We start from the raw sequence: 57671 nt of genomic DNA on the forward strand, positions 1-57671 counted from the left end.
GCGGCGTCCGCAACGCCGGCCTCGAGTGGTCCTCGGTGCGGGTGGGGGTCGTCACCGTCAACGAGCGGAGCGAAGGGTCTCGGATGGCTCGGTCCTTGCTCGACGTTCCGGTGAGCCGAAGGCCCGATGTCATCCTGGCGATGAGCGACGAACTGGCTCTGGGGGCTCTGGACGCGATCCGTGAACTCGGCCTCGCGCTGCCCGACGATGTCGCAGTCGTCGGATGGGACGACACAACAGCTGCATCGGACGCCGGCTTGACCACAGTTCGCCAGTCCCTCTTCGATCAGGGACGTAACGCAGCTCGCGTGGTTCTCGGGCTGGACGATGCGGTCGAGCCGGTCGAATGGTCGGTGCGTCGGCGAACTTCGACACGATGATCACGCCGGTAGTGGTCGACGCTCTGCGTCTTCGGTGGTTTGTTCCTCCCGAAGTGGGGGAGACCGTCCGGTGGGGACTCTTGTGGAATGTCGACAGCCCGCGCAGATGGGCGGTCGCCGAAGCCGCGGGCGCTTTGCAACTATGTGCCGGAACTCCTCGTGACGGCACAAACGCCCGTCAGGCGTGGACCGATTTCGACGAGAATGCCTCCACCACCGGAGTGGTTCGCCGTCTTCGGCTCATGTCGTTGGAGTCCGACATGCTGCCCGACCCGAAGTTTCCGCACGGCCCGAACTGGGGTTGGGCTACGAGGCAATTCGTGCCCGGGTCCGAGCGGTTCTACGAGTTGGCCCGTGCGCCTCGCGCGTTGCGCTCGTATCAGCTGACCGATCGTGAATGGGGGCCGCGGCGCGAGGACTTCTTGCTCGTCGACCTCGAGACGGCTTCTTGATCGCTGGACCTGGCACCGTTTTCATCCAGTGAGCACAGGCTCCAGCTGACCGGAAACAGTCTCTGCTCGATGAAACCGGTGCCAGCTGCTGTGGCTAGCCCGCTCTGCCGACCACGTTCCGTGCGTACCTGCCGGGCGGCGCCCCGACGTGTTTCACGAAGTGCCGCGACAAGTGGGATTGATCGTGGAACCCGACGTCGACGGCCACGTCCGCCAATTCGCGCCCCGCCAGTATTGCGCGTCGTGCCAGATCGATTCGGCGTCCCGTCACGTACTTGTGAGGCGGAAGCCCGAAATGCTTCGCGAAGTTCTTGATCAGATACGTGGAGTTCCGCTGCAGGATGTTCGACGCTTCGTGCATCGTGATTCCCGTTGTGAGTCGCGCATCGAGCAGGTCTCGCAGTTGATCGGCAACGCGTTCGTCAACGGTGGGCGTGTGACGGGCTCGGCCTGTGGCCGGTGTGAGGATCTCGTTCAATCTCTCAGCGAGGAACCCCAGGCGACTTTCGGCCTCGAGTGATTCGCCGTCTGGGCCGAGTGCAGAGTGCAGTTGATCGATGCGGTGGCGCAGCAGAGGGTCTCGAATCTCGGGACTGTCCACTGCCGGGCCTATGAGGGCCTCGCCGAGAACTGACGTGTCGAGGTAAAGGATTCGTTGACGAAATCCGGCCTCGGTGACCGGAACTCCGTCGTGTGCGATGCCTGGCGGCAACAGAGTCACGATCTCGGGTGCTGCGCCATGAGCGCGATGATCGAGGTCGTATGCAATCGTGCCGCGGTCGACGAGCATCAGAGACCACTGATCGTGCGTGTGTTTGGGATAGGCGTGTCCGACGAAATCGGCATGGAAGACCTCGGTGATTCCCGCGAGGCCCGGTGCCCACGCGGTGATCTGTGCGCCGTGGGGATCCATGTCAGAAACGTACAAGACGCAGCTGCCGCGGGTGACGAAGAGTGGCGGGGTCGTCATCGCGGTGGTGGCGCGCCCGAGGGAGGAACAACATGAACAGTTCGGCAACAGCGGTATCGCTTCGCGAGAAGTTCGGTCAGTTCACCGAGCACTGGTCGCCCAAGAAGATTGCGGCGCTCAATGACTACGAGATCAAGATCGTCAAGATCAAAGGTGAATTCGTCTGGCACTCCCACGCCGACACCGACGAGATGTTCCTGGTGACGAAGGGGCAGATTCGAATCCAACTGCGAAACGGAGATGTTGCACTGGGGCCCGGTGAACTGTTCGTGGTACCTCGCGGCGTCGAACATTGCCCGATCGCCGAGGAGGAAGCGGAGGTGATGTTGATCGAACCCGTCGGCGTGGTGAATACCGGGAACGTGGGAGGTCCGCGAACCGCAGTGCTCGAGGACTTTTCGTAGTTACCGGCTCTTCCAGTCCAGGGGATTGGTACGCAACGGCAGGGCCATTCCCAGATCTCCAGAGCGTCGCCGCGCGAGAGTGCGGACGGAGCTCGACCTCGCGCCGCATCGACTGCGCGAACTCGTCGGTAATTCCTGTTCGGGGGTACTCCGCGATTGCTGCATCAACAGTTGCTCGCGGAATTTCGGCCGCACGCCGACCGGCAACATCGAAATGCGCTGCGGCGTGCAGGAGATAGGCGTCAGCGCCCGCGCTGCGGTCGACGGTCAGATCCATGTGCAGACGGATCGCTGCGCCGATTCGCTCTACCGACTTCTCCGAAGTTCCCACTCGGGTCGCGAGTTCTTCCGCGTCTGCGGCACTGATGTAGGTGAAACACCCATGCTCGGCCGATCCTTCTGCGCCCAGTCCGACATCGTGAAGGGCGCACGCAGTGAAGAGATCTTCGGGGTTGTACTCGATCGCGTCGATCTGTGCGAAGGTGTCGGCCCAGATCCAGCAGCGGAGACTGTGGTTCAAGACCGCGGGGGAGAGGGTTCCTCTGGCGTGATCGAGCGCTTCCCTGCACAGTCTGGTGTCGGGGAGTGGGCATTTGCGCAGGTCGGGCGTGTGAGTGGGGTAGCGGCCGAGCCGCAGTCGAAGCATCGACGGGGTACTCATGGCCTGCGCAGCTGCCGCGCGGGCCATGAGTTGCATCTGCTCGAGGGTGGTCAGCTCACCAGGGCGCATCGAATTCCTGTCTGAGGTAGGGGACAGCTGAATACGAATCTAGTTGGCGAGGAAAATTCTTCACGCTTGCTCAATATCTGTCGACGACGGAAACACGGTATTATCCGAATATTGGTTGATAGCAAGTGGCATCCAACGGCAACACCAAATCAGCAACCTCACCTCTGCACTTCGCACTATCTCGACAAGCAACGACGGTGGGGTTCGGCTCAGATGACGCCGAACCCGACTATTCCCGGAACTTCCGAGGGCTTTATGCGATGAAGCATGACTTTGTTGTTCTCGTTGCCGCCGACGGTCGTCAGAGTGCCGGCGTCATTGACCAGAACGACGTTGACGTGTTGACCGAATGGGCTCGAGTCGCCGTACAGGATCGTGTCGCCGACCTTGGGTTGGTAGTCCTGACCGTAGGGGACAAACGCGTCGACCGACTCGTAATACTCCTGCAGCGTGTACACCCCGGGGATGCGCCACGAGCCTGAGTTGGGGTTCGAGAACGGCGTGCCGATCTGGTTCATCGACCAGCTCACGAAATCGGCACACCACGATTCCTCGACACCTTCGGCGTACTTGGTGCCGGGGCTCCCTGACTCCCATTCCTGTTCGAGGACGGTGAGCAGCGCACTCTGCTGAGCGGTCAGTGCGCTGTGGTCGACAGCCGGGAACGAATCCAGGTTCTCGCCGGCAAGGGCGTCGTCGCTGCGGGCGAACCACCAGAAAATGCCGGCGACTGCTACAACCACTACAACGCCGAATACGCCCAGAACGGTGAGAGTGCGTCTGGACGTATTCGGTGCGTGCGACATCACGCCACGATAGTCAAATTACTCGAGCGGGGGCGCTGAGCGGTCGATCGTCGTCGCGAGGGGCTTCTCCTTGACGAAGAGCAACAAGACGACCGCCGCGATGACCAGCGGTACGAGATAGAGGAAGATCGGCGCAAGCGCATCGTTGTATGCGCCGACGATGATCTCGCGAACCTGGCTCGGCAACTTCCAGAGAATTCCCGGCGTCAAAGAGTTCTCGTCCCCACCCGCTGCGCCTCCGTTTGCCGGTAGTCGTTCGGACAGCAAATTGGTCAGGCGCGAGGCGAACAGGCTGCCCACGATAGCGCTGCCCAGCGAAGCGCCGATCTGACGGAAGAAGTTGTTCGACGCGGTGGCCGTTCCCACTTCGGCCGCAGGGAAGGTGTTCTGCACGATCAGGATCAAGATCTGCATGACGAGGCCGAGGCCGATACCCATGAGGGCGATGTAACAACCGAAGACCAGCAGCGAGGTCGACGGCGTCAGACGTGAGAGCAGGACCAGAGCAACGGCGACGATGGATGTTCCGACGATGGGGAAGATCTTGTAGCGACCGGTTTTGCTGACCAGCTGACCGGATCCGATGGAGGCGACGAGTAGGCCCGCCATCATCGGAATCATCATCAGTCCTGCTTCGGTGGCGTTCTTTCCGGTCACCATCTGGATGTAGGTCGGCAGGTAGGCGAGCGCACCGAACATCGCGATTCCGATGATCAGACCCGCGACGGTGGTCAACACGAAGTTTCGCTGAGCGAACAGGTGCATCGGAATTACTGGTTCGTCGGCACGCTTCTCGACGAAGACGAACGCCACGGCGGTCACGATGCAGCCGACGATCAACCCGATGATGACTCCGGAACCCCAGGCGTAAGTGTTTCCGCCCCAGGTGGTGAACAGGATCAGGCACGTCGCTGCCGTCGCGACCAGGATCATTCCGAGGTAGTCGATGCGAGGCTTGCCGAGATTCGGTTTCCGCAAGTGAAGGAATGCCATCGCACTCGCGATGGCGAGAAGGCCGAGGGGGATGTTGATCCAGAAAGCCCAACGCCAACCGATGCCTTCGGTGAACCAGCCGCCGAGTAGGGGACCGGCAACCGAAGCCAGGGCGAACACACCGCCCATCGCGCCCATGTACCGGCCGCGTTGCCGGGCCGGAACGACGTCGGCGATGATCGCCTGGGACAGCAGGATCAACCCGCCGCCGCCGAGTCCTTGAACAGCGCGCCCCGCGATGAGTGTGGTCATGTCGTGGGACAGGCCGCCGATCACAGAACCGACGATGAAAATGCTGATGGCGCCGATGAATAGGCCCTTGCGGCCGATCAGATCACCGAGTTTCCCGTACACCGGCATCATGACGGTCGAGGCGAGGATGTACGCCGTCGTCACCCAGACCATGTGGTTGACGCCGTTCAATTCACCGACGATGGTGGGCAACGCGGTGCTGAAGATCATCTGATCGAGCGATGCCAGAAGCATGGTGATCATCAACCCGACAAAAACGAGGATGATCGACCGTTTGTCTGGCGTGGATTCGGTGTCGGTGCGCGTGTCGTCTGGGCCGACGGTCGCGGCTTCTCGAGTGGACATGGAATTCCTTAGTTGAGTGACAGCTGGTGAAATCAGTTCGCGGAGCGGAGAATTCGAGCCATCAGAAGTAGTGCAGGATCGAGCAGTTCGGTTCTGGGGCTTGCCCGTTCGCTGTTCTGCCACTTTCGGAAGACGTAACGCATCGCTGCGCCCGCTGTGATGACCGTCGCGGTGGCCTCGTCTTCCGCGGCGGTGTCTGCCGGAAGTTGTCGATACTCGGGGCGACCGCGCAACTCACGCGTCAAGAGCCTGGTGAGTGTGTCCTCCAGATCGTGAAACGTGGCCAGGTGCTGCTGCAAGAGTGTGGGATGCCGTTCGAACAATTCGCGGCGGTACGCCAGCAGGTCGGGCCGCTCGTCGACGATCTGCATCGCCTCTTCGAAGACCGCCAGAGCCCCTCGGAGAGGGTCATCGGGGTGCTCGTTGATCAGCGTGATCATGGTCGTCTCATTCGGTACGACGAGCATGAGTCCACCGATGGCTGCGTCCTTGGTGGGGAAGTAGTTGAAGAACGTGCGGGTCGACAGATTGCAGGCTTCGCAGATCTTCTCGACGGTCACTTCGTCGTATCCGAGGTCGAGGACGAGTTCGACCGCGGTGTGCTCGATCAGCTGCCTCGTAGCGATTCGCTTTCGTTCGCGCAATCCGAGTGTTTCGGTTCCCATTTCATCCATAATTGCACAGAGTGCAAAGTTTCATCGAATACAATATTTGTCCCAAGAATGTCCTATGAAGTGCAAAAATGGGGATCCGACACCCGCTGGATAGGATGATCCACGTGGAAGACACCTTGCCTCCTTGTCCTGAATGTGCCGGCGAATACACCTACGAAATGGGTGCCTTGATGGTGTGCCCGTCCTGTGCACACGAGTGGGCGCCGGCCGAGGGCGCAGGGGATGCTCTGGGAGTGGTGAAAGATTCGGTAGGAAACGTCCTTGCGGACGGAGACACTGTGACGGTCGTCAAGACGCTCAAGGTGAAGGGCAGTCCGACCGGTATCAAGTCGGGCACGAAAGTGCGCAACATCCGCCTTGTTCAGGGCGTTGGGGACCACGACATCGACTGCAAGGTCGACGGCATCGGGCCGATGCAATTGAAGTCGAGCGTCGTCAAGAAGGTCTGACCGGATAGCAATAGAAGTCGGCTCGAGATCCTGTTCAGTTTCGACGGTTCGACAGCCACAATCGAGGAGATTCTCGACCTCTCGAACGAATGGACCGAACTGTGTCGCACTCGATCTGCCTTGACCCTGCTCCCGATAGCACCGCACTCGATACAGACGAGCAGTGGAGCCTCATCGTCGATGCGCTGACGCGCAGGGGATTCCTCGGCGCCGGGCTCGGTGTCGCGGCCGCGACCTTGCTGGCAGCGTGCAGCAGTGACGAAAACGGCGTGGAGTCAGGCAGTCTCGTCACGGTGCAGGACGAGACGGGCAGTGTCGAGATTCCTTCGGATCCGCAGCGAATGGTCATCGCCCATGTCAGTGCCATGGCGACGGTGCTCGACCTCGGTGTGCCGCCGGAGAAGATCGTCGGCGGCTTCTTCGGTCTCGAGGGTGTGAGCGGTGACGCGGTGTTGCGCACGATGCCGGAGGCTGCGAACATCCCGAACCTCGGCACGGCGGGAACGTGGAACAAAGAAGCTATCATCGGCGCATCGCCCGACCTGATCGTCATGCTTCTGACGGCCGGAAATGCCTATGCCGCAAAATCTTACGACGAACTCTCAGCGACCGGAGTGCCGGTGTTCGCCGGCTTCAACGGATTCCTCACGTGGGACGAGATGAAGAAACTGGTCACCTCGATGGGCGTCGCGGTCCGGCGCGAAGAAGCGGCAGCCGAATTGAACGCGAGAACGGAAGAGCGCCTCCTCGCAATCAAGGATCGACTCTCGGCCCTCGGCTCGCTACCGTCGGTGACGCTGCTGCGTACCGGTGAGAACGGTGTCGTCTACAACCAGGTCGACGCACTTCTCGACGCCCTCGAGTTCCCCGGCGATCGAGCCACGTCGGAGGAGTTCACGCGCACACTGACCGCGGAGCAACTCGACCAGGTCACCAGCGACGTGATCATCGTGGGCGCCTTCCAGGATCAGCAGGACGTCCGCGCGCAGTTGGCGACGAACCCGCTCTGGGAGCGCCTTCCCGCTGTCCGCTCGGGAAACGTCCATTACGTCGACGACAGCCTGTGGGGCTCGGGCTATTCCCCTCGCGCCACCGAGCTGCGGCTCGACGACATCGAGCGGATCTTCAGCTGACTCCGTCGTGTCACCTCGACTTATCGGTGCATTACCTCGAGAATCATGACCATGGACAAAATCAGGTTCTTCGAGCTTGTCACCGAATGGTTCGAAGTGCTCGGTGTTGTCGCCATGGTTCTCGGGTTCGTGTTCGCATTCGTGATCGCGGGGCGGGCGTGGAGTCGAACACGCGACGGTAGTTCGGCGTTTCGCACGCTGCGCGAGACCATGGGCGCGGTCATCCTTCTCGGACTCGAGATCCTCGTCGCCGCTGATCTGGTGAAGACTGTGACGTCTTCTCCGTCACTGACCGACGCCGCAGTTCTGGGCATGATCGTGCTGATTCGAACTGTGCTGAGCCTGTCGATTCAGATCGAGATCGACGGGGTACTTCCGTGGCGCAAGGCGTTGGTGTCCAGTCCGGAACTCCTGGTACGCGCGGCGCGCGGATCAGGAGGCCGAGCGATGCCCGACGCGTCGAGTTCGTAGCGATAGCCGTTGCGAGTGAAAGGTCGGGCAGATGACAGCAGTGCGCACCGAACATCTCTCTGTCGACGAGCGGCGGGCGCGCGGCCGCCAAGCGCGTAGAGACACCCCGCTGGCAGCGCTCGCGGATCTCGCGGACAGCGATCGCGACCCGATTTCGCCGCTGGAAGTACAGGCGAAATCCCGGGTGCAGGACCTGGTACCCATTCGCTACGGGCGGATGTCGGCGTCACGGTTCTCGTTCTTCCGTGGTGCCGCATTGGTGATGGCGGACGACCTGTCTCGCAGCCCGGATTCGGGCCTCGGCAGTCAACTTTGCGGTGACGCACATCTGAGCAATTTCGGCATCTATGCGACGCCGGAGCGGAAGTTGGCGTTCGACATCAACGATTTCGACGAGACATACCCGGGCCCGTTCGAGTGGGACGTCAAGCGGCTGGCCGCGAGTTTGGTGATCGCCGCGAAGGACAACGGGTTTTCGGGCAAGGAGCGAAAGAAGATCGTTCGCGGATGCGCGGCCGAGTACCGGGAAACCATGATCACCCAGGCAGGGTTGGGTAATCTTGCGGTCTGGTACTCGCACATCGCACCCGAGGACGGGCTCGAGGATCTCCAAATCGACCTGAAGAAGCGAATGGTCGCGCGCACGCAAGCGACGCTCGACAAGGCTCGCCGCCGCGACAGTGTGCAGGCCGCCGGCAAGTTCACCGAAATCGTCGACGGCCGTCGGCGATTCATCAGTGATCCGCCTTTGATCGTTCCGGCAGACGAGTTGTTCGCGGGCACCGATCTCACGCAGATCGAGGACTTGTTGCGTCAGCGTGTCCGGTCGTACCGCAACACTCTGCAATGGGATCGGCGCGTTCTCCTCGACGCCTTCGAGATGACGCACATCGCCCGGAAGGTGGTGGGCGTCGGAAGCGTCGGAACCCGCGCGTGGATGATCCTGATGAAGGGCGTCGACGATGGCGACCCGCTGATTTTGCAGGTCAAGGAGGCGCAGCCTTCGGTGCTGTCCGGCTACGTCGACGGTCCGACCTTCAAGAACGAAGGTGAGCGCGTCGTCAACGGGCAGCGTTTGATGCAGGCTACGAGCGACATCTTCCTCGGCTGGGAACGCGGGCCGGGATTGGACGAGGGTGAGCACGATTTCTACATTCGTCAACTGCGTGACGGTAAGGGATCGGCAGTCATCGAGGAGATGGTTCCGGAGGGTCTGGAACTCTACGGGCGCTTGTGTGCGAGGGTCCTCGCCTATGCGCACGCTCGCTCCTCCGACCGGATTGCGATCGCCGAATACCTTGGTGAGGGAACCGAATTCGATTTCGCGATCGGAGAGTTCGCGGCTGCCTACACCAAGCGCAACGCACGCGATCACTCCGCTCTGCTGACCGCGATCGACGACGGTCGCGTGTCAGCAGAGCGGGGAGTGTGACGGCTCAGGCGAACACGCCGGAGAGCCAGGCCTGCCATGCCGCCGTCGCTGCGTCTCCGTCCGCATCCGCAGCGAAGAGGTGATGGGCTGCATCGACGTTGCCGCCGAAGGCATTTCGGCCGTAGAACCGCAGCAATGCGTTCTCGGTGCGCAGGCCGACGAACCAATCGTCGATGTAGTCGATGATTGCTTCGACGGTTCCGATTCCGGGGACATCCACCGTCACCGTGTCGCCGGCGGTGGCGCCCGAGGCGATTCCGAGGGCGCGGCGAAGTGCTCCCATGGCCTCCGGCGCGGAAGAGGCTTCCGGTCCTTCGACTGAGACGTAGGTGACGGGTCTGCCGGCGAAGTACTGAACGTACTGGCCGAGACTGTGCAGGTAGAAGTCTGTGTGCTTACTCGCGCCGTCGTACTGGTTGTCCCAGTCCTCGGCAAATACTCCGGCGTGGACGTAACGGACGACAGCGGTGCTCTCGTCGCGGGCCTCGACGACGTACTCGAGGTTGTTGAACCAGCCGTCGGGGCCCTGCATGTGGATGGCTAGTTCGCGGGGCGGTTCCCAGTCCGCGATGATCGGGCTGTCCGGGCGACTGCCGTCGGCGGGGATCTCGAGAGGGGACGGGAACATCCAGCCGGCCGTCTCTGCCGAGATCGCGGCCCAGATCTGTTCGGGAGTTCCGGGGACGACCACCTCGCGGCGGATTTCGAATTTCTCGGACATTGCTACTGCTCCGTTTCGGGTGTGGTGACGTGCGGTGTGGTGAGGCTGGGATGCAGGGCGACAACCAGGCGGTGTTTGCGTCCACCTTCGGAATTGCCGTCGTGGTACTTGGCTACGAGTGAGTTGATCGACTCGCCGAGTTCGCCGGCGAATGCGGCGCGGTCGGAAGCAGTGGCGAAGGTGATGTCACTGTCGATGGCAAAGGAGGCCAATGGTTTTCCGGCCGCAGTTGCTCCGGCGATCAGCTCACCGACCTCTCGAACGATCCGTGCCGCGAGAGTGACGAGCCAACGTGCCGAGAGTTGATCCGGAAACCGACTCGGATCCGGGGCGAGTGCGGACATCGCGGCGGGGGAGATGACGTACGACGCGGCGCTCGCTTGCATGATGCGCTCGGTCATGTTGCCCCGCTTGCGTTCCTCGACCAGCTCTACGAGTCCGTGTTCTTCCAGAGTGCGCAGGTGGTAATTCACCTTCTGGCGTGTCAGTCCGATCCGGGGTGCCAGCGAGGATGCTGATCCCGGAACTGCCAGTTCAGCCAGAATCCGTTGCCGGATCGGATCGAGAGAGACCTCGGCAGCTGCGGGGCGGTCGATGACTGCTACTTCCAACATGAGAAAACCATCCCACCGACAACTTGATCTGTCAAGAAAGAAAAAGTTGTCGGCGGGATGGTTTCGTGGTTTCTCTACCGCTTCAGATCGGGCGGGTTGTTCAAATCCCTTGCCGAGTAGGTGTCGCACGAGGAGACCTGGCCCGTTTGGTACCCGGTGGCGAACCACGCCTGGCGTTGCGCGGAGGAACCATGTGTCCATCCTTCGGGGTTGACCCGACCCGTCGTCGACTTCTGGATACGGTCGTCGCCCACCGACGATGCTGCTGACAGAGCGTCGCGAATATCGTTCTTCGACAGTGGCTTCAAAAATGGCTGACCGGTTGCCTCGTCGGGAATCGTGTCGGCAAAATGAGCCCAGACGCCGGCATAGCAATCGGCCTGGAGTTCGGTGCGAACCGCGCCGGACTCCTCACCCTGCGGGTCGGCCTGCGCGCGGCCGATGTCGCCGAGCTGATTCTGGATGTGATGTCCGAACTCGTGAGCGACCACGTATTCCTGTGCGAGCGGTCCGGCACTGGAACCAAAACGGTCGACGAGCAATTGGAAGAAACTCGTGTCGAAGTACGCCGTCTGATCGGCCGGGCAGTAGAACGGGCCGACATCACTCGACGCCTGGCCACACCCGGTGTTGACCGAACCGCTGAACAAGACAACTTCGGGGCGCACGTACGCCGTGCCGGTCTGCTCGACCAACTGCTGTTCCCAGACGTCGTCGAGGCTTCCGACGGTCAGTGTGACGCGGCAGTTCACATCGGCGTTTGCCTGAGCGCCGGTGCACTCGTCGACCGACGACAGTCCGGTCGACGAACTCGAAGTCTCGGTAGACGTGCCCAGGAGTGAGCCGGGGTCACCGCCGAACAACAGCGCCAGGATCAGAACGATGATGCCACCCGCGCCACCGCCGATCGCGATTTTGCCGCCGCGGCCGCCGCCACCCCCGCCGCCTTGAACCTGAACGCGTCCCGCTTCGCCGCGGGCCCCCTCGTTGAAGGTCATCTATGTCCGCTTTCTGCTGTCGTGAACAAGTGCTTGCCGTCACTTCTGGAGATAGCTTCGCATGCGATGCGGGTCCGCGTTTCCGCTCTGCGCAGTTCGCTCCGTAGGATCGCAGGCAAAGTAGTCGGTCGTCGGTTATTGGAAGTAGTTCGAAAGGAATCCCGTGCTGCGCACACATCTCGCCGGTTCATTGCGACCCGAGCAGGCAGAGCAGACCGTAACGCTCACCGGTTGGGTAGCCAGGCGTCGTGATCACGGCGGAGTGATCTTCATCGATCTCCGTGATGCATCCGGAGTTGCGCAGGTAGTTTTCCGGGCAGGTGACGTGGCCGAGCAGGCCCACCGTCTGCGCGCGGAATACTGCGTCCGCGTGACCGGAACGGTCGAGGTTCGCCCCGAGGGCAACCAGAACTTCGAGATCCCCACGGGAGCAATCGAGGTCAACGCCACAGAACTCGAGGTTCTCAACGAGAGCGCACCGCTGCCGTTCCAGCTCGACGATCAGGTCGGCGAAGAAGCGCGCCTCAAGTACCGATACCTGGACCTGCGTCGTGAAGGTCCCGGCTCCGCAATTCGCTTGCGCTCCAAGGTGAGTGCTGCTGCGCGCGGCGTTCTCGCGCACCACGAGTTCGTCGAGGTCGAAACTCCGACGCTCACGCGCTCGACGCCCGAGGGTGCCCGCGATTTCCTCGTGCCGTCACGCCTGCAGCCCGGTAGCTTCTACGCACTGCCGCAGAGCCCGCAGCTGTTCAAGCAGCTCCTCATGGTCGGCGGCATCGAGCGCTACTACCAGATCGCGCGTTGCTACCGCGACGAGGATTTCCGCGCCGATCGCCAGCCGGAGTTCACCCAACTCGACATCGAGATGGCCTTCGTCAACCAGGACGACATCATCCTGCTCGCCGAGGAAATTCTGACGGCGCTCTGGAAGCTCGTCGGCCACGAGATCAAGACGCCGATCGACCGCATGACCTACAACGAGGCAATGCGTCGTTACGGCAGTGACAAGCCGGACCTGCGTTTCGACATCGAACTGGTCGAGTGCATGGATTTCTTCAAGGACACGACCTTCCGTGTGTTCCAGGCCGAGTACGTCGGCGCCGTCGTGATGCCCGGTGGCGCAAGCCAGCCGCGCAAGCAACTCGACGCTTGGCAGGAATGGGCGAAGCAGCGCGGGGCCAAGGGCCTGGCGTACGTGTTGGTCGGTGAAGACGGCACTCTCGGTGGTCCCGTTGCCAAGAACCTGACCGACGCCGAGCGTGAGGGCCTTGCTGCTCACGTCGGGGCTCAGCCGGGCGACTGCATCTTCTTCGCAGCCGGTGCAACGAAGCCTATGCGCGCTCTCCTCGGCGCGGCCCGTGGTGAGGTCGCACGCAAGAAGGACCTCATCGATCCTGACGCATGGGCCTTCGTGTGGATCGTCGACGCTCCGATGTTCGAGCCGACCGCAGACGCCACTGCATCCGGTGACGTCGCGCTCGGCCACTCCGCATGGACGGCGGTGCACCACGCCTTCACGTCGCCGAAGCCGGAGTTCTTCGACACATTCGACACCGATCCGGATTCCGCTCTCGCCTACGCCTACGACATCGTCTGCAACGGCAACGAGATCGGCGGCGGCAGTATTCGTATCCACCGCAAGGACATTCAGGAACGAGTGTTCAAGGTGATGGGCATCTCCGAGGAAGAGGCGCAGGAGCAGTTCGGCTTCCTCCTCGACGCCTTCGCCTTCGGTGCGCCGCCGCACGGCGGAATCGCATTCGGCTGGGACCGCATCACCGCGCTCCTCGCCGGTATGGATTCCATCCGTGAGGTCATCGCGTTCCCGAAGTCCGGCGGCGGCGTCGACCCGCTGACGGATGCTCCGGCACCGATCTCGGCTCAGCAGCGCAAGGAATCGGGTATCGACGCGAAGCCCGAGAAGAAGTCAGAGGACAAGAAGTCCGAAGGCGACACCGGCGAAGCCAAGTAGAGCCGACACCGGATCGCCATGCTGCATTTGCGGGTGATCTGCCCGACCGAGCGCACCGAGCAAGTTCTCGGTGCGCTCGCGTCGCAGCGGGGCGCGACACACATAGTCGTGATGCGCGATGTCGCGGTTCATCCTGCCGGAGACATGGTGGAGGCCGACGTCGCCCGTGAGGCGGCAAACGACGTCGTCGACGCCCTGAACGAACTCGGCGTCGCCGAGGACGGCGGAATGACGCTCGTACCGGTCGAGACTGTCTTGTCGGCGGCGGCCCGCAAAGCCGAACACGACGTGCCGGGTGATCCCGCGGACTCCGTCGTGTGGGAGGAATTACTGTCCCGCACTCGCGAAGAGTCGACTCTCAACGGATTGTTCGTCGCGTTCCTGACGATCGCGTGTCTGCTGGCCGCGATCGGCGTCGTCACCGACTCTCAGATCACGATCGTGGGCGCCATGGTCGTCGGCCCGGAGTTCGGTCCGCTGGCTGCTTTGGCAGTCGCACTCGTACGGCGGGATCGACGGTTGCGCCGACGCTCGATTCTCGCCCTTGCCGTCGGATTCCCCATCGCGATGGGAGTGACCCTTGCCGCCACGTTCGTGGTGAAGTTCTTCGGATGGATGGACGTCGTCAGTCTCGAATCACTCCACGAGGTCGATTTCGTCTACAAGGTCGGGCCCATTTCGTTTGTCGTCGCGCTTCTTGCCGGTGCGGCTGGGATGCTGGCACTCGTCTCGTCGAAGTCCGCTGCCTTGGTCGGGGTGTTCATCTCGGTCACTACCGTTCCTGCCGCCGGTTTCGCAGTGGTGGCAGCAGCAAACGGGGAGTGGCGGATCGCCGGGTTGTCGTCTCTGCAACTGGCTGTCAACCTGCTCGGGATCGTCATTGCCTGCGTGCTTGTTCTCTGGGTCAGAACGCGAGCCGACGAGGAGTTCGAAGCAGCGTTGAAGGGTATTTCCCGCTTTGTCGACGAGGACAAGACTCCGTGAATTCGCCAGTCCGGAGTTCTGCTCGTCGACAGCAATATTCTCGCGAGAATTGTAAACCGGTGTGGCGATTAGGGACTTTTGTCATCACCGCAGGTAGACGGCAACTTCTGTCGCTGCGATTACCTGAATTCTCCGCTGTGAGCGGATGAGCCGGGCATGATCGGAGTCACTAACGGGTAAGTTGGTCGGTGATGACCGCATTACTGGCAGACCCCGTTTCCGAAGTCGTCGCAGCTGCTGAGCAGTTGCTGACACGCCGCACAGGGGCACCCGTAACCCTGGTGGATCCAGTCGATCTCGGGGGGAGTGGCCGCACCGTCGTGCTGCGCGTACGTGTCGCCGAGAACCCGTTCTCCCTGCCTCGGACGCTGGTGATCAAGCAGGTCCGCGACAACTTCCAGGGAGCTACCAAAACAGCGATTGCGCTCCCGGCCGCGTCCGAAGGCGACTTCGACGTCGAGACCGCTTTCCTTCGTGAAGCGGTGTCTTATCAGTTCGCCAACGCGCTTGCCAAGGACGCACGCCCCGGTGCCGAACTGTTGGCCTCCGACCTCGATGCTCGCCTCCTGATCCTGAGTGATCTCGGCGACGCCACCGCAATCAGCGTCCGGCTCGAAGACTCCGACCCGGACACCGTCACACACACGTTGATGGCCATGGCGCAGGCCATGGGCCGCATGCACGCCGCGACCGTCGGCCGTGAGGACGACTTCACCGCGCTTCTGCGTCGTGCCGAAGTTGCACATTGCTCGGACGAAGTGGCGGATCAGGTGGGCCGCGCAGTGGCCGGTGTTCCCGCGATGTTGGTGGAAAGTCTCGGCATCGATGTGGGTTCGGACATTCTCGAGCAGGTTCAGCACGCGCAGACACTGTTCAGCGGCGGTCGATTCCGTGCCTTCAGCCCGTCCGACCTGTGCCCGGACAACATCATCGTCAACGACGACGGCGTGCAGTTCCTCGACTACGAGTGGGGTGGCTACCGCGACGCGCTCCTCGACATCACCTATGCACTGGTGTCGTTCCCCGGTTGCCTGTGCAACATCGACCTGACCGAAGAGCGGGCGTCGGCGATGGTCGACGCCTGGCGCGCCGAGGTCGTGGGGATGTGGCCCGCCCTGGCCGACGAAGCCGAGTTGGGGCGCAGGATCGTCGAGGCCCAACTCATCTGGGTCTGGCTCAGCACCTATCTGTATCTGCCCGAGGATCATTCGCGTATCGCCGCCGTCCGCGAGCATTATCTCTCGATCCCGCGCGCCGACGCCTTGGTCGGCCGTTGGGCCAGGCTCGCACGTTCGGCGCAGCTCGCCGGCAACGACGCCGTCGAGGCACACGCCCGCGACGTCGTGGCGGCGCTGCGCACCGAGTTCAGTTGAGTCTCTGACCGAACACACGCAGAAGGGCGCCCGTGCACGCAGCACGGACGCCCTTTCTCGTTCGAGTCACCTCAGTTGTCGGAGACCAGATCGTTCTCGGACAGGTCCGTCGCCGCGAGCGCCGTCTCGAGATCAGGATGTCGGAACGTCGACGTGACCTGGTCGGCCACGACTCGGAAAGCCGAGGCCAGAGTCGCGGACTTGTCCGGTTCGGCCGCCCACGTTGCAGTCTGTTCGACGACGACCACGCCGTGGTGAACGTACATCTTGCCGGGGACGAGGGTGATGCCGGCGTTGGTGGCCCACTCGCGCAAGGCTGCGAGTCCCTGGCTCGCGCCCTTGGGGCCGCCTACCTCGATGTCGTCACTCGACAACTGCAGCAGTGTGTCGATGTCTTGGGAGTTGAGTGCATCGTGCCACGCGAGGACGGTGGCGATCTCGGAGGTGCTCATGGCGACAACGCTATTACAGCGCCTCCGCCGAGGACGTTCGGGCTGGCTGGAACTGCGGGTTGTGTCAGGCGTCGGTGGTCTCTAGTAGCGTCGATTCGTGAGCGATTGGCAAGCGGAAGACAGTGTGGGGGCGAAAGACGGCGTGGTGGCGGAAGACGGCCTGTTCGAGGCAACTCCGGAGGAATCCGCGATCGTCGACGAACCAGATGTCGTGTCGGTAGCCGAGCGTGCCTTGTCCTCGCTGCCGCCCGGGGCTCCACTGGCTGTCCGCATGCGTCCGCTCACCCTCGGTGAGGTTGTCGGTCAACAGCACCTGCTCGGCCCTGGCGCTCCGCTGCGCAGAATGGTCGAGGGATCCGGTGCAGCATCGGTCCTTCTGTACGGACCTCCCGGCACCGGCAAGACCACTCTCGCCTCGTTGATCTCGGGCGCAACCGGCCGCCGGTTCGAGGCTCTGTCTGCTCTGTCCGCCGGCGTCAAGGAGGTTCGCGGTGTCATCGAACTTGCGCGCCGTCGTCTGCTGAACGGCGAACAGACCGTCTTGTTCATCGACGAGGTTCATCGTTTCTCCAAAACCCAGCAGGACGCCTTGCTCGCCGCGGTCGAGAACCGGATCGTGCTCTTGGTCGGCGCGACCACCGAGAATCCGTCGTTCTCCGTCGTCTCCGCGCTGTTGTCGCGCTCGTTGGTCTTACAACTGCAATCGCTCACCGCTGCGGATGTCCAGGAACTGCTCGAACGCGCCGTCGCCGACGAGCGCGGGTTCGGGGGCGCGATCACGATCGACGACGACGCGATGGAACACCTCGTTCGTCTGGCGGCCGGCGACGCACGCCGAGCCCTGACGGCACTCGAGGCCGCCGCCGGAGCTGCACTGGACACGGCAGGTGACGCGTCGGGCCCGGTGGTGCTCGACCTCGCGACCGTCGAGGCCAGTGTCGACAAGGCCGCGGTTCGGTACGACCGTGCCGGAGATCAGCACTACGACGTCATCAGCGCCTTCATCAAGAGCATTCGTGGATCAGACGTCGACGCCGCCCTGCACTACCTCGCACGGATGCTGACAGCGGGCGAAGACCCTCGTTTCATCGCGAGGCGGCTGGTGGTTCATGCCAGCGAGGACATCGGCATGGCCGATCCGACGGCACTGCAGACTGCCACCGCCGCGGCGCAAGCAGTGCAGCTCATCGGTATGCCGGAGGCTCGTCTGGCGCTGGCACAGGCCACCATTCATCTGGCGACGGCTCCCAAATCGGGTGCGGTCATCGCCGCTCTCGGTGCAGCCATGGCCGACGTGGCCGCCGGAAAATCCGGACTGGTACCGCCGCATCTGCGTGACGGGCACTACAAGGGTGCCGAGCAATTGGGCAACGCAGTCGGATACAAGTACCCGCACGACACACGTGATGGTGTTCTGCGGCAACAGTATCCACCAGACGATCTGGTGGGTGTCGACTATTACCAGCCCACCGCGCACGGCAACGAGCGAGAGATCGCCGATCGGGTGAGCAAACTCCGCCGAATAGTTCGTGGCTGACGCCTGCCAGGTTCCACCGGCCGACGCGTTAGTCTGGACACCCATAGCTCGACGCTCTTGAAGGTAAGGACCGGTTAGTGCAAACCCACGAGATCCGCAGGCGATTCCTCGACCACTTCGTCAAGGCCGGCCACACCGAGGTGCCCAGCGCCTCGCTGATTCTCGACGACCCGAACCTTCTGTTCGTCAACGCGGGCATGGTTCCGTTCGTGCCGTTCTTCCTCGGGCAGCAGACGCCGTCCTACTCACGGGCGACGTCCGTGCAGAAGTGTGTCCGCACCCTGGACATCGAAGAGGTCGGCATAACCACCCGCCACAACACCTTCTTCCAGATGGCGGGCAACTTCTCCTTCGGTGACTACTTCAAGAAGGAAGCCATCTCCCACGCCTGGCAGTTGCTGACAGGTTCGGTCGAGGACGGCGGATACGGCATCGATCCCACGCGCCTGTGGGCAACCGTCTATCTCGACGACGACGAAGCATTTTCGATCTGGCGCGACGAGGTCGGAGTGCCCGAAGAACGCATCCAGCGCCGCGGGATGAAGGACAACTACTGGTCCATGGGTATCCCCGGACCGTGTGGACCCTGCTCGGAGATCTTCTACGACCGCGGCGCCGAATACGGCGTCGAGGGTGGCCCCGAAGCCGACGAGGATCGCTACATCGAGATCTGGAACCTCGTGTTCATGCAGAACGAGCGCGGCGAGGGCACCAACAAGGGCGACTACCCGATCCTCGGACCGCTGCCGAAGAAGAACATCGACACCGGCATGGGCGTCGAGCGCGTCGCGTTCCTCCTGCAGGGCGTCGAAAACGTCTACGAGACAGACCTTCTCCGCCCCGTCATCGACAAGGCCGCCGAACTGACCGGCAGTGTGTACGGGACCGATCACACGTCTGACGTTCGTTTCCGCGTCATCGCCGACCACGCACGCACCGCAGCGATGTTGATCGCCGACGGTGTGAACCCCGGTAACTACGGCCGCGGCTACGTCCTGCGCCGGTTGCTGCGTCGCATCGTGCGCTCGGCCAAACTGCTCGGCAGCGAGCAGCCCACCATGCGCGAGTTCATGATCGTCGTCCGCGACACGATGGCGCCGTCGTACCCGGTTCTGGAAACCGACTTCACGCGTATCGAGAACGTTGCCGTCGGTGAGGAGACCGCGTTCCTCAAGACGCTGGCGTCGGGATCGGCCCTGTTCGAGAATGCTGCCGAGACGGTCAAGTCGTCCGGAAAGTCGGTCATCGCCGGCGATCAGGCATTTGCACTGCACGACACCTACGGCTTCCCGATCGACCTCACGCTCGAAATGGCGTCCGAGGCCGGTCTCACTGTCGACGAAGACGGCTTCCGTACGCTAATGGCCGAGCAGCGCAAGCGCGCCAAGGACGATGCTCAAGCGCGTAAGCACGCGCATGCGGACCTGACGGTCTACAAGGAACTGCTCGATCGAGGCGCCACCGAGTTCACCGGTTTCGACGAGCTCGTCTCCGAGGCTCACGTCCTCGCGCTGATCGTCGACGGCGTCCGTGTGCCGGTGGCGAAGGCAGGCCAGGACGTCGAGGTCATCCTCGACCGAAGCCCGCTCTACGCAGAGTCCGGTGGACAGATCGCCGACATCGGTTCACTCACCGCTCCGGGCCTCGAAGCCAAGGTCAACGACGTGCAGAAGATCGCCAAGAAGGTCTGGACGCACAAGGTGACGGTCAAGAAAGGCGAGATCACCGAGGGTGACGTCGTCCTCGCGCACGCCGATGCCGAGTGGCGCAAGGGCGCAACCCAGGGGCACTCCGGTACCCACATGGTGCATGCGGCGCTGCGTCAGGTGCTCGGCCCCAACGCGGTGCAGGCGGGCTCTCTCAACAAGCCGGGATACCTCCGCTTCGACTTCTCCTGGCAGGGCGCGCTGTCCGACTCCCAGAAGCAGGACATCGAGGCACTCACCAACGAAGCCGTGGCGTCGAACTACGCGGTCAACACCTTTGTCACCGATCTCGACAAGGCTAAGGCGATGGGTGCGATGGCACTCTTCGGTGAGAACTACGGCGACGAGGTTCGCGTCGTCGAAATCGGCGGTCCGTTCTCGATGGAACTGTGCGGCGGCACTCACGTCGGAAGCTCCGCTCAGATCGGTCAGGTCACGCTGCTCGGTGAGCAGTCGGTGGGCTCCGGGATCCGACGCGTCGAGGCGTACGTCGGTTTGGACTCTTACCGCTACCTCGCCAAGGAGCGTGCGCTGCTGGCCGGACTGTCCTCCTCGCTGAAGGTTCCTTCGGAAGAGGTGCCTGCCCGAGTCGAGGCTCTCGTCGAGCGTCTGAAGGTGGCCGAGAAGGAACTCGAACAGACCAAGGCCAAGGCTGTGCTGGCATCGGCGGGCGAGTACGTCGCCAAGGCCAAGCGCATCGGCAGCGTCCTCGTCATCGCCGAGCCTGCTCCCGCGGGCGTCGGCGGCAACGATCTGCGCAGCCTCGTCACGGACATCAAGGGTCGTCTCGGCTCCGAACCTGCCGTCGTAGCTCTCCTCGGTGACGTCGACGGCAAGGTCCCGTTCGTGGTCGCATCCAGCAAGGCAGCCCAGGGTCTCGGTGTGAAGGCCGGTGAGCTGGTTGCGTCCTTCGGTCCCAAGATCGGTGGCCGCGGCGGCGGAAAGCCCGACATGGCCCAGGGTTCGGGTTCGGACTCCGCAGGAATCCCGGCGGCGCTCGATGCGATCCGGGACAGAGTCGGAGAGCTGGCGGGCGGCAGCTGACGGTGGTGGCTACGCAGCAGGGTCCCGATCGCCCCGGCATCGACGACCCTGGTCGCGGGCGGCGTATCGCCATCGACGTCGGCAGCGTTCGCATCGGCGTCGCGTCCAGCGACCCCGACGGCATCCTCGCGACACCGGTGGAAACGGTTCCACGCTCGAAGGAGCGTGGGCCCGACGCGCCGGATATCCGGCGCATTATCGCCATCGTGTCCGAATACGAGGCCGTTGAGGTTATCGTCGGACTGCCACAGACGCTGCGCGGTGAGCAAGGTAAAGCCGCCGGTATCGCGACTGCATTCGCCAAACGACTGCAGCGGGCCGTCGAACCGATCCCGGTGAGACTGTCCGACGAACGACTGACGACCGTCACGGCTGCGCGCAACCTCCGCGAAAGTGGAGTCAAGGCACGCGGTCAGCGACCGATGATCGATCAGGCTGCGGCGGTGGAAATCCTGCAAGGCTGGCTGGACGAGCGGAGTAGAGCTGTGAAACCAGGGGAGTCGTCGAAGGACGCTGCACTGGAGGGCGATCTGTGAACGCGCGGTGGGATGAGGGCGGCGGAAGCCGGCCCACCAGTTCGTTCGACTTCGACAACGACGAGACCATGGTCATGCGTGCGCTGCCGCAGAACATCGATCCGCCGCACATGTCGCGAGCGGAGGCACGGAAGCAACGCGAAGCCCGCAACAAGCGCGCGAAGCGAGGTAAGAAGGTCGGTGTTCTCGCTCTCCTGGTGTTGGTGATCGCGGTTCTAGGTGTCGGTGCATACGGTGCCCTCTGGTACATGGATCGCAACAAGGCCGCGGAGGACTTCGCCGGCCCGGGCGGCGCTCCCGTGGTCATCCAGATCAACAGTGGAGAAACCGCATCGGAGATCGGTGCGACGCTGGAAGCGAAGAACGTCGTCGCGAGTTCCGCTGCTTTCTACAACGCCGCGATCGCCAACCCGTCGGAGATCCAGAAGGTGCAACCAGGCTTCTACCAGGTGCCGGTGCAGAGTAGCGCCGCGAGCGCACTCGACACCTTGGTTGCCCCGGACTCCCGAGTCGGCAGTGTTGTCATCGCCGAGGGTCGTCAGCTGCACGACAGTTCGGACGCGCAGACGGGCTCGCTCAAGAAGGGCATCTACAACCTCATTTCCGAGGCGAGTTGTGTCGGCCCGGTTTCCGCTCAGAAGTGCGTCTCGACGGACGAATTGAACACTGCGGGAGCGTCTTCCGATCTGGCTTCGCTCGGCGTGCCGGACTGGGCGATGTCGTCGGTCAAGAGCGTGCCGGACAAGGACCGTCAGCTCGAAGGCCTGATCGCCGCCAGCAGTTGGGATTTCGACCCCACTGCGACGCCGACCGAGATCCTGCGTTCGTTGGTCGAGGGCAGCGCCGCCAAGTACGAGGCCACCGGGATCCTGACAGCAGGCAGCGGAGTCGGAATGTCGCCGTACCAGTTGTTGGTGGCAGCGTCGCTGGTCGAGCGTGAGGCATTGCCTGGCGACATGGCCAAGGTCGCGCGGGTGATCGTCAACCGACTCGCAGTCGATCAGCCTTTGCAGTTCGACTCCACGGTCAACTACTCACTCGACACCACCGAAGTTGCCACGACGGATGCCGACCGTGAGCGCGTCACCCCCTGGAACACGTACGCAATGCCCGGTCTGCCTGCGACGCCTATTGCTTCGCCGAGCATCGACGCGCTGAAGGCCGTGGAATCGCCGGCGGCCGGTGACTGGTTGTACTTCGTCACGATCAACAAGGAAGGCCAGACGCTCTTCACCAAGAGTTACGAGGAGCATCTGGCCAACATCGAACTGGCACAGCAAAGTGGGATTCTCGACAGTGGACGGTAGTACCGCGACTTCGCTCGCGACGCCGCGTAAGGCGGCAGTTCTCGGAAGCCCGATCGCTCACTCGAAGTCGCCGTTGCTGCACCTTGCTGCGTACGAGGCTTTGGGTCTGAGCGATTGGACCTACGAGCGGATCGAATGCACCGGCGAGCAGTTGCCTGCCCTCGTGGACTCACTCGGCCCCGAATGGGTCGGCCTCTCCGTGACGATGCCGGGCAAGATCGCAGCACTCGACTATGCCACCGAACGCACACCGCGAGCGGTGACCATCGGCTCGGCGAACACCCTGGTCCGCATCGACGGCGGTTGGCGTGCCGACTGCACGGACGTCGACGGAGTCAGCGGTGCGTTGATCGCCGGCGGCGTCGGCGATCTCAGCGGCACTTCGGCGGTAGTCGTCGGCGCGGGCGGCACCGCGCGGCCGGCATTGGTCGCGTTGGCCGACATGGGAGTTCGGACAGTCACCGTGGTCGCGCGTGATCCGGGGCGAGCATCCGGTGCCATCGAATGCGGCAGTGCTGTCGGGTTGGGCATTGATCTGGTCTCTTTCGACGACGCACGACTCGGTGGGTTCTGTGCCGAATCCTCGGTCTTGGTCAGCACAGTTCCCGCAGAAGCGGCCGCGCCTTTCGCCCAGCAACTGGGGAGGGCACGATTTGTCCTCGACGCGATCTACAACCCCTGGCCGACGCCACTCGCTTCGGCTGTCGAGGCGGCTGGTGGCACGGTGATCGGTGGCCTCGCGATGTTGCTCAATCAGGCTTTCGGACAGGTAGAGCAGTTCACGGGCAAGCCCGCTCCGCGAGAGGCGATGGCTGCCGCTATCGCCTAGCTCTGTTCACAGTGTCGAGGTAGTCCACAAGACGATTCGTGGTCTGCCGCTGGTGTACGCCAGACGCCAAGCTCGAAACCATGTGGACGTTCGTGGTCTTGGCAGGCGCTGGGATAATCGGTGGTGTCGGTGCTCGGGCGATCGTCGACAGCTGGTTGCGACGACACGGTTATCGACCAGTAGTGGCTCTCTGTTGTGTGCCACAGTGTGCCGTCGCAACAGGCTGGGTTGTGGTCGGCGCTCTGAATACCTCGGTGGTGCAGTTGCTTTCCGGTCTCGCCGTGGTGTGGTGGTGCGTCGCGATCTCGACTGTCGACCTGGCCGTGCGCCGGCTGCCCAACAGTTTCACGTTGCCCGGCTACGCAGTCGTGATGTTCTACGCGACGGTGGCAGGCACGGTGTGGTCAGCCGCGGTGGGATCGGTGCTGCTCGCCGGAATCCATCTCCTGGCGCACGTGATGTCGCCTGGTTCCATGGGTGTCGGCGATGTGAAACTCTCTCTTCCACTCGGCGCTCTTACCGGATTGGTGGGTGCTGACGCCTGGCTGTGGTCGTTGGTGTCTGCGTCGGTGCTCACCGCAACCCTGGGGATCGTGCTCGAACTGCGGACGCTCGGACGTCGAAAGAGGGGACCGGTTGCCCACAATTCGCCCCTGCCGCACGGTCCTTCGATGTGCCTGGCAGCGTGCGGTTCGATCACGTTTGCCTGGCTGACGTGACGAGTGCAACATCGGCGGAAAGTCTGGCGTCATTGACCGTTCAACGACGAACCGTGATCTGCAGGAAAGACGTAACCGTCGGTTTCATAAATGCGGGTATTGCAAGCGCGCAGTCCCAGTATGCGGCGAGTCGGACTTGCCGAATGTCCACATGCTGTCGTTCACTGAGCATTCGGAAATGGGACAAAACGAATCTCGTTTCGCACTCGATTATCGGGGGAACCTATGCGCACAAGGCTTTTCGTCGCTGCGGCAGCCTGTTTGGCTGCTGTGGCCGCAGGGGCAGGCGTCGCCGGCGCCGCGCCTGCACCTTCGTCGGTGGCACTGGGCGGGGGCTCAGGAATCCTGCTGCCGGACGTGGATCACTCCAATCCCGACCAAGTTGCGGCGTGCACGTTGACCGCGGTCGGCTATGACAACGCCGGTTCGCTCGTGGCACTCACCGCCGGACATTGTGGAGTTGTCGGGGACCGGGTGTTCGCCGAATACCTGCCCGAAGCCGGCCCCATCGGCCGGTTCACCTACTCGAGTCCGGTCTCGGACATCGCCGTGATCGATCTCGACGACGCAAAGGTTGCCCCGCTGCGTACCGTCGGCGGCACGACGATCAACGGAATCGGCGCCCCGCCGGCACCGGGCACGATCGTCTGCAAGGAAGGTCGATCGACCGGCAACACGTGCGGTATCACCTGGGGTTACGACTCCGTCTACGGTGAGATCGTCGAGCACACCTGCTCGATTCCCGGTGACTCCGGTGGACCCCTTGTCGTCGGTGATCGCCTGGTCGGCTTGATCAGCAACGGTTTCGAACCGTACTGCTTCGAGCCGCTCCCGCCGCCGTTCCATGCTCCCGACAACTCGGCGGACATCAACATCGGTTTGGCTGACATCAATGCCAACGGTGGGGGATTCCGCCTGTTCTAGACCCGCAGGAACCTCTGAGATGGCCCACACGCATCGTGCGTGTGGGCCATCTGCGTTCACCCGGAGGGCCACTGTGACAACTGAGGTCTGCGACGTGGAAAGATGGTCGGCGTGCTGCGTTGGATAACTGCCGGAGAATCCCATGGTCCCGCCCTCGTTGCGATGCTCGAGGGCATGGTCGCGGGGGTCGAAGTGACCTCTGAGGCCATCTCGTCCGAACTTGCCCGTCGTCGACTCGGTTACGGCCGTGGCGCACGGATGAAGTTCGAGGCCGACAAGGTCACCATCATCGGCGGTGTCCGCCACGGATTTACGCTCGGTGGCCCCGTGGCCATCGAAATCGGCAACACCGAGTGGCCCAAGTGGGAAACCATCATGTCCGCCGACCCGGTCGACCCGGACCTGCTCGCCGATCAGGCACGCAATGCCCCGCTGACGCGCCCGCGTCCCGGCCACGCTGATTACAGCGGCATGCTCAAGTACGGCTTCAACGATGCGCGTCCCGTCCTCGAGCGTGCCAGCGCTCGCGAGACCGCAGCCCGAGTAGCCGCCGGAACCGTCGCGCGTTCGTTCCTGCGTCAGGTGTTCGGTGCCGAGGTCGTCTCACACGTCATCTCCATCGGCGCTTCCGAGCCGTACGTCGGTCCTGTGCCGGAGGGCAAGGATCTGGACGCGATCGACGCGAGCCCGGTCCGTGCCTTCGACAAGGCCGCCGAAGAGTCGATGATCGCCGAAATCGAATCGGCCAAGAAGGACGGCGACACCCTCGGTGGCGTCGTCGAGGTCGTCATCCACGGGTTGCCGGTCGGACTCGGCACCTTCGTCAGTGGCGCCGAGCGTCTCGATTCACGACTTGCCGCTGCCCTCATGGGAATTCAGGCCATCAAGGGCGTCGAGGTCGGTGACGGCTTCGAGACCGCGCGCCGTCGTGGCAGCGAGGCTCACGACGAGATCCGTCCGGGCCCCGACGGCATCGTGCGTTCCACGAACCGCGCAGGCGGTATCGAAGGTGGCATGACCAATGGTGAGGCTCTGCGAGTTCGCGCCGCGATGAAGCCGATCTCGACCGTTCCGCGTGCTCTGGCGACGGTCGACATGGAGAGCGGCGAGGAAGCGGTTGCCATCCACCAGCGCAGCGACGTGTGCGCGGTTCCGGCCGCCGGCGTCGTCGCCGAGTCGATGGTTGCGCTTGTCGTGGCTCAGGCTGCACTCGAAAAGTTCGGTGGTGATTCCATTGCTGAAACCACTGCCAACTACCGTCGTTACGCCGAGGGCATCGCAGCCCGGCCGCCTCGATAGGACTCACGTATCGATGAAGCCGAAGGCTGTACTCATCGGTCCGCCCGGTGCCGGCAAATCGACCATCGGTCGACGTCTCGCGCAGGCACTCGAACTCGAATTGGTCGATACCGACGCCGAGATCGAACGGACCACGGGTAGGACGATCCCGGAGATCTTCACCCATGACGGCGAGCCTCGGTTTCGTGAGATCGAGGAATCGGTGGTTCGCGAAGCGTTGGAGGCCACCGACGGCATCGTCTCCCTCGGAGGTGGCGCGATCCTCTCCGATCGCACCCGCGAACTGCTCCAGGGTCACACGGTCATCTACCTCGAGATCAGTGTCGCCGAAGGGCTTCGCCGCACCGGGGCGAACAATCATCGTCCGCTGCTGGCCGGCGGAGATCCCAAGGTCAAGTACCAGGAGTTGATGAGGCGTCGTCGTCCGCTGTACCGGCGTTCGGCCACGATTCGGATTCGGACCGACGGCCGAAGTCCGGCGCGTGTCGTCGGACAACTGGTGTCGAAACTTCAAGACAAATGAACAACCGGAGCGGAGTAGTGGAGCAGTGACCGAACCCGTACGTGTAGAGGTGAAGACCGCAAGTCCTTACCCGGTCGTGATCGGCCGCGGCCTGCTCGGTGATCTCGTTGCCGAGTTCGACGGCGCGCGCACTGTCGCGATCTTCCATCAGCCGCCGCTGGCAGAGACCGCGGAGGCCGTACGGGCTGCGTTGGCGGAGAAGGGAATCGACGCTCACCGTATCGAGATTCCCGATGCCGAGGACGGCAAGGATCTTGCCGTCGCCGGCTTCTGCTGGGATGTGCTCGGCCGGATCGGCCTGACTCGCAGCGACGCGATCATGAGCTTGGGCGGGGGAGCGGCGACCGACCTCACCGGCTTCGTCGCTGCTACGTGGATGCGCGGTGTCAAGGTAGTTCACGTCCCCACCACCTTGCTCGCGATGGTCGACGCAGCAGTGGGCGGCAAAACCGGTATCAACACCGAAGCGGGCAAGAACCTCGTCGGTTCGTTCCACGAACCCGGCGCGGTGTTCATCGATCTCGCGACGCTCGAGACGGTGCCGCACAACGAGATCGTTGCCGGCATGGCCGAGGTCATCAAGACCGGATTCATCGCCGACCCGGTAATCCTGGATCTCATCGAAGCCGATCCCAAGGCAGCTCTCGATCCGTCGGGAACTGTTCTGCCCGAGTTGATTCGTCGCTCCGTCGAGGTCAAGGCCAAGGTCGTGGCCGCGGATCTGCGCGAGTCGGATCTGCGTGAAATCCTCAACTACGGCCACACCCTCGGCCACGCGATCGAACGTCGTGAACGCTACAAGTGGCGCCACGGTGCTGCCGTCTCCGTCGGACTGGTCTTCGCTGCCGAACTCGGACGGCTCGCGGGCCGACTCGACGACGCCACCGCGGATCGTCACAAGTCGATTCTCGATCTCGTCGGGCTGCCGACGTCCTACGACGGTGACGCGTTCGGTGACCTGCTCAAGGGAATGCAGACCGACAAGAAGAACCGTGCCGGCCTGCTGCGTTTCGTGGTCCTCGACGGTCTGGCCAAGCCGGGCCGCCTCGAAGGGCCGGATCCGAGCTTGTTGGTTGCGGCATACTCCGCGATTGCCCGCGATGCGAGGCCGGCCGGCGGAACGGTCCTGCTGTGAAGATCAACGTCGTCAACGGGCCCAATCTGGGACGTCTGGGTAAGCGTCAGCCCGAGGTCTACGGCGCGACCACACACGACGACCTGATCGAATTGTGTGTCGCGGCAGGCAAGGAGCTCGGCGTCGAGGTCGTCGTTCGTCAGAGCGATCACGAAAGTGATCTGCTCGGCTGGATCCACGACGCGGCGGACGCGGGGGAACCCGTGATCCTCAATGCCGGTGGCTTGACGCACACGTCGGTGGTCCTGCGAGATGCATGCGCCGAACTGACCGCAGGTCTCGTCGAAGTGCACATCTCGAACGTTCATGCGCGAGAAGAGTTTCGGCACCATTCTTACCTGAGCCCGATTGCGACCGGCGTGATCGTCGGACTCGGCGTCGCCGCGTACCCGCTGGCGATCAGATTCCTCGCCGAGCGGGGCTGAACGAGGGAAGTCGAAAACCCAGCCACACGAATGCGGCCCCGAGGAAAATATCCTCGGGGCCGCATTCGGTTGTGTAGACGGTGGGCGTTACTGCTCGCGCTTGCCCAGATCGATCGCCGGGAAGACCGCGGTATCGGCGTCGGATTCCTCGACGGACATGGCGGCTCCGCTGTACGCGTGCTGCTCGGTGGGGGAGTCGTAGCCCTCGCTGACGGGCACGGGTTCGCGGTGACGCTCGTGGGTCGGGGTCTGCGGAGCTGTTCCGTTCTTGCGCTGTTCGCGGCTGACGAAGAAGCGTCCGACGGTGATGGCGATCATGGCGGGGACGAAGATGAGAAGAATCGTGAACGCCGCACCCGACGTCACCTCGAAGAACAAGCCCTGCTGGGTCAGCTCGAGGGAAGGGACGAGGCTGAGTGCCCAGCTGGCAGCACCGGCGACGAACCCTCCGACCAACGCGGCCTTGAGCCACAGCATGGTCAGATCGGCGCCGTCCTCGGGTTCGGGGAAGTTCCGGCGGTCACGAATGCCGTCGATACCACCCCAGATCGCGGCGAAGACGATGACGATCAACAGGGACAGCCAGCGCAGGGTGGACCCCTGAAGTGGCCACTGTGCGATCGCTGCACCGAGCAACGCACGAAACACAACATGTATCAGGGCCATGCCGAGGCCACGTACCAACCACGCATTCATGGGTACAGCCTAACTAGAACCCATTACACCTTGTGGCCTAACCCACACTTATTGCTGTAACCGTGAGTTTCGAGTTGATCGGCCGGTCTGCGCGGGCGGTAGGTTCGAGGGATGCCGGTCGACTTCAGAACACGCCGTGAATCCCTCAGACGCCTCCTCTCGGAGCGCGAACTCGACGCGATTCTCGTCACAGATCTCCTCAACATCAGATACCTCACCGGTTTCACCGGTTCGAATGCGGCGCTCGTCGTCAGTGCATCCGATTCAGCGTCCGACGAACGCGAGACGGTGATCTGCACCGACGGCCGTTACGTGACGCAGGTCGCGGAGCAGGTACCTGACCTTCGTGCCGAAATCGCCCGTTCGAGTGCTGCGCACTTGATCGAGAAGTCCACGGCGCCCGTTCTCGCATTCGAGTCACACGTGGCGACGTTCGCCGAACATCGGGCGTGGACCGAGGCGGCGCCGAAGATCCGGTTCGAACCGGTGAGCGGACTTGTCGAACAGTTGCGCATGGTCAAGGACGAGCACGAGGTGGAGTTGTTGCGCGCCGCGTGCACCGCAGCCGATGTCGCGTTGGCACAGTTGATCACTCGCGGTGGTCTGCGACCTGGCCGAACGGAACGAGAGGTCGGCCGCGAGCTGGAAAATCTGATGCTCGACAACGGTGCGGACGGTATTTCGTTCGAGACGATCGTCGCGGCCGGCGCCAACTCGGCAATTCCGCATCACCGACCGACCGACGCAATCCTGGCGTCGGGTGACTTCGTGAAACTCGACTTCGGGGCTCAGGTCGGTGGGTACCACTCGGACATGACCCGTACCTACGTGCTCGAGTCCGTTTCCGATTGGCAACGGGAGATCTACGAGCTTGTCGCGCGTTCTCAAGCTGCCGGTTGCGACGCGCTCGCGCCGGGTGTCGAATGTGCGGAAGTCGACGCCGTCGCCCGTGCGGTGATCGACGATGCAGGGTACGGCGAATTGTTCCTGCACGGCCTCGGCCACGGTGTCGGCCTCGAAATCCACGAAGCACCGGGGATCGGCAAGCTCGGCACCGGTACACTTCTTTCCGGCGCGGCGGTGACCGTCGAGCCGGGCGTGTACTTCTCCGGGCGCGGAGGTGTACGGATCGAGGACACGCTCGTAGTTCGTGAGCAGGGGCCAGAGCTGCTCACACTGACCGCAAAAGACCTTACCGTCGTCTGAGACGGTTTCCCGACCCCTAGGAGACGCGAAGCAAGTGGCTTCCACCAGTGATTTCAAGAATGGTCTGGTTCTGCAGATCGAAGGCCAGCTGTGGACGATCATCGAGTTCCAGCATGTCAAGCCCGGCAAGGGCCCTGCCTTCGTGCGCACCAAGCTCAAGAACGTGCTCTCGGGCAAGGTAGTGGACAAGACGTTCAACGCCGGTGTGAAGGTCGAGACCGCCACGGTCGACCGTCGTGACATGACGTACCTCTACCACGACGGCAGCGACTACATCTTCATGGACGGCGACACCTACGACCAGGTGTCGATCAGCGAATCCACCGTCGGCGACCAGTCGCGTTTCCTGCTCGAGAACATGGCCGTCCAGGTCGCGACCCACGAAGACGTTCCCCTCTTCGTCGAGCTTCCGGTCACGGTCGAGCTCGTCGTCAAGCACACCGATCCGGGCCTGCAGGGCGACCGCTCCACCGGCGGCACCAAGCCTGCCACCCTCGAGACCGGTGCCGAGATCAACGTCCCGCTCTTCATCAACACCGGTGACAAGCTCAAGGTCGATTCCCGTGACGGCAACTACCTCGGGCGTGTGAATTCCTGAGTGTCCGGCACACATAAGAAACTCGGTGCACGCCACAAGGCGCGCAAGCGTGCCGTCGACTTCCTCTTCGAAGCCGAGGCACGTGACCTCGATCCGGTCGCACTCGCGTCGGAGCGTTCCGACCTGTCCGTCAAGGACGACGCGGTAGCGCCTGTCGCGGCCTACACCGTCACGTTGGTGTCCGGAGTCGCGGAGAATCTGGACCGGATCGATCAGGTCATCTCCTCGCATCTGCAGGACTGGACGCTCGAGCGTCTGCCCGCCGTCGACCGTGCGATTCTGCGTATCGCCGTGTGGGAGCTCTTCCACGCGACGGACGTTCCTCCGGTTGTCGCCGTGGACGAGGCCGTCGAACTCGCCAAGCAGCTCTCGACGGACGACTCTCCGGGATTCGTCAACGGAATCCTCGGCCAGGTCGTTCTCGTTGCGCCGCAGGTTCGATCGGCAGCAGCGGCGACCTCGCAGCGCGCGCAGGAATCGGATTCCGGTACCGAGTAGCAAGTCTTGTTCCACCACCCGCCGTGCGAGTCGCACAGATGTCGCCGTGCGAGTCGCACAGATGTCACTGCGCGAGTTGTGTGTCTGCACACAACCGGTCAGAGTCACTGCTCGCACGGCGGGATCAGGTCTGTCGGCTGATAGGGTGGGGACCGTCAGACATCCTTTAACGATCCGTCCAGTGAGGCGGAGAAGGAGGTCGCAGCATGAGCGTGCCCGAAGGGTCTCGCCCATCCGATCTTGCAGGTCCAGATAACGCGAAGGCGCCGGTCGGTGCCGAGGCAGGTAGCGAGACCCGCGAATTGTTGTCCGCCCAGGATGTGGGCCGGACCATCGCGCGGATCGCTCACGAGATCATCGAGAAAACCGCACTCGACGGACCCGAGGGAACAGCCCCTCGTGTGGTTCTGATCGGTATCCCTACGCGTGGAACCACTCTCGCCACGCGACTGCGCGCCAAGATCGAAGAATTCTCCGGTGTGCGTCTTCCTATCGGATCTCTCGACATCACGCTCTACCGGGATGATCTCCGCAACAAGCCGCATCGCCCGCTCGAGCGCACGTCCGTCCCCGAAGGTGGCGTCGACAATGCGCTGGTCGTTCTCGTGGACGACGTCCTCTTCTCCGGTCGCACTGTGCGCTCGGCACTGGACGCGTTGCGCGATCTAGGCCGCCCTCGTGCGGTCCAACTCGCAGTGCTCGTGGATCGTGGTCACCGCGAACTCCCACTGCGTGCCGACTACGTGGGCAAGAACGTCCCGACCGCGAGGTCCGAGGACGTCAAGGTTCTCCTCCAGGAGCACGACGGCAGGGAAGCGGTAGTCATCTCCGGAGGTAAGAGCGCGTGAAGCACCTTCTTTCCATCGCGGACCTCGATCGTGAGTCCGCGGTAGAACTTCTCGACGAGGCGGAACGCTTCGAGCAGGCGCTTCTGGGACGCGAGGTACGCAAGCTCCCGACGTTGCGTGGACGCACGGTCATGACGGTGTTCTTCGAAAACTCGACGCGCACCCGGGTGTCCTTCGAGGTGGCCGGCAAGTGGATGAGTGCCGACGTCATCAACGTCAGTGCATCGAGTTCCTCGGTGTCCAAGGGCGAATCCCTGCGCGATACCGCGATGACCCTGCGCGCGGCCGGTGCCGACGCCCTCATCGTGCGGCATCCGGCTTCGGGTGCCGCCCACCAGATCGCCAAGTGGACCGGAGCGGCCGACGACGGTGGCCCGGCAGTCATCAACGCAGGTGACGGCACGCACGAGCATCCCACCCAGGCGCTTCTCGACGCCTTGACCCTTCGACAGCGTCTCGGTGACATCGAGGGCAAGCGGATCGCGATCGTCGGCGATATTCTGCACAGCCGCGTGGCCCGCTCAAACGCCCTGCTGCTCTCGATGCTCGGCGCCGAGGTTGTTCTTGTTGCCCCGCCGACACTGCTGCCGGTCGGGGCGCACACGTGGCCGGTCACGGTCTCGCATTCACTCGACGCCGAACTGCCCGGCCTCGACGCGGTGCTGATGTTGCGGGTTCAGGCCGAACGCATGAACGGCGGCTTCTTCCCGTCGCAGCGCGAGTACTCGATCAACTACGGCCTGTCCGAGAAGCGACTGGCGATGCTGGCCGATCATGCGGTGGTACTGCACCCCGGCCCGATGCTGCGCGGCATGGAGATTGCATCCGCCGTCGCCGATTCCTCGAAAACTGCTGTACTGCAACAGGTTACCAACGGCGTGCACATGCGCATGGCTGTCTTGTTCCGACTTCTGGTCGGGTCGGAGGACGGCGCGCTGTGACGAGAAACGAGAACGGAGAATCACCCGTGAGTGTCCTGCTCCGCGGAGTCCTGATCTACGGAGAAGGTGAGCCCACCGACGTACTCGTCGGCGACGGCACGATCCTCGAGATCGGCGTGGACCTCGATCCGGCCACGGCATCCGAGGTGATCGATGCCGGCGGGCAGATCCTGCTTCCCGGCTTCGTGGATCTGCACACGCATCTGCGTGAGCCGGGCCGCGAAGACACCGAGACCATCGAAACCGGTAGCTCGGCAGCCGCGCTGGGTGGATACACCGCGGTCTTCGCGATGGCCAACACGAGCCCCGTCGCCGATTCGGTGGTCATCACCGATCACGTCTGGCGACGCGGTCAGGAAGTCGGCCTCGTCGACGTCCACCCCGTTGGCGCAGTCACCGCAGGCCTGGAAGGCAAGCAGCTCGCCGAGATGGCGACCATGGCCGCTGGCGTCGGCAAGGTCAAGATGTTCTCCGACGACGGCCACTGCGTCTACGACCCACTGATCATGCGTCGCGCGCTCGAATACTCCAGCTCACTGGGCGTTCTGATCGCACAGCACGCCGAAGAGCCCCGCCTGACCGTCGGTGCGGTCGCCCACGAGGGTCCCACGGCCGCGCGTCTCGGCCTGGCCGGATGGCCGCGAGCAGCCGAAGAATCGATCGTCGCCCGTGACGCACTCCTCGCGCGTGACGCCGGAGCTCGCGTTCACATCTGCCACGCATCCACCGCCGGAACCGTTGAACTCGTGAAGTGGGCTCGCAGCCAAGGGATTTCGATCACCGCCGAGGTCACCCCGCATCACCTGCTCCTCGACGATTCACGGCTCGAGACGTACGACGCGATCAACAAGGTCAATCCTCCCTTGCGTGAGGCCAGCGATGTTGCTGCCCTGCGCAAGGGTCTGGCCGAGGGCATCATCGACTGCGTCGCGACCGACCATGCTCCGCACGCCGAGCAGGACAAGTGCTGCGAATTCGCGGCCGCTCGTCCCGGAATGCTCGGCCTCGAGACGGCGCTGTCGATCATCGTGCAGACGATGGTCCAGCCTGGCCTGTTGGACTGGCGCGGTGTTGCCCGGGTCATGAGCGAGCGCCCTGCGGCAATCGTGGGCCTCGACGATCAGGGCCGCCCCATCGAGGTGGGGGAGCCGGCGAACCTGACATTGGTCGATCCGTCGGCCGAGTGGACGGTCCACGGTCCCGACCTGGCGAGTGTCGCGCATAACACTCCGTACGAGTCGATGACATTGCCCGCTCGGGTCACGACCACACTGTTACGTGGCCGCATCACCGCACACGACGGGAATGTGCGGCTGCGGAGTAGCGAGGAGTAGCGCGTCATGGACAGAGCACTGTGGATCATCGGCCTGGCGATCTTCTGGGTCGCGATGATCGGCCTGATGTACGTCGGCTGGCGTGGACGCGCTCGACGCCAGAAAGACAGGATCGGCGAGCTGCCGACGGTACCGGCAACCCTGGGTGAGCTGCTCGTGCTGCCGACCACCGGCCTCTACGTCGGCAGCACCATCGCACCCAGTTGGCAGGACCGTATCGCCGTGGGCGACCTCGGTTTCCGCGCCACCTGCGAGATCAGCCGCTACAGCGGCGGAATTCTGGTCGAGCGTGACGGTGCGTCGGCCATATGGATTCCGGAGAAGTCGATCCGCGCGATCCGCACGGAGAACGGTCTCGCCGGCAAGGTCATGAGCAAGGACGGCGTCCTGGTCATCCGCTGGGAATTGCCGAGCGGAACCGAGATCGACACGGGCGTGCGCGGTGACGACAAGACGGTCTATCCGGACTGGGTCAAGCCGGTAACTGCTTCGAACAAGACTGCTTCGAACAAGACGAATGACAACGAAGACGCAAGCTCTGGCGACATCGAGCAGAACGGAAAGAACGCATGAGCGGCTTTGGTAACAGCCCGGCAGTACTGGTCCTCGAAGACGGACGGGTGTTCCGCGGAACCACCTTCGGTGCGGTTGGACAGACCCTGGGCGAAGCGGTGTTCAGCACCGGAATGACCGGCTACCAGGAAACGCTCACCGATCCCAGCTACCACCGCCAGATCGTGGTCTCCACCGCGCCGCAGATCGGCAACACCGGCTGGAACGACGAAGACGACGAGTCGGTCGGACCGACCGGCGAGCGTGCCGGCGCCAAGATCTGGGTTGCCGGATACGTCGTTCGTGACCCCTCGCGCGTCACCTCGAGCTGGCGTGCAACCGGTTCGCTGCAGGCCAAGCTCGAAGAGCAGGGCATCGTCGGAATCGCCGGGATCGACACTCGTGCCCTGGTTCGCCACCTGCGCACCCGCGGTTCGATGAAGGCCGGCATTTTCTCCGGTGAAGCCATCGCCGCCGATGACGAGTTGGTTCGCCGGGTCCAGGATCAGCCGACCATGCTCGGCGCCGATCTTGCCGGTGAGGTCAGCACCACCAGCGGCTACGTCGTCGAGCCGAAGGGTGGCGAGGCGCTGTACACGGTTGCCGCCATCGACCTCGGTATCAAGACCAACACCCCGCGCATGTTCGCCGAGCGCGGCATCCGCGTCCACGTGTTGCCGTCCAACGCGAGTCTCGAACAGATCCTCGACCTGAAGGCCGACGGAGTGTTCCTCTCCAACGGCCCTGGTGATCCGGCCACCGCCGACGGTGCCGTTCACCTCACGAAAGAGGTCATCGGACAGGGCTTGCCGCTGTTCGGTATCTGCTTCGGTAACCAGATCCTGGGCCGCGCCCTCGGCCTGAGCACGTACAAGATGAAGTTCGGACACCGCGGCATCAACATCCCGGTGATCGAGCATCAGACCGGTCGTATCGCGATCACCGCGCAGAACCACGGCTTCGCACTCGAAGGCGAAGCCGGCCAGGAATTCGACACCCCGTTCGGTCGCGCGGTCGTCAGCCACACCTGCGCAAACGACGGCGCCGTCGAAGGTGTTCGCCTGCTCGACGATTCGGCCTTCTCGGTGCAGTACCACCCGGAGGCAGCAGCCGGCCCGCACGACGCTGCGTACCTCTTCGACCGCTTCACCAGCCTGCTCTCCGCACGGAAAGAAACCGGAGTCAAGAACTAATGCCACGCCGTACAGATCTCAAGCACATCCTGGTAATCGGCTCCGGTCCGATCGTCATCGGTCAGGCCTGCGAGTTCGACTACTCGGGCACCCAGGCTTGCCGCGTCCTCCAGGAGGAGGGCCTGCGCGTCAGCCTCGTCAACTCCAACCCCGCCACCATCATGACGGACCCCGAGTTCGCCGACGCCACGTACGTCGAGCCGATCACGGCAGAGTTCCTCGAGAAGGTCATCGCCAAGGAAGCGTTGCAGGGCAACAAGATCGACGCCGTCCTCGCGACGCTCGGCGGTCAGACTGCGCTCAACGCCGCAGTGGCGCTGCACGAGCAAGGCATCCTCGAGAAGTACGACGTCGAACTGATCGGCGCCGACTTCGACGCCATCCAGCGCGGCGAAGATCGCCAGAAGTTCAAGGACATCGTCGCCAAGGTCGGTGGCGAATCCGCGAAGTCCGCAGTGTGCTACACGATGGACGAAGTACACGCCACGGTCGCCGAACTCGGTTACCCGGTTGTCGTGCGCCCGTCCTTCACCATGGGCGGCCTCGGTTCCGGCATGGCGTACGACGTCGACGATCTGAACCGGATCGCCGGTGGCGGTCTCGCCGCGTCGCCGACGGCGAACGTCCTGATCGAGGAATCCATCCTCGGCTGGAAGGAATACGAACTCGAGCTCATGCGTGACAGTCGCGACAACGTCGTGATCGTCTGCTCCATCGAGAACGTCGACCCGGTCGGTGTCCACACCGGAGACAGCGTGACGGTCGCTCCGGCGATGACACTGACCGACCGCGAGTACCAGGCGATGCGCGACCTTTCCATCGACATCCTGCGTGAGGTGGGCGTCGACACCGGCGGCTGCAACATCCAGTTCGCGATGGACCCGAAGGACGGCCGCCTGGTTGTCATCGAGATGAACCCGCGCGTGTCCCGCTCGTCGGCTCTGGCGTCGAAGGCGACCGGTTACCCGATCGCGAAGATGGCCGCCAAGCTTGCCATCGGCTACACGCTCGACGAGATCGTCAACGACATCACCAAGGAAACCCCGGCCTGCTTCGAGCCGACGCTCGACTACGTCGTCGTCAAGGCTCCGCGGTTCGCTTTCGAGAAGTTCCCCGGTGCCGACGGAACCCTGACCACCACGATGAAGTCGGTAGGCGAGGCCATGAGTATCGGCCGCAACTTCACCGAGGCCTTCGGCAAGGTCATGCGTTCACTCGAAACCAAGCGTGCGGGTTACTGGACCGGCGCCGACATCGAGACGGAGAGCCTGGACGCACTGCTCGCCGATCTGAGCGTTCCGCAGGACGGCCGCATGTACGGCATCGAGAAGGCATTCGCCCTCGGCGCAACTGTCGAGCAGCTCTTCGACGCCACCAAGATCGATCCGTGGTTCCTCGACCAGTTCCAGCAGATTCACGAGCTCGGTGAAAAGCTGCGCGCTGCAGAGTCTTTCGACGAGGCTGCCCTGCGTCAGGCCAAGTACCACGGCATCTCGGACCGCCAGATCGCGGCTCTGCGCCCCGAACTCGGTGGTGACACGCACGCAGGTGAGGACGCCGTTCGCGCTCTGCGTGATCAGCTGGGCGTGCGCCCCGTCTACAAGACCGTCGACACCTGTGCCGCAGAGTTCGAGGCCAAGACGCCGTACCACTACTCGACCTACGAGCTTGATCCTGAGGCCGAGTCCGAGGTGGCTCCGCAGACCGAGCGTCCCAAGGTTCTGATTCTCGGATCCGGCCCCAACCGCATCGGTCAGGGCATCGAGTTCGACTACTCGTGTGTCCACGCGGCGCAGACGCTGTCCGAAGCCGGGTACGAGACCGTCATGGTCAACTGCAACCCCGAGACAGTCTCTACGGACTACGACACTGCTGATCGCCTGTACTTCGAGCCGCTGACGTTCGAGGACGTCTTCGAGGTCTACCGCGCGGAGGCTCAGTCGGGCACCGTTGCCGGCGTCATCGTCCAACTCGGCGGCCAGACCCCGCTCGGATTGGCGAAGCGCCTCGAAGCTGCCGGAGTCCCCATCGTGGGAACCAGCCCCGCAGCCATCGACTTGGCGGAGGACCGCGGCGAATTCGGTCGCGTGCTCACCGAAGCCGGACTGCCTGCACCGAAGTTCGGTACCGCCACCACGTTCGACGGCGCTCGCGAGATCGCAGCCGGCATCGGCTACCCGGTGCTGGTGCGTCCGTCGTACGTGCTCGGTGGTCGCGGCATGGAGATCGTCTACGACGAGGCTTCCCTCGCCGACTACATCTCGCGTGCCACGGAGATCTCCGACGATCGTCCGGTCCTGGTCGACCGCTTCCTCGAAGACGCGGTCGAGATCGACGTCGACGCTCTGTGCGACGGCACCGAGGTGTACCTCGGTGGCGTCATGGAGCACATCGAGGAAGCCGGCATTCACTCCGGCGACTCGGCGTGTGCGCTTCCGCCCATCACTCTGGGTCGTGCGGATCTCGAGAACGTCCGCCGCTCCACCGAGGCTCTTGCAAAGGGCATCGGTGTCAAGGGTCTGCTCAACGTCCAGTACGCCCTCAAGGACGACATCCTCTACGTGCTGGAAGCGAACCCCCGCGCCAGCCGTACGGTTCCGTTCGTGTCCAAGGCGACGGCCGTCCAGCTGGCCAAGGCATGCGCCCGCGTCATGCTCGGCGAATCCATCGCCGAGCTGCGCGCAAGCGGCATCCTGCCGGCGACCGGTGACGGTGGAAACACTCCGGCCGGTGCACCGATCGCGGTCAAGGAAGCTGTGTTGCCGTTCAACCGCTTCCGCCGCGCCGACGGTACCGGCGTGGATACCTTGCTCAGCCCTGAGATGAAGTCCACCGGAGAGGTCATGGGAATCGACTTCGACTTCGGTACGGCTTTTGCCAAGTCGCAGACGGCTGCCTACGGTTCCTTGCCCACCACGGGCGCGGTGTTCGTCTCGGTCGCCAACAAGGACAAGCGTTCGCTGATCTTCCCGGTCAAGCGCCTGGCAGATCTCGGATTCACCATTCTTGCCACCGAAGGGACCGCAGATGTGTTGCGGCGCAACGGTATCGAGTGCAAGCAGGTGTACAAGCAGTCGGGTGAGGATGTTCCGGCCGGTGCCGAGACCATCGTCGACCAGATCCGCAGCGGCGAGGTCGCCATGGTCATCAACACGCCGTACGGCAACAACGGCCCGCGCGTCGACGGCTACGAGATCCGAAGCGCAGCAGTAGCGTCGAACATCCCGTGCATCACGACGGTGCAGGGTGCCTCGGCTGCCGTACAAGGCATCGAAGCGGCCATCCGCGGCGACATCGGGGTTCACTCCCTGCAGGAACTGCACGCAGGTCTTCGCCGGCCGGCACAGCAGTCGTGAGTCACAGCTGGGGGCATCGTCTCCGGTCCGCGATCGCGGACCGGGGGCGGCTGTGCGTCGGCATCGACCCGCATCCCGCACTTCTCGACGCGTGGGGACTGCCGCGTACTGCTGAGGGTCTCGAGACTTTCGCCGAGATCTGCGTCGAGGCGTTCACCGGTGAGGTCGGACTCGTCAAACCTCAGGTCGCGTTCTTCGAGGCATACGGCAGCGCCGGCTTCGCCGTGTTGGAGCGGACCATCTCGGTCCTCCGCGACGCGGGAACGCTCGTCGTCGCGGACGCCAAGCGTGGTGACATCGGATCGACGATGGACGCGTACGCGCAAGCCTGGTTGGGTGATTCACCGTTGGCCTCCGACTCGGTCACTGTTTCGCCGTACCTGGGGTTCGGGGCGCTGGCTCCGACACTCGAACTGGCGAGGGAGAACGCACGCGGGATCTTCGTGCTGGCCCGAACGTCCAATCCTGAGGGTGGCGAACTTCAACAGTCGTCGGCCGACGGTGTGAGCGTGGCTCAGTCGATCGTGAATGCGGCGGTCGACGCGAACGCCGACGGCCGCGACACCGTCGGACTGGTGGTTGGTGCAACTCGGGACCACGGTCTGGACCTGTCGCAGTTCAACGGGCCGATTCTCGCTCCGGGGCTCGGCGCGCAGGGCGCAACGGCAGCGGATCTCGCAGACATCTTTGCCGGCTCGACCGAACTCCTGCTGCCGAACACCTCACGCGGGGTGCTCAGGCACGGTCCTTCGGTATCGGCACTTCGGGAGGCAGCAATGCGTGACCGAGACGAGATCGAAGCCGCATTGGCGAACTGATCCGTGAGTGACCTCGAGGCTCGTTCGAGCGGTGGAACCCGGTGGTACCGTCCGTCGGTGAATCGTTGGTGGCAGACCGGACTTCTCATCGCGGCGTGCGCGCTGCTGGCCACCGGGTTCCAATCCGTCACCGGCGTACACGGCGACGATCTCGCCGTGTACCGGACGGCGGGTCAGGCCGTCCTCGACGGCTCGAACCTGTACGACGAGTCGTTCAACGCGAGATTGCCGTTCACGTATCCGCCCTTCGCCGCGCTCGTCGCCGTTCCGGTCGCCTTGGGCTCGTGGGGCGCGGTCCAGTGGGGATGGAGTTTTGTCAGCCTCCTGATGCTGGCCGCGATCATCGTGCTCAGCTACCGCGAAGTCCCGTTCACGCGTAAGCGACCGGTCGTGGTCTACGTGGGTTTCCTGGTCCTGTGGACGGCAGCATCACCGATCTCCGATCACCTCGGGTACGGGCAGGTCGGGTTGTTCCTGACGCTCCTGTGTCTGATCGACGTGCTGGCTCGACCACGGTGGATTCCCGAGGGTGTGTTGGTGGGGATCGCCGGGGCGGTCAAACTGGTGCCGCTCGTCTACATCGGTTACTACGTGATCACCGGGCGCTGGAAAGCGGTTGCGGGCGGCCTCGCCGGCTTCCTCGGCGCAACGGCACTCGGCTTGGCGGTTCTCCCGCGCCAGACGATCGACTACTTCGGTGACATCGCCTCACTGTCGGGGCGCGTCGCTGTCGGCGACCCTTCTGTGTTCGGCAACCAGTCCGTGCGTGGAATGGCCTTGCGGCTACTTCCCGAGGGCCTGGTGGGTCCCGCATGGCTTTTCGCCTGTGCAGTGTTGGGTGTCGTCGGAATTGTCGCAACACGGCGTGCTCAGCGCCTGCGGGGTGATCTTGCCGGTTTCACGGTGGTGGCTCTGCTGGCGGCAGTCGTGACTCCCATTGCCTGGACCCACCACTTCGTGTGGTTGGTGCCGGCGGTGGGCGTGCTCCTGGTTCCGATCAAGCCAAGCGTGGGGGAGCGCACTCGAACCGTGCCCGTGTGGTCCTGGGTCGCCATCAGCCTCACTGCCGCAGTAGTCCTGTTTCGGCTTCCGCGAGTCGGCGCGGACATGGATGTCCCGGTCTTCGGCTTCGTACTGGAGAATTCATTGCTCTGGGCGAGCCTCGCGGTGGTCATCGCTCTGGCTGCCCCCGGTGTGAGCCGCACCGAACCCGAGACGGTCGACGCCGGCGATCCGAATCGTCGCTGCAGACCTGAAAACAGGCCGCGACACGCGCATGGGCGTCGAAAATGCTCGAAAATTTTGGATGTGTCGGCGACCACGTTCATTCCCGCAGGTAACGATTTCGCACACGTACTCAGGGCGGTCATGCCGCGATTGACGAAATACATTGTGTTACAGTCTATTTCGGTATTGTACGCACGTTCATGTTGCGCCGAATCCGTCTCGATCCTGCCGAAAATGGCGACGATCGGTGACATCGATTCGACGCGCATAACCCACCGCGATCTGCATCGGACCGCGGGGGGTGGGTTAGCAATTCGCGCCAGGCGTGAGTACGGTCGCTATCGCTGCTGGTTATCAGCGGAATAGACAAAATTTGCACACGACGAGACGGAGGAACCGTGGCCCTTCCCCAGTTGACTGATGAGCAGCGCGCTGCTGCTTTGGAGAAGGCAGCTGCTGCCCGCAAGGCCAGGGCTGAGCTCAAGGAGCGCCTGAAGCGTGGCGGCACCGACCTCAAGCAGGTCCTCAAGGACGCCGAAGACAACGAAATCTTGGGCAAGATGAAGGTTTCGGCACTGCTCGAGGCGCTGCCCAAGGTGGGCAAGGTCAAGGCTCAGGAGATCATGACCGAGCTGGAGATTGCACCGACCCGTCGCCTTCGTGGCCTCGGTGATCGGCAGCGCAAGGCTCTGCTCACCAAGTTTGACTTCGAGGCCTGAGCCGACAAGTGATGATTGCTGACGCGGCAGTGTCTGATGATTGCTGACGCAACAGTGTCAGAGAGCAAGACCGCAGTGCGGAGGGGTCGGCTGGTTGTACTGGCCGGCCCTTCGGCTGTCGGTAAGTCCAGCGTCGTTCGCGAGCTGAGAACTCGGTTGCCCGAACTCGTTTTCAGTGTTTCGGCAACCACTCGCGATCCCCGTCCAGGTGAAGTGGACGGCAAGGACTACCGATTCACCTCCCGCGAAGAATTTCAACGGATGATCGACTCCGGTGAACTTCTCGAATGGGCGGAAATCCACGGCGGTCTGCAGCGCTCCGGCACCCCCGCAGCTCCGATCGAAGAAGCACTCGAAGCTGGAAAGCCCGTTCTCGTCGAGGTCGATCTCGCCGGAGCACGAGCTGTCCGGAAAGCGATGCCCGAGGCTCTGTTGGTGTTCATGGCTCCACCGAGCTGGGACGTTCTGGTGCAACGGCTGACCGGACGAGGCACCGAAACGGAAGACGTCGTGGCACGGCGACTCGAGACGGCCCGAGTGGAATTGGCCGCACAGGACGAGTTCGACACGGTCATCGTGAACGAGGATGTAAGCCGTGCTTGCGATGAGTTGGTATCCTTGTTGGTTGGGAACTGATTCGGCACCCTTCGGGAACCGATTTCCATCCTGTTTCTCAGATATCCGGATCGATAAAACTAGTTCTTCAATGAAGATCTAATTCAGGAGACACAAGAGTGAGCAGCACTTCAGCCGCGTCCGCAGCAGGTCAGGGCGCTCTGCCTGCCTACGACACCCCGCTCGGCATCACCAACCCGCCGATCGACGAGTTGCTCGAACGCACCTCTTCCAAGTACGCCCTGGTGATTTACTCGGCCAAGCGTGCACGCCAGATCAACGACTACTACAACCAGCTCGGTGACGGCATCCTCGAATACGTCGGACCTCTGGTCGAGCCCGGTCTGCAGGAAAAGCCGCTGTCCATCGCGTTGCGTGAAATCCACGCTGATCTCCTCGAGCACACCGAAGGCGAGTGAGCACCACGTCTGCCGCACCCGAACCTCGTTCGGGTGTCGGGGGAGTGTCCGACGCACCCACATCGATACGTAAGCGCATTGTCGTCGGTGTCGGTGGGGGTATCGCCGCGTACAAAGCGTGCTCGATCATCCGCAGCTTCACCGAGAGCGGTCATCACGTCCGCGTGATTCCGACCGAATCTGCTCTGGAGTTCGTCGGCCGCGCGACGTTCGAAGCACTCTCCGGCAACCCGGTTCACACCGGCGTCTTCAACGACGTCCCGCTGGTTCCGCATGTCCGTCTCGGACAGGAAGCCGATCTCGTCGTCATCGCGCCGGCAACCGCTGATCTGATGGCGCGAGCTGTCATGGGTCGCGCAGACGACCTGTTGACGGCCACTTTGTTGACCGCGCGCTGTCCGGTCGTCTTCGCCCCAGCAATGCACACCGAGATGTGGGAGCACCCCGCAACGGCGTCCAACGTGGCGACACTGCGCTCGCGCGGCGTCCACGTGATCGAACCTGCCTCCGGGCGGTTGACCGGAAAAGACACCGGAGCGGGTCGACTTCCCGAACCCGACGAGATCGTCGGTTTGGCATCGTTGCTCCTCGAGCGCTCGGACGCGTTGCCGCGCGACCTGGAAGGTCGCCGCATTCTGGTCACTGCCGGCGGTACTCGCGAGCCGCTGGATCCCGTGCGCTTTCTCGGTAATCGCAGCTCGGGCAAACAGGGCTACGCGCTCGCCCGTCTGGCCGCACAACGCGGCGCGCACGTCACGCTGATCGCCGGCTACACGGCCGATCTCGCCGACCCCGCCGCTGTCGACGTCGTGCACATCAAGACGGCGGAAGATCTCCGATTGGCGGTGGAGAAGCACGCACCGGGACACGACGGAGTCGTCATGGCTGCGGCTGTCGCGGACTTCCGCCCCACCACCGTCGAAGGCAGCAAGATCAAGAAGGGCGCAAACGAACCCGACTCGATCAGCCTCACCAGAAACGCCGACATCCTCGCCGGTCTCGTCGAAGCCCGTCGTGACGGCGATCTGGATGCTCGAACGGTGATCGTCGGATTCGCCGCAGAGACCGGTGACGCCCACGGTGACGTTCTCACTTATGCCCGATCCAAGCTGGCCCGCAAAGGTTGCGATCTCCTCGTGGTCAATGCGGTCGGTGAGGGCAAGGCGTTCGAGGTCGATCACAACGACGGTTGGTTACTCGGTTCCGACGGCTCGGAGTCCGCTCTCGAACACGGATCCAAGGCTTTGATGGCCAGTCGAGTACTCGACGCCCTGGTCAAGCTCTTCCCCGAGTAGCGACACGCGCCCGGTGGTGAGAGTTACCCCACGATAATCGGGTGAGTACAAGGGTGTTGCGCAGGCGGTCCAACCGTTATCGTCGGCTCAGCCCCCAGCTAACAAAGCATGACAAAACGGTCACCGAACGGTGATTCGGATACTTCAATAAGCTGTAGTCAAGAACTCAGTCGTCGAGAGGGAGATCTGTGAGCAAGTCCGGCAGTCGGCTATTCACCAGCGAGTCCGTCACCGAGGGGCACCCGGACAAGATCTGTGACGCGATCAGCGACTCGATCCTCGACGCGCTGCTCACCCAGGACCCGCGCGCCCGCGTGGCCGTCGAGACACTGGTCACCACCGGCCAGGTTCACGTAGCCGGCGAGGTCACCACCACTGCGTACGCGGACATTCCGAAGATCGTGCGCGACACGGTCCTCGAAATCGGCTACGACAGCTCCGCGAAGGGTTTCGACGGAAACTCGTGCGGTGTCAACGTCGCGATCGGCGCTCAGTCGCCCGAGATCGCGCAGGGTGTCGATCATTCGCACGAGGCTCGCGTCGACGGAATCAGCGACGACGAGATCGACCGTCAGGGTGCGGGCGACCAGGGCCTGATGTTCGGTTACGCCACCACGGACACGCCGGAACTGATGCCGCTGCCCATCGCGCTGGCTCATCGTCTCTCCCGCCGGTTGACCGAGGTCCGCAAGTCCGGCGTGCTGCCGTACCTGCGCCCGGACGGCAAGACCCAGGTCACCATCGAGTACGACGGCGACAAGGCTGTCCGTCTCGACACCGTGGTCATCTCCACCCAGCACGCAGCGGACATCGATCTCGACAACCTGCTGACGCCGGACCTTCGCGAGAAGGTGCTCCATTCGGTGCTGGCCGATGTGAACCTCACCGACCTCGACACCTCCGATGTTCGCCTGCTGGTCAACCCGACGGGCAAGTTCGTCCTCGGTGGCCCGATGGGTGACGCCGGCCTGACCGGTCGCAAGATCATCGTCGACACGTACGGCGGAATGGCTCGCCACGGTGGTGGCGCGTTCTCCGGCAAGGACCCGTCAAAGGTCGACCGCAGTGCTGCCTACGCCATGCGTTGGGTGGCCAAGAACGCTGTTGCCGCGGGTCTCGCAGACCGCATCGAGGTTCAGGTTGCCTACGCCATCGGCAAGGCAGCTCCGGTCGGACTCTTCGTCGAAACCTTCGGCACCGAGAAGACCGATCCGGCACGGATCCAGAAGGCGATCACCGAGATCTTCGACCTGCGTCCGGGAGCGATCATCCGCGACCTCGACCTGCTGCGCCCGATCTACGCGCAGACGGCAGCATACGGTCACTTCGGTCGCACCGACATCGATCTTCCGTGGGAGAGCACCGATCGCGCCGACAAGCTGCGTAGCGCAGCTGGTCTCTGATCACTGACGTACAGACGGGGCGCGGGTGGGCGCGGAAAGAGTAGCGGCAGAAGTCGATCCGGTCGCCCGGGTGCTGCCGATGCTCCCGCTCGCTCACCTCGACCGTGAATTCGACTACCTCGTTCCTCGTGAACTCGAAGCGGATGCGCAGCCCGGAGTCCGGGTGCGCATCCGCTTCGCTGGTCGTCTGGTGGACGGTTTCATCGTCTCGCGCGAGGCAACCAGTGACCATCAGGGGAAGTTCGGCTGGCTCGAACGCGTCATTTCGTCCGAGCGTGTCCTGACCGCCGAAATCGCGCAAGTCGTCGATCGAGTGGCGGAGCGTTATGCCGGAACCCGTGCCGATGTCCTCCGCTTGGCGGTGCCGCCGCGCCACGCGAAGGTCGAGGCGGAACCGTGGGAGCTCGGCGAGCCGCCTCCCGCTCCTGAACCGATCGAAAATGGTTGGCATCTCTACAGATTCGGTGACGCCTTCCTGTCCGCGATTCGCGAGTCGAAAAGCCCGCGTGCGGTCTGGCAGGCTTTGCCTGGTGAAAACTGGCCACTGCGCCTGGCCGAACTGGCCGGGGCTGTAGCGGCCAGTGGTAAATCCGCGATCCTGGTTGTGCCCGATCAACGCGATCTGGACCGCGTGGTCGCCGCATGTACCGAACTCTCCGGAGCGGATGCAGTGGTGGGTCTGTCCGCGGGCCTGGGACCGGCCATGCGATACCGAAGGTGGCTCGCAGCACTGCGCGGGACCGCCCGGATCGTCGTCGGCACGCGGAGCGCTGTTTTTGCGCCGACACCTGAGACCGGTCTGGTCGTCGTCTGGGACGACGGCGACGACAATCTCTCCGAGCCACGGTCGCCGTATCCGCACGCCCGGGAAGTTGCGGTCCTGCGGGGCTACGTCGCCGGGTGCGCCGTCGTGATCGGTGGGTTCTCACGTACGGCGGAAGCGCAGGTACTCGTCGATTCGGGATGGGCGCACGATCTGGTCGCCACGCGGGACGTCGTTCGTGCCCACGCACCGAAGATCACCGCGCTGGCCGACAGTGATCAAGCCTTGGCCCGCGATCCGGGAGCCAGAGCGGCTCGTTTGCCCGCTATTGCATTCGCGGCCGCGCGGCGTGCTCTGGGTGAGGGCAACGGCGTCCTGGTGCAGGTGCCTCGGCGAGGATACGTGCCGACCTTGGCATGCGGAAAGTGCCGTGCCCCGGCACGGTGCCGTCGGTGCAACGGCCCGCTCGCTCTTCCTGCTGCGGCAGGCCCGGACGGCGCCGGCACACCGGCGTGCCGCTGGTGCGGGGTTGCCGATGCCGCCTACCGATGTCACGCGTGCGGTGCGAAAGCGTTGCGCGCGGTGGTGGTTGGTGCCGGTCGGACCGCCGAAGAACTCGGGCGAGCGTTTCCCGGTGTGAAAGTTGTTCTGTCCGGGGGCGGTGACGTGGTCAAGGAACTTCCACACGGGCCTGCGTTGGTGGTGTCGACGGTCGGTGCGGAGCCGGTGATGACCGGCGGCTACGGCGCCGCACTCTTGCTCGACGGGTGGGCACTGCTCGGACGGCCCGATCTTCGCGCCGCCGAGGAAACACTCAGGCGCTGGATGTCGGCTGCCGCCATGGTGATTCCGCTGTCCGAAGGCGGTGAAGTCGTAGTTGTCGCGGACTCGGGTATCCCTACGGTGCAGGCGTTGGTCCGGTGGGATCCGGTGGGGCACGCACAGTCTCAATTCGAGGAACGAGACGAGGTCGGCTTTCCTCCGGCCGTTCACATGGCTGCGATCGACGGTGGATCCGCAGCAATTGCGGAGTTGGTGGAGTCGGCGGAACTGCCGGCAAGCGCTGTACTCCTCGGTCCAGTGGAATTGCCTGCGGGGGAGAGGCTTCCGTATTCCGGTGAGGACGAGAGTGGTGTCGCGCCAGAGCGAATGCTGGTCCGCGTTCCACGCATGGACGGTCGGGGTCTTGCGGACGCACTGGCACATGCGCGAGCGGCACGCAGTGCACGGAAGTCATCGGGTCCGGTCCGCATTCAGATCGACCCACGCCGCATCGGCTGAGTTTCGAGCTGTCAGAGGCATCCTTGTGTGCCGCGAAGATCTTGCACAACCCGATATGGCGATATATCGTCGAACTATCAACGATAGTTATGGAGGTTCGACGATGGATGCAAGTTTCCCGAACGAGGGGATGTTCGGCCGGCGCGGTTTCTTCGGCGCTTTCGGACGTGAACAGCGGCCGCCGTTCGTGATGTGGGTGCCGACGGACGACGGCGCGCCGGGCGATGGTTCCGGCGATCGAGACGGTGGACGACGCGGTCGGCCGCATGAGCGCCCTGGCTTCGGTGAGATGCCACGCAGAGGCCATCGACGTGGTCGTTTCGGTCCCGACGGCGGACCTGGCCCCGGGTTCGGTCCGGGCGCACAATTCGGTCGGGGGCGAGGACGTGGTGGGCGCGGTCGTCGGGGGGACGTGCGCGCCGCGATCTTGCTGTTGATCGCCGAAGAGCCGATGCACGGCTACGAATTGATTCAGCAGATCGTCGAGCGTAGTGGTGGCGTCTGGAAGCCGAGTCCGGGCTCCATTTATCCCGCGCTGTCCCAACTCGAGGACGAAGGACTGGTGATCATCGAAAAGGTCGCCGGCCGCAAGACTGCCAAGCTGACCGAGGAAGGCGTCGCGTACGTCGAGGAGCATCGCGCCGATCTCGGGGCGCCGTGGGATGACGTTCGTCTCAGCGTGGGGGAGCCGGAGCAGGACCTTCGTGAACTGATCGGACAGTTGATGGGCGCGGCCGGTCAAGTGGCCGCTGTAGGCACGCCCGCGCAGGTCAAGGCCGCAGCCGACGTGCTGGTCGAGGCACGCAAGTCGCTGTACCGAGTGCTTGCCGGCGACGATGCCGCTGAAGGCGGCAATTGAGACGTCGGATACCTACTGTTCGGTAGGGTATGCGCCTCGAAGTTTCTGGTGTTACGGTCAGCTCCCTCGTAGGATCAGAGCAGGAGCAGGAACAATGGCTGGCGTCAAACGGTCTGTGGGACTGACATTTTCGGTAGCAGTGGCGCTGCTGATCGGGGCACCGCCCGCGATATCGGCTGCCGCACCGTCGCTGCCGTCTTCGAGTGCCGACGCGATGGATGTTCCCCTCGACATCGGCCCGGGTCAGGCGACCCGTTCCGTCGCTACGGCATATGCGCATGCTCATCCCGGATCTGCCCCTGCCGGGTCGAACGATTTCGGCTGTGCGCCCTCGGCAGCGCATCCTCGGCCGGTTCTGCTCGCCCACGGAACCGACACCGAGGCGTATGCGGATTGGGCGGCTCTGTCGCCGGCACTGGCAGCCGACGGCTACTGCGTTTTCGCTCTCAATTACGGCGGTGTGATCAAAGAACAAGACGGGGATGTCGCGCACGAGACCTACGGCGTCGGAGACATCGTCGGTAGTGCCACCGCGTTCGGTTCTTTCGTCGATCAGGTACTGACCGCGACGGGTGCGGACAAGGTCGACGTCATCGGGTACTCCCAAGGCGCGACGGTGACGCGGTACTACGTCAACAAGATGGGCGGGGACGCGTACGTCGATCATTGGGTCGGTCTGGCGTCTCCGACCTACGGCGGCGTGATGTTCGGATTGGTGCCGATCGTCCGCGCGATCCCCGGTGGAGAAGATTTTGTCGAAGATGTCTTCTCGCGAGCTGTCCGAGAGCAGATGCAGGGGTCGGATATGTTGAACGCTCTCAACGACGGCGGTGACACGGTAACCGGCGTCCGCTACACGACAATCGGGTCCACTGTCGACGAGATGATCCAGCCGTCCTCGAACATCGCGCTGCGCGACGCCGGTGCAGAAAACATCGTTCTCCAGGACCTGTGTCCGTCGAACCTGACCGGCCACTTCCGCATGCCGTACGACCCCTACGTGATCGATGTCATCCGGACGGTCCTCGACCCCGATGCCGAGCGGCACGCTACGTGCAGCGCGGTGCCGCTCGGCACGGATATTCCGCAAGTGGTCATCGATGCCAATTCGTGAGCACCGACATCACCTCGGTCGGGATCCTTACTCGGCGAGTTTGGCAGTGGCCTGAGCCCACAGGAAGAACTTGTTGGTTCCCAGATCGCGGACCGTCTTGATGTTGAACGCTGCCTTCAAATGCTCTGCATCCGAATCGCTTACACCGTTGAGTGCCGCGACCGGGGCATCCGCCAATTCTTCGACGGACTTTCCCGCGTAGGCCTTGTCGAACTTACTGTCGATGCCTGCCATCTAAGTTCCTCCGTGTGATCGGTGTATCCCGTATCAGCCTTCGCCGAGTGGCGACGACAGAAACAGTCAATACCGACGACCGGTGAATCTGCAGGGTTCTGATCAAAGAAATTGCTGAGAAAGTGGTTCGGTGTGGCGCGAGGTAGGTCGTAGCTCCCGCAGTCCTTAGACTGACAGTTCCACCCACCGACACATCCGGGAGCATTTTCGTGAGTTGCAGTCCACCGCGTTCGACAGGCCGATCGGCTGATCAGAGTCCGAAGAGCCCACCGAAACGGGAGAGCTGACATGCGCGTCGTGTTCGCCGGAACACCGGAACCCGCGGTTCCGTCACTGCGTCGTCTCATCGAGTCCGCCAACCACGAAGTGGTAGCCGTCGTCACACGTCCGGACGCCGTCGCGGGCCGTGGTCGCAAAGTCACCCGCTCGCCGATCGGTCTCCTTGCCGACGAGCACGGCATCCCGGTGCTGACGCCGGCCAAGGCGTCCGATCCCGACTTCGCAGCCGAACTTGCCCGCCTCGAGCCGGACTGCGCACCCGTCGTCGCCTACGGAAACCTGTTGCCGCAGAACATCCTCGACATTCCGAAACACGGTTGGGTCAATCTGCATTTCTCGCTGCTTCCCGCCTGGCGCGGCGCCGCGCCGGTGCAGGCCGCGATCAGTGCCGGTGACGAGGTGACCGGCGCCAGCGCATTTCGTTTGGAGGCCGGCATGGATACGGGCCCGGTGTACGGAGTGATGACCGAGCGGATTCGTGACACCGACACGGCGGGCGATCTACTCGGGCGTCTGGCAGAAAACGGCGCGACTCTGCTCGAATCGGTTCTCGACGGACTCGAGGCCGGAGAGATCAACGCGGTTCCGCAGTCAGCCGACGGCGTCTCGTACGCCCCCAAAGTAACGGTGGACGCCGCCCGCGTGCGGTGGGAGTTGCCCGCCCGCACGATCGACCGTCACATCCGCGCCGTCACACCGGCGCCCGGCGCGTGGACGATGATCGGTGACCTTCGAGTCAAGGTCGGCCCGGTCACCGTCACGGACGAGACCCTGGCCGTCGGCGAGATCTCGGTACGCAAGGATGGTCTCTACATCGGTACCGCGACCACCGCGGTACGACTCGGGCAGATTCAGCCCCCGGGCAAGAAATTGATGTCGGCAGGGGACTGGGCACGCGGTGCCCGACTCGACGCGGAGGTACGAGCACAGTGACCGAATCACGACGACCGGCACGGCGGACACAGGGCCCCGGAGCCAAGAGCGCAGCAGGCGGCAAGAACACCAAGCCGAAGCAGGCCAAGCGCCCGGATCCGGCAACCGCCGGGCTCGATCAGCCGCGTCTGGCAGCGCGTGACGTCCTACGCGCGGTCCGTGAACGTGACGCATACGCGAACCTGGTTCTGCCGGGACTGCTTCGCGACCGCAAACTCGACGCACGCGACGCGGCGCTGGCAACCGAGCTCGCGTACGGCGCGGCCCGCGCTCAGGGCCTCCTGGATGCGGTCATCGCGCATGCAGCGGGTCGGCCGATCGAAGAGATCGACGGAACTCTGCTCGATGTTCTCCGACTCGGCTCGTACCAACTGCTGCGCACTCGTGTCGCACCGCACGCTGCCGTCGCCACCTCGGTCGACCTCGTCCGCGCCGAAAACGGCCAGGGCCGAGCGGGATTCGTCAACGCGGTCTTGCGCCGCGTCTCCGAACGCACCCAGGACGAGTGGGTCGAACTGCTGGCCCCGAAGGACCCGGTCGGCCGTCTCGCCTTCGAGCACGCGCACCCTCTGTGGATCTCGCAGGTCTTCGCCGACTCCCTCGGCGCTGCTGCCGGAGAACTCGAAGAAGTACTGATCGCCGACGACGCGCGCCCTGCCGTGCACCTCGTCGCCCGCCCCGGTGAGATCTCTGCCGAGGAGCTCGCATTGGTGACCGGCGGGGAAATCGGACCGTACTCGCCGTACGCCGTGCATCTCGACGGCGGTGACCCCGGACAGCTCGAGGCGGTCCGCCAAGGTTTGGCGGGCGTGCAGGACGAGGGCAGTCAGCTGGTTGCCCGCGCCCTCAGCATTGCTCCCCTCGAAGGTGAAGACGCCGGCCGCTGGCTCGACCTCTGCGCAGGTCCGGGTGGCAAGGCAGCGCTTCTCGGCGCTCTCGCCGGTATCGAAGGCGGGCGCCTCGACGCCGTCGAGCCCGTCGAACACCGCGCCGAACTGATCCGCAAGACGACTCGCGAGCTTCCCGTGGACGTACACGTGGCGGACGGCCGCGAATCGGGACTCGAACCCGGCTACGACCGCATCCTCGTCGACGCCCCCTGCACCGGGTTGGGTGCGCTGCGTCGGCGCCCGGAAGCCCGTTGGCGCCGCCAGCCGTCCGATGTGGCTCCGCTCGTGAAGTTGCAGCGTGAATTGCTTGCCGCTGCAATCGAACTGGTGCGCCCCGGCGGAGTGGTCCTGTACTCGACGTGCTCGCCACATCTGTCGGAAACGCTCGCAGTGGTAGCCGACGCCGTGCGCCGTCATGGCGTCGTGGAACTCGACACCAAGGAATTGGTGCCCGGTGTTCCGGACGTCGGAGACGGGTCTTCGGTTCAGTTGTGGCCGCATCGCCACGGGACCGATGCGATGTTCATGGCCGCTTTGCGCAAGCCGCTGGCCTGATCGGATGACTTCTGGGCATCGGTAGTCGTATGGTGCCTACATGGTTACGTGGGAACAGGTTGTAGTACTGGGTTCGGCTCTTCCCTCCGTGGAGGAGTCGACCTCGTACAACACCCCGGCACTCAAGGTGGCAGGCAAGACTTTTGCGCGGCTCCGCACCGAAGCGGAGGGTGCCTTGGTCGTGATGTGCGGTCTGGACGAGAAGGAGGCGCTACTCGCCAGTGGTGAGGCGCCCTTCTTCACCACGGATCACTATCACGGTCACGGCTCGATCCTCGTGCACCTCGAACTGATCGACGAGGTACAACTTGCGGAGATGCTCGAAGATGCGTGGCGGATCAAGGCACCCGCCAAGGTGCGCAAGCTGCGGAGTGTCGTGAAGAACTGACCAGGGCGCACCAGCCCCGTGGTGCATGCGCGGTCGGCGATGAGACACAGCTAAACTCGGCGTCGTGGCTTCCCCGATGATTGCACCGTCCATTCTGTCCGCAGATTTCGCTCGACTCGCCGATGAAGCGACTGCCGTGTCCGGCTCCGACTGGCTTCACGTCGACGTGATGGACGCGCATTTCGTTCCCAATCTCACGCTGGGTCTGCCGGTGGTCGAGAGTCTGCTGAAGGCGACGGACATTCCGCTCGACTGCCACCTCATGATCGAGAACCCGGAGCGCTGGGCGCCGCCGTACGCCGAGGCCGGCGCGTACAACGTCACGTTCCACGCCGAGGCCACCGACGACCCGCGTTCGGTTGCCCGCGATATTCGTGCGGCCGGTGCCAAGGCGGGGCTGAGCATCAAGCCTGGAACCCCGATCGACGACTACCTCGAAATCCTCAAGGACTTCGACACACTCCTGATCATGAGCGTCGAACCTGGATTCGGTGGTCAGTCCTTCATGCCGCAGGTGCTCGACAAGGCACGTGCAGTTCGCAAGCTCGTCGATTCGGGTGAGCTGACGCTCCTCGTCGAAATCGACGGCGGAATCAACGCTTCCACGATCGAGCAGGCCGCCGAAGCAGGGATCGACTGCTTCGTCGCCGGTTCGGCGGTGTACGGAGCGAGTGATCCCGGTGAGGCCGTGCGCAAGCTCCGCGCGCAGGCCGCCTCGGCGTCGCCGCACCTGACGCTGTCGGTCTGAGCCGCTCGATGGCAAAAGGTGGACAGGCGTCGACGGCTGATCTCGACGCCGCGATGCAGATTGCGCTTGCTGCAGCTGATTCCGCGCGCGGATTCACCAGCCCCAACCCGCCGGTCGGCGCGGTCATCCTCGCTGCCGACGGCACCATCGCGGGCGTCGGAATGACGCAACCTCCCGGTGGACCGCACGCGGAGGTCGTGGCTCTCGACGAGGCCGGCGATGCGGCACGTGGCGGAACGGCAGTGGTGACACTGGAACCGTGCAATCACCAGGGACGAACCGGCCCCTGCTCGCAGGCATTGATCGACGCCGGAGTTTCGGCGGTTGTCTACGCCGTCGGTGATCCCAATCCGGAAGCCTCCGGGGGTGCAGCGACGCTCATGCGAGCCGGAATCAGCGTCACGGCCGGACTGCGAGCACCCGAGGTGGAAGCAGGTCCACTGCGAGCCTGGCTGCACAAACAGCGCACCGGTCGCCCGCACATCACGTGGAAGTACGCGGCCAGTCTGGACGGACGCAGTGCGGCCGAGGACGGAACGAGTCAGTGGATCACCGGCCCGCAGGCGAGAGCGCGCGTCCATGCGCAGCGGGCGCAGATCGATGCGATCGTGGTCGGCACCGGCACCGTGTTCGCCGACGATCCGTGGCTGACGGCGCGTCAGCCCACGGGCGAGCTCGCGGCGCACCAGCCTGTGCGCGTCGTCGTCGGGAAGCGTGAAATACCGTCGACTGCAAGCATTCTCGACGACACCGCGCCGACTCTGGTACTCAACACCGACAACATCGCCGAAGTGGTCGAGGCGTTGGGGGAGTACACGGACGTACTTCTCGAGGGTGGGCCCCGCCTGGCCGGAGCATTCCTCGCCGCCGGATATGTCGACGTGATCGAGGCGTACATCGCTCCGATACTGCTCGGCGCGGGCGCTTCCGCACTCGTCGACGCCGGAGTGCACACCATCACCGACGCCCACCGATTCCGTTTGGAGTCCGCGGTAACGATCGGTCCCGATATTTTGTTGAGTCTGGTTCCGGAGAGTTCTGCTCCGGGGAACGAGGAGTAGGGCGCGTGTTCACAGGAATTGTGGAAGAACTCGGCGAAATCGTCGCCAAGGAAGAACTGGTCGATGCTGCACGCTTCACGGTGCGCGGGCCACTGGTCACCTCCGACGCCGGTCACGGTGATTCGATCGCGGTGAACGGTGTGTGCCTGACGGTGGTCGACGTGCTTGCCGACGGTTCGTTCACCGCAGACGTCATGCAGGAAACGTTGAATCGCTCGAGCCTGGCGAAGTTGGATGTCGGCTCTCGCGTCAACCTCGAGCGTGCCGCGGCGCTGAACAGCCGACTCGGCGGCCACCTGGTTCAAGGGCACGTCGACGGAACAGGCCATGTCATCTCCCGCTCGCCGTCCGAGAACTGGGAGGTAGTGCGGATCGCACTGCCGGAGTCCATTTCCCGTTATGTCGTGGAGAAGGGTTCGATCACCGTCGACGGAGTCTCGCTCACGGTCTCCGCGCTGGGCGGCGACCGCGGGTTCGAGTACTTCGAGATCTCGCTGATCCCGACAACGCTGGAGTTGACGACACTCGGTACCGCTGTGGTCGGTACTCCGGTCAACCTCGAGGTGGACGTGATCGCGAAGTACGTCGAGCGGCTTCACTCTGCCGGTCGGTAGGACCAGGCTGATCGGACCCGTCCGATTGGTCGTAGGGTTGTCAGTGCATCCGTCGGATGCACTCGTTGTATTCGATGATGTGAATAGTCAAGACTTTGGAGTGCGAGCACGTGACCAGGTTCGACAGTATCGAGCGCGCAGTAGCAGATATCGCTGCAGGTAAAGCTGTTGTCGTCGTGGACGACGAGGATCGTGAGAACGAAGGCGATCTCATCTTCGCCGCCGAGAAGGCCACCCCGGAACTGGTGGCGTTCATGGTTCGCTACACCTCCGGCTACCTGTGCGTGCCGCTCGACGGTGACGATTGCGATCGGTTGGGCCTGCCCCCGATGTACGCCACCAACCAGGACAAGCACGGCACCGCGTACACGGTGACCGTCGACGCCCGTGAAGGAATCGGTACCGGTATCTCGGCGTCGGACCGCGCTGCGACGATGCGTCTGCTCGCCAACCCCGAATCCGGTGCCAACGATTTCACTCGTCCCGGCCACGTCGTTCCGCTCCGCGCGAAGGAAGGCGGAGTACTGCGTCGTCCTGGCCACACGGAAGCTGCAGTCGACCTCGCCCGCATGGCGGACCTGCGTCCCGCCGGCGTCATCTGCGAAATCGTCAGCCAGAAGGACGAAGGCGCGATGGCTCAGACCGACGAGCTGCGAGTCTTCGCCGACGAACACAACCTTGCTCTCATCTCGATCGCCGACCTCATCGCGTGGCGTCGCAAGCACGAGAAGCACGTGCTGCGCATCGCCGAGGCCCGCATCCCCACCCGCCACGGTGAGTTCACTGCTGTCGGCTACACGAGCATCTACGACGAGGTCGAGCATGTTGCGCTGGTGCGCGGCGACATCGCAGGCCCCGACGGCGACGGTAGCGACGTACTCGTCCGCGTTCACTCCGAGTGCCTCACCGGCGACGTCTTCGGTTCGCTGCGGTGCGATTGCGGCCCGCAGCTCGACGCCGCACTGGACATGGTCGCGCAGGAAGGCCGCGGCGTTGTCCTGTACATGCGCGGACACGAGGGTCGTGGCATCGGTCTCATGCACAAGTTGCAGGCCTACCAGCTCCAGGACGCCGGTTCGGACACCGTCGACGCCAATCTCGAACTCGGACTTCCGGCCGACGCCCGTGACTACGGCATCGGTGCGCAGATCCTCGTCGATCTGGGAATCTCGTCGATGCGTCTGCTGACCAACAACCCGGCCAAGCGTGTGGGTCTGGACGGCTACGGCCTGCAGATCACCGATCGCGTTCCGATGCCGCTGCGCGCGAACGCCGAAAACCTCACCTACCTGCGCACCAAGCGCGACCGGATGGGTCACGATCTGATCGGACTGGACGAGTACGAGGCGAACCAGAACACCGCACAGCCGGGAACCGCACTGTGAGCGGCGAAGGTCAGCCGCAGCTCGCGATCGCCGAAGCGAAGGATCTGAAGCTGGCGATCGTTGCCGGGCAGTGGCACGCGACGATCTCCGAGGCCCTGATTGCCGGCGCGCAGCGCGTCGCGCAGGAGGCACAGATCAAGGACGTGACACTGGTCCGTGTCGCCGGTGCGATCGAACTGCCCGTCGTCGCGCAGGCATTGGCTCGCACTCACGACGCCGTCGTCGCTCTGGGCGTCGTCATCCGCGGCGGCACGCCGCAC

The 57671-nt window shown here is 63.7% G+C and carries 58 protein-coding genes and 1 pseudogene (2 of these 59 cut by a window edge); 48 read left to right on the forward strand and 11 right to left on the reverse strand.

All coding sequences use genetic code 11. The annotated features are described in order from the left end of the window. Together I7X09_RS23320 and I7X09_RS23325 are read left to right on the forward strand one after the other, a co-directional pair. A protein-coding gene (locus I7X09_RS23320; protein WP_234036689.1) for a LacI family DNA-binding transcriptional regulator crosses the window boundary here: on the forward strand, positions 1-380 show its final stretch. The gene continues 676 nt to the left of window position 1, outside the view; the window shows 380 of its 1056 coding nt (coding positions 677-1056); the start codon falls outside the window, past its left edge; the stop codon is at positions 378-380. Continuing rightward, on the forward strand, positions 377-832 hold the full coding sequence (locus tag I7X09_RS23325) for a hypothetical protein (protein WP_234036690.1): 456 nt from the start codon (positions 377-379) through the stop codon (positions 830-832). Before I7X09_RS23320 ends, I7X09_RS23325 begins: the two co-directional genes overlap by 4 nt. Positions 833-926: 94 nt before the next feature. On the opposite strand, the gene I7X09_RS23330 is transcribed toward I7X09_RS23325, so the two are convergent. Further along, on the reverse strand, positions 927-1745 hold the full coding sequence (locus I7X09_RS23330) for a helix-turn-helix domain-containing protein (RefSeq protein ID WP_200313916.1): 819 nt from the start codon (positions 1743-1745) through the stop codon (positions 927-929). Positions 1746-1834: 89 nt separating this feature from the next. Here I7X09_RS23330 and I7X09_RS23335 point away from each other — a divergent pair, with 89 nt between their 5' ends. After that, positions 1835-2206: a cupin domain-containing protein gene (locus I7X09_RS23335; protein WP_095970233.1), complete on the forward strand. Its 372-nt coding sequence runs from the start codon at positions 1835-1837 to the stop codon at positions 2204-2206. Between the two features lie 316 nt (positions 2207-2522). On the opposite strand, the pseudogene I7X09_RS29525 reads toward I7X09_RS23335, so the two are convergent. The 4 genes and pseudogenes from I7X09_RS29525 to I7X09_RS23355 all read right to left on the reverse strand — a co-directional run. Next, a pseudogene (locus I7X09_RS29525) lies at positions 2523-2936 on the reverse strand (HD domain-containing protein); the annotation flags it as partial. A gap of 209 nt (positions 2937-3145) precedes the next feature. Next, a complete protein-coding gene (locus tag I7X09_RS23345; protein WP_200313918.1) occupies positions 3146-3745 on the reverse strand; it encodes a CHAP domain-containing protein in 600 nt (199 codons plus the stop codon). A 15-nt stretch (positions 3746-3760) separates the two neighbouring features. After that, positions 3761-5332 carry an MDR family MFS transporter gene (locus I7X09_RS23350; RefSeq protein WP_200313920.1) on the reverse strand — a complete coding sequence of 524 codons (1572 nt, stop codon included), beginning with the start codon at positions 5330-5332 and terminating at the stop codon, positions 3761-3763. A 32-nt stretch (positions 5333-5364) separates the two neighbouring features. After that, the gene (locus I7X09_RS23355; protein WP_124568654.1) at positions 5365-5997 is read right to left on the reverse strand and encodes a TetR/AcrR family transcriptional regulator; all 633 of its coding nucleotides are present in this window, start codon (positions 5995-5997) and stop codon (positions 5365-5367) included. Between the two features lie 113 nt (positions 5998-6110). Between I7X09_RS23355 and I7X09_RS23360 the strand changes: the two genes are divergently transcribed. The 4 genes from I7X09_RS23360 (at position 6111) to I7X09_RS23375 (ending at position 9491) form a co-directional block, all read left to right on the forward strand. Further along, complete coding sequence (locus I7X09_RS23360) at positions 6111-6455, forward strand: zinc ribbon domain-containing protein YjdM (RefSeq protein ID WP_124568653.1); 345 nt, start codon at positions 6111-6113, stop codon at positions 6453-6455. Between the two features lie 89 nt (positions 6456-6544). Continuing rightward, positions 6545-7588, forward strand: a complete 1044-nt coding sequence (locus tag I7X09_RS23365; protein ID WP_200313922.1) for an ABC transporter substrate-binding protein — start codon at positions 6545-6547, stop codon at positions 7586-7588. Between the two features lie 51 nt (positions 7589-7639). Further along, positions 7640-8059: a DUF1622 domain-containing protein gene (locus I7X09_RS23370; RefSeq protein ID WP_095970274.1), complete on the forward strand. Its 420-nt coding sequence runs from the start codon at positions 7640-7642 to the stop codon at positions 8057-8059. A 31-nt stretch (positions 8060-8090) separates the two neighbouring features. Further along, complete coding sequence (locus I7X09_RS23375) at positions 8091-9491, forward strand: DUF2252 domain-containing protein (protein ID WP_200313924.1); 1401 nt, start codon at positions 8091-8093, stop codon at positions 9489-9491. A 4-nt stretch (positions 9492-9495) separates the two neighbouring features. Here the strand turns inward: I7X09_RS23375 and I7X09_RS23380 are convergent, their stop codons facing one another. From I7X09_RS23380 to ypfJ, 3 genes are all read right to left on the reverse strand, one after another. Further along, the gene (locus I7X09_RS23380) at positions 9496-10212 is read right to left on the reverse strand and encodes an SRPBCC domain-containing protein (protein ID WP_200313926.1); all 717 of its coding nucleotides are present in this window, start codon (positions 10210-10212) and stop codon (positions 9496-9498) included. 2 nt (positions 10213-10214) lie between these two features. Further along, positions 10215-10826, reverse strand: coding sequence for an ArsR/SmtB family transcription factor (locus I7X09_RS23385; RefSeq protein ID WP_124568650.1), 612 nt, complete (start codon positions 10824-10826; stop codon positions 10215-10217). A 74-nt stretch (positions 10827-10900) separates the two neighbouring features. Next, positions 10901-11824: a KPN_02809 family neutral zinc metallopeptidase gene (ypfJ, locus tag I7X09_RS23390; RefSeq protein WP_200313928.1), complete on the reverse strand. Its 924-nt coding sequence runs from the start codon at positions 11822-11824 to the stop codon at positions 10901-10903. Between the two features lie 163 nt (positions 11825-11987). Here ypfJ and aspS point away from each other — a divergent pair, with 163 nt between their 5' ends. The 3 genes from aspS to I7X09_RS23405 all read left to right on the forward strand — a co-directional run bounded on the left by aspS (position 11988) and on the right by I7X09_RS23405 (position 16153). Then, on the forward strand, positions 11988-13796 hold the full coding sequence (gene aspS / locus I7X09_RS23395; RefSeq protein WP_200313930.1) for an aspartate--tRNA ligase: 1809 nt from the start codon (positions 11988-11990) through the stop codon (positions 13794-13796). A gap of 18 nt (positions 13797-13814) precedes the next feature. Continuing rightward, a complete protein-coding gene (locus I7X09_RS23400) occupies positions 13815-14780 on the forward strand; it encodes a DUF389 domain-containing protein (RefSeq protein WP_124568648.1) in 966 nt (321 codons plus the stop codon). A gap of 191 nt (positions 14781-14971) precedes the next feature. After that, positions 14972-16153 (forward strand): kinase, encoded by a 1182-nt coding sequence (locus I7X09_RS23405; RefSeq protein WP_200313932.1) that lies wholly within the window; start codon positions 14972-14974, stop codon positions 16151-16153. A 71-nt stretch (positions 16154-16224) separates the two neighbouring features. Here I7X09_RS23405 and I7X09_RS23410 read toward each other — a convergent pair whose 3' ends face one another. Continuing rightward, complete coding sequence (locus I7X09_RS23410) at positions 16225-16605, reverse strand: nuclear transport factor 2 family protein (protein WP_095970221.1); 381 nt, start codon at positions 16603-16605, stop codon at positions 16225-16227. Positions 16606-16795: 190 nt separating this feature from the next. On the opposite strand from I7X09_RS23410, the gene I7X09_RS23415 reads away from it, so the two are divergent. The 11 genes from I7X09_RS23415 to aroQ all read left to right on the forward strand — a co-directional run bounded on the left by I7X09_RS23415 (position 16796) and on the right by aroQ (position 28589). Further along, positions 16796-18142: a replication-associated recombination protein A gene (locus I7X09_RS23415; RefSeq protein ID WP_442800604.1), complete on the forward strand. Its 1347-nt coding sequence runs from the start codon at positions 16796-16798 to the stop codon at positions 18140-18142. 77 nt (positions 18143-18219) lie between these two features. Next, positions 18220-20892, forward strand: a complete 2673-nt coding sequence (gene alaS / locus I7X09_RS23420) for an alanine--tRNA ligase (protein WP_200313933.1) — start codon at positions 18220-18222, stop codon at positions 20890-20892. Positions 20893-20894: 2 nt separating this feature from the next. Further along, on the forward strand, positions 20895-21428 hold the full coding sequence (gene ruvX / locus I7X09_RS23425) for a Holliday junction resolvase RuvX (RefSeq protein ID WP_003944838.1): 534 nt from the start codon (positions 20895-20897) through the stop codon (positions 21426-21428). Further along, a complete protein-coding gene (gene mltG / locus I7X09_RS23430; protein WP_124568646.1) occupies positions 21425-22735 on the forward strand; it encodes an endolytic transglycosylase MltG in 1311 nt (436 codons plus the stop codon). The genes ruvX and mltG overlap by 4 nt, the downstream gene beginning before the upstream one ends. Beyond that, complete coding sequence (locus I7X09_RS23435; RefSeq protein WP_200313935.1) at positions 22725-23564, forward strand: shikimate dehydrogenase; 840 nt, start codon at positions 22725-22727, stop codon at positions 23562-23564. Before mltG ends, I7X09_RS23435 begins: the two co-directional genes overlap by 11 nt. A gap of 80 nt (positions 23565-23644) precedes the next feature. Beyond that, positions 23645-24283: a prepilin peptidase gene (locus I7X09_RS23440; RefSeq protein ID WP_200313937.1), complete on the forward strand. Its 639-nt coding sequence runs from the start codon at positions 23645-23647 to the stop codon at positions 24281-24283. Between the two features lie 225 nt (positions 24284-24508). Next, positions 24509-25207, forward strand: a complete 699-nt coding sequence (locus tag I7X09_RS23445; protein ID WP_095970216.1) for a S1 family peptidase — start codon at positions 24509-24511, stop codon at positions 25205-25207. 111 nt (positions 25208-25318) lie between these two features. Further along, complete coding sequence (gene aroC, locus I7X09_RS23450) at positions 25319-26506, forward strand: chorismate synthase (protein WP_003944974.1); 1188 nt, start codon at positions 25319-25321, stop codon at positions 26504-26506. Positions 26507-26519: 13 nt separating this feature from the next. After that, complete coding sequence (locus I7X09_RS23455) at positions 26520-27029, forward strand: shikimate kinase (protein WP_095970215.1); 510 nt, start codon at positions 26520-26522, stop codon at positions 27027-27029. 25 nt (positions 27030-27054) lie between these two features. Further along, complete coding sequence (gene aroB / locus I7X09_RS23460) at positions 27055-28164, forward strand: 3-dehydroquinate synthase (RefSeq protein ID WP_095970214.1); 1110 nt, start codon at positions 27055-27057, stop codon at positions 28162-28164. Beyond that, positions 28161-28589, forward strand: a complete 429-nt coding sequence (aroQ, locus tag I7X09_RS23465; RefSeq protein ID WP_200313939.1) for a type II 3-dehydroquinate dehydratase — start codon at positions 28161-28163, stop codon at positions 28587-28589. Before aroB ends, aroQ begins: the two co-directional genes overlap by 4 nt. A gap of 87 nt (positions 28590-28676) precedes the next feature. Here the strand turns inward: aroQ and I7X09_RS23470 are convergent, their stop codons facing one another. Further along, on the reverse strand, positions 28677-29285 hold the full coding sequence (locus I7X09_RS23470; RefSeq protein ID WP_124568642.1) for a B-4DMT family transporter: 609 nt from the start codon (positions 29283-29285) through the stop codon (positions 28677-28679). 111 nt (positions 29286-29396) lie between these two features. Between I7X09_RS23470 and I7X09_RS23475 the strand changes: the two genes are divergently transcribed. The 19 genes from I7X09_RS23475 to I7X09_RS23565 all read left to right on the forward strand — a co-directional run bounded on the left by I7X09_RS23475 (position 29397) and on the right by I7X09_RS23565 (position 50324). After that, complete coding sequence (locus tag I7X09_RS23475; protein WP_166810219.1) at positions 29397-30491, forward strand: M24 family metallopeptidase; 1095 nt, start codon at positions 29397-29399, stop codon at positions 30489-30491. A gap of 34 nt (positions 30492-30525) precedes the next feature. Beyond that, positions 30526-31089: an elongation factor P gene (efp, locus tag I7X09_RS23480; protein WP_003944958.1), complete on the forward strand. Its 564-nt coding sequence runs from the start codon at positions 30526-30528 to the stop codon at positions 31087-31089. After that, on the forward strand, positions 31090-31587 hold the full coding sequence (gene nusB, locus I7X09_RS23485) for a transcription antitermination factor NusB (protein ID WP_007728014.1): 498 nt from the start codon (positions 31090-31092) through the stop codon (positions 31585-31587). Between the two features lie 206 nt (positions 31588-31793). Next, positions 31794-32435, forward strand: a complete 642-nt coding sequence (pyrR, locus tag I7X09_RS23490; protein WP_095970210.1) for a bifunctional pyr operon transcriptional regulator/uracil phosphoribosyltransferase PyrR — start codon at positions 31794-31796, stop codon at positions 32433-32435. Further along, the gene (locus I7X09_RS23495; RefSeq protein WP_003944883.1) at positions 32432-33376 is read left to right on the forward strand and encodes an aspartate carbamoyltransferase catalytic subunit; all 945 of its coding nucleotides are present in this window, start codon (positions 32432-32434) and stop codon (positions 33374-33376) included. Before pyrR ends, I7X09_RS23495 begins: the two co-directional genes overlap by 4 nt. A 26-nt stretch (positions 33377-33402) precedes the next feature. Beyond that, positions 33403-34710: a dihydroorotase gene (locus I7X09_RS23500; RefSeq protein WP_003944990.1), complete on the forward strand. Its 1308-nt coding sequence runs from the start codon at positions 33403-33405 to the stop codon at positions 34708-34710. Positions 34711-34716: 6 nt separating this feature from the next. Next, positions 34717-35283: a PH-like domain-containing protein gene (locus tag I7X09_RS23505; protein WP_095970208.1), complete on the forward strand. Its 567-nt coding sequence runs from the start codon at positions 34717-34719 to the stop codon at positions 35281-35283. Next, complete coding sequence (gene carA / locus I7X09_RS23510) at positions 35280-36455, forward strand: glutamine-hydrolyzing carbamoyl-phosphate synthase small subunit (RefSeq protein WP_064075331.1); 1176 nt, start codon at positions 35280-35282, stop codon at positions 36453-36455. The genes I7X09_RS23505 and carA overlap by 4 nt, the downstream gene beginning before the upstream one ends. Further along, positions 36455-39811 carry a carbamoyl-phosphate synthase large subunit gene (gene carB / locus I7X09_RS23515; protein ID WP_095970207.1) on the forward strand — a complete coding sequence of 1119 codons (3357 nt, stop codon included), beginning with the start codon at positions 36455-36457 and terminating at the stop codon, positions 39809-39811. The genes carA and carB overlap by 1 nt, the downstream gene beginning before the upstream one ends. Next, the gene (pyrF, locus tag I7X09_RS23520) at positions 39808-40629 is read left to right on the forward strand and encodes an orotidine-5'-phosphate decarboxylase (RefSeq protein ID WP_095970206.1); all 822 of its coding nucleotides are present in this window, start codon (positions 39808-39810) and stop codon (positions 40627-40629) included. Before carB ends, pyrF begins: the two co-directional genes overlap by 4 nt. 57 nt (positions 40630-40686) lie before the next feature. Continuing rightward, positions 40687-42222, forward strand: a complete 1536-nt coding sequence (locus I7X09_RS23525) for a glycosyltransferase 87 family protein (protein ID WP_234036692.1) — start codon at positions 40687-40689, stop codon at positions 42220-42222. A 32-nt stretch (positions 42223-42254) separates the two neighbouring features. Then, on the forward strand, positions 42255-42575 hold the full coding sequence (mihF, locus tag I7X09_RS23530) for an integration host factor, actinobacterial type (RefSeq protein ID WP_003944825.1): 321 nt from the start codon (positions 42255-42257) through the stop codon (positions 42573-42575). A 36-nt stretch (positions 42576-42611) separates the two neighbouring features. Continuing rightward, complete coding sequence (gmk, locus tag I7X09_RS23535) at positions 42612-43211, forward strand: guanylate kinase (RefSeq protein WP_020907704.1); 600 nt, start codon at positions 42612-42614, stop codon at positions 43209-43211. Positions 43212-43309: 98 nt separating this feature from the next. Beyond that, the gene (rpoZ, locus tag I7X09_RS23540) at positions 43310-43609 is read left to right on the forward strand and encodes a DNA-directed RNA polymerase subunit omega (protein WP_003944996.1); all 300 of its coding nucleotides are present in this window, start codon (positions 43310-43312) and stop codon (positions 43607-43609) included. After that, the gene (gene coaBC / locus I7X09_RS23545) at positions 43606-44904 is read left to right on the forward strand and encodes a bifunctional phosphopantothenoylcysteine decarboxylase/phosphopantothenate--cysteine ligase CoaBC (protein ID WP_442800577.1); all 1299 of its coding nucleotides are present in this window, start codon (positions 43606-43608) and stop codon (positions 44902-44904) included. The genes rpoZ and coaBC overlap by 4 nt, the downstream gene beginning before the upstream one ends. A 188-nt stretch (positions 44905-45092) precedes the next feature. Then, positions 45093-46307, forward strand: coding sequence for a methionine adenosyltransferase (gene metK, locus I7X09_RS23550; protein WP_095970204.1), 1215 nt, complete (start codon positions 45093-45095; stop codon positions 46305-46307). 25 nt (positions 46308-46332) lie between these two features. Further along, entirely contained in the window at positions 46333-48351 is a 2019-nt protein-coding gene (locus I7X09_RS23555) for a primosomal protein N' (protein WP_200313942.1), read from the forward strand. A 190-nt stretch (positions 48352-48541) separates the two neighbouring features. Beyond that, positions 48542-49210: a PadR family transcriptional regulator gene (locus I7X09_RS23560; protein ID WP_397487717.1), complete on the forward strand. Its 669-nt coding sequence runs from the start codon at positions 48542-48544 to the stop codon at positions 49208-49210. Positions 49211-49304: 94 nt separating this feature from the next. Further along, positions 49305-50324: an esterase/lipase family protein gene (locus I7X09_RS23565; protein WP_200313944.1), complete on the forward strand. Its 1020-nt coding sequence runs from the start codon at positions 49305-49307 to the stop codon at positions 50322-50324. 27 nt (positions 50325-50351) lie between these two features. Here the strand turns inward: I7X09_RS23565 and I7X09_RS23570 are convergent, their stop codons facing one another. Next, complete coding sequence (locus tag I7X09_RS23570; protein WP_003944900.1) at positions 50352-50558, reverse strand: hypothetical protein; 207 nt, start codon at positions 50556-50558, stop codon at positions 50352-50354. Between the two features lie 288 nt (positions 50559-50846). Here I7X09_RS23570 and fmt point away from each other — a divergent pair, with 288 nt between their 5' ends. The 8 genes from fmt to ribH form a co-directional block, all read left to right on the forward strand. Further along, positions 50847-51770 carry a methionyl-tRNA formyltransferase gene (fmt, locus tag I7X09_RS23575; RefSeq protein WP_095970199.1) on the forward strand — a complete coding sequence of 308 codons (924 nt, stop codon included), beginning with the start codon at positions 50847-50849 and terminating at the stop codon, positions 51768-51770. Continuing rightward, positions 51767-53215, forward strand: coding sequence for an RsmB/NOP family class I SAM-dependent RNA methyltransferase (locus I7X09_RS23580; RefSeq protein ID WP_200313946.1), 1449 nt, complete (start codon positions 51767-51769; stop codon positions 53213-53215). Before fmt ends, I7X09_RS23580 begins: the two co-directional genes overlap by 4 nt. A gap of 40 nt (positions 53216-53255) precedes the next feature. Then, positions 53256-53603, forward strand: coding sequence for an MmcQ/YjbR family DNA-binding protein (locus I7X09_RS23585; protein ID WP_095970197.1), 348 nt, complete (start codon positions 53256-53258; stop codon positions 53601-53603). Positions 53604-53667: 64 nt separating this feature from the next. Further along, positions 53668-54351, forward strand: coding sequence for a ribulose-phosphate 3-epimerase (rpe, locus tag I7X09_RS23590; RefSeq protein WP_019748384.1), 684 nt, complete (start codon positions 53668-53670; stop codon positions 54349-54351). An 8-nt stretch (positions 54352-54359) separates the two neighbouring features. Further along, complete coding sequence (gene ribD, locus I7X09_RS23595; protein ID WP_095970195.1) at positions 54360-55412, forward strand: bifunctional diaminohydroxyphosphoribosylaminopyrimidine deaminase/5-amino-6-(5-phosphoribosylamino)uracil reductase RibD; 1053 nt, start codon at positions 54360-54362, stop codon at positions 55410-55412. Between the two features lie 5 nt (positions 55413-55417). Beyond that, positions 55418-56026, forward strand: a complete 609-nt coding sequence (locus I7X09_RS23600) for a riboflavin synthase (RefSeq protein ID WP_166810216.1) — start codon at positions 55418-55420, stop codon at positions 56024-56026. A gap of 110 nt (positions 56027-56136) precedes the next feature. Beyond that, on the forward strand, positions 56137-57411 hold the full coding sequence (locus tag I7X09_RS23605) for a bifunctional 3,4-dihydroxy-2-butanone-4-phosphate synthase/GTP cyclohydrolase II (protein ID WP_003944833.1): 1275 nt from the start codon (positions 56137-56139) through the stop codon (positions 57409-57411). Further along, positions 57408-57671 carry the 5' portion of a 6,7-dimethyl-8-ribityllumazine synthase gene (ribH, locus tag I7X09_RS23610; protein ID WP_200313948.1) on the forward strand. 234 nt of this gene lie beyond the right edge of the window, so only the first 264 of its 498 coding nucleotides appear in the window; its start codon is at positions 57408-57410; its stop codon lies beyond the right edge, outside the window. The genes I7X09_RS23605 and ribH overlap by 4 nt, the downstream gene beginning before the upstream one ends.

Source organism: Rhodococcus sp. P-2 (genome assembly GCF_016598535.1).
GTDB classification, from domain to species: Bacteria; Actinomycetota; Actinomycetes; order Mycobacteriales; family Mycobacteriaceae; genus Rhodococcus_F; species Rhodococcus_F baikonurensis.

Coding starts and splice junctions, on each gene's coding strand:
- I7X09_RS23370 (WP_095970274.1), top strand. CDS start 7,640: ATGGACAAAATCAGGTTCTTCGAGCTTGTCACCGAATGGTTCGAAGTG.
- pyrR (WP_095970210.1), top strand. CDS start 31,794: ATGAGCGTGCCCGAAGGGTCTCGCCCATCCGATCTTGCAGGTCCAGAT.
- I7X09_RS23400 (WP_124568648.1), top strand. CDS start 13,815: ATGCTGCATTTGCGGGTGATCTGCCCGACCGAGCGCACCGAGCAAGTT.
- fmt (WP_095970199.1), top strand. CDS start 50,847: ATGCGCGTCGTGTTCGCCGGAACACCGGAACCCGCGGTTCCGTCACTG.
- I7X09_RS23455 (WP_095970215.1), top strand. CDS start 26,520: ATGAAGCCGAAGGCTGTACTCATCGGTCCGCCCGGTGCCGGCAAATCG.
- I7X09_RS23445 (WP_095970216.1), top strand. CDS start 24,509: ATGCGCACAAGGCTTTTCGTCGCTGCGGCAGCCTGTTTGGCTGCTGTG.
- I7X09_RS23475 (WP_166810219.1), top strand. CDS start 29,397: ATGCCGGTCGACTTCAGAACACGCCGTGAATCCCTCAGACGCCTCCTC.
- I7X09_RS23565 (WP_200313944.1), top strand. CDS start 49,305: ATGGCTGGCGTCAAACGGTCTGTGGGACTGACATTTTCGGTAGCAGTG.
- ribD (WP_095970195.1), top strand. CDS start 54,360: ATGGCAAAAGGTGGACAGGCGTCGACGGCTGATCTCGACGCCGCGATG.
- I7X09_RS23325 (WP_234036690.1), top strand. CDS start 377: ATGATCACGCCGGTAGTGGTCGACGCTCTGCGTCTTCGGTGGTTTGTT.
- I7X09_RS23365 (WP_200313922.1), top strand. CDS start 6,545: ATGGACCGAACTGTGTCGCACTCGATCTGCCTTGACCCTGCTCCCGAT.
- carA (WP_064075331.1), top strand. CDS start 35,280: ATGAGCGGCTTTGGTAACAGCCCGGCAGTACTGGTCCTCGAAGACGGA.
- I7X09_RS23380 (WP_200313926.1), bottom strand. CDS start 10,212: ATGTCCGAGAAATTCGAAATCCGCCGCGAGGTGGTCGTCCCCGGAACT.
- I7X09_RS23440 (WP_200313937.1), top strand. CDS start 23,645: ATGTGGACGTTCGTGGTCTTGGCAGGCGCTGGGATAATCGGTGGTGTC.
- I7X09_RS23470 (WP_124568642.1), bottom strand. CDS start 29,285: ATGAATGCGTGGTTGGTACGTGGCCTCGGCATGGCCCTGATACATGTT.
- I7X09_RS23385 (WP_124568650.1), bottom strand. CDS start 10,826: ATGTTGGAAGTAGCAGTCATCGACCGCCCCGCAGCTGCCGAGGTCTCT.
- I7X09_RS23405 (WP_200313932.1), top strand. CDS start 14,972: ATGACCGCATTACTGGCAGACCCCGTTTCCGAAGTCGTCGCAGCTGCT.
- I7X09_RS23355 (WP_124568654.1), bottom strand. CDS start 5,997: ATGGGAACCGAAACACTCGGATTGCGCGAACGAAAGCGAATCGCTACG.
- I7X09_RS23330 (WP_200313916.1), bottom strand. CDS start 1,745: ATGGATCCCCACGGCGCACAGATCACCGCGTGGGCACCGGGCCTCGCG.
- I7X09_RS23560 (WP_397487717.1), top strand. CDS start 48,542: ATGTGGGTGCCGACGGACGACGGCGCGCCGGGCGATGGTTCCGGCGAT.
- I7X09_RS23410 (WP_095970221.1), bottom strand. CDS start 16,605: ATGAGCACCTCCGAGATCGCCACCGTCCTCGCGTGGCACGATGCACTC.
- I7X09_RS23350 (WP_200313920.1), bottom strand. CDS start 5,332: ATGTCCACTCGAGAAGCCGCGACCGTCGGCCCAGACGACACGCGCACC.
- gmk (WP_020907704.1), top strand. CDS start 42,612: ATGATTGCTGACGCAACAGTGTCAGAGAGCAAGACCGCAGTGCGGAGG.
- carB (WP_095970207.1), top strand. CDS start 36,455: ATGCCACGCCGTACAGATCTCAAGCACATCCTGGTAATCGGCTCCGGT.
- I7X09_RS23505 (WP_095970208.1), top strand. CDS start 34,717: ATGGACAGAGCACTGTGGATCATCGGCCTGGCGATCTTCTGGGTCGCG.
- I7X09_RS23570 (WP_003944900.1), bottom strand. CDS start 50,558: ATGGCAGGCATCGACAGTAAGTTCGACAAGGCCTACGCGGGAAAGTCC.
- I7X09_RS23585 (WP_095970197.1), top strand. CDS start 53,256: ATGGTTACGTGGGAACAGGTTGTAGTACTGGGTTCGGCTCTTCCCTCC.
- I7X09_RS23375 (WP_200313924.1), top strand. CDS start 8,091: ATGACAGCAGTGCGCACCGAACATCTCTCTGTCGACGAGCGGCGGGCG.
- ypfJ (WP_200313928.1), bottom strand. CDS start 11,824: ATGACCTTCAACGAGGGGGCCCGCGGCGAAGCGGGACGCGTTCAGGTT.
- I7X09_RS23335 (WP_095970233.1), top strand. CDS start 1,835: ATGAACAGTTCGGCAACAGCGGTATCGCTTCGCGAGAAGTTCGGTCAG.